The sequence below is a fragment of the Waltera sp. genome (assembly GCF_046969025.1).
In the GTDB taxonomy this organism is placed as follows: Bacteria; Bacillota; Clostridia; order Lachnospirales; family Lachnospiraceae; genus Acetatifactor; species Acetatifactor acetigignens.
Map to the genome: position 1 here is coordinate 1 of NZ_JBKVQF010000021.1, position 57,671 is coordinate 57,671.

Below are 57,671 nucleotides of genomic sequence, written 5' to 3' on the forward strand. Positions count from 1 at the left end.
GCATGCTCCGGGAGTTCGTGGATTTTGCCAATGTATTTAACTAACTTTCTATTTAGTCGTTCAAAGCCATGTCTTTCAATTTCGCAAACAAATTCCGTACCGGCTTAGCGCTTAAAATTACCAGAGTTATGGCTGCTTCAGAGAAGATATAGATAGCATTGTAGGCGAGGGAGTAAGGCAGGGGATCCCAGCCTTCCCAGGCATAGTAGCCGAAGAAGATCCATCCGGAGATCACGGCAAACACATATCTTCCAAGAACCCCGGCAATATATCCCTTGATCAGTCCTAGCTTCGCATTGGAGAAGAGACCGGACAGTCCCAGAGCGCCGAAAGCAAGAAGATAGTCTACCACCAGCTGCAGGGGATATAATACATAGGGATCTATGAGCAGCTGCAGGACACCGTAGGCTACACCTGTGGCAATACCGGCACCCAGACCGAACCAGTAGCCGGGCAGGCAGATCACCAGCATGGACAGCAAAGTAATGGAGCCGCCGGTAGGAAAATGGAACAATTTGATATTGGAAAGAACGGTTCCCAGGGCAATGGCCATGGCACAGAATGCCAGCTGCTTTACCGTAAGCTTGCTGCGATTCATCTTATGATCACCATCGGAAACAGTGGGAGCTACAGCAGTCTTTTTCATCTGCATGCGGGCAAATAAAACAGCGGCCGCCAACAGTGCGGCCAGAATGATCACCAACAGGACATTTCCCAGGGTAGTGGGGATATAAGTAGTCTCTCCCCAGTCATTGGTAACAGCAGTGTACAACATAAAAAAATCCTCCTTCGTGTGCGCGAGGAGGGACAACATCGTATCCATACAGACAGAAGCTCTGTATGAACAAAGTGCTTCCTTACGCCGGTATTACCCGGTTCAAGTAGTGAGGGTTAGAAGCGGAGCCTTGACGGCGGCACTTCAATCTCAGCGATGTGCTCCCCTAGCGGATATTCTATTTACCTGTTTACTATAGTGCTTTATCGCAGCAGTGTCAAGCGTTTACTTTCGGAATGCCCCGGGGAATTTATAAAAAAGTTTTCAACACCTGCAACACTCCGTTTTCCCAATAGGGCGCACAGGTATCCCTTGCAGCGGCAATGACTTCCTCTCTTGCATTGGAGACAGCATAGCTCATTCCGGCGCTTTGCAGCATTTCGATGTCGTTCAGATTGTCTCCAAAGGTACAGGTCTCATCCGGCGCGATCCCCAAATATTCCTGGAGAAAACGGATCGCAGACCCCTTATTTACCCCAAGGGGATTGCAGTCCACCCATTCTTTTCCGGCAGAAGCAAGCTTCGCCCGGGACTGCCAGGTGGGAGTGAAGACAGGTGCACACATTTCTTCACAGGCGGAAGGATGATATACAGTGAACTTGATCACATTGTCCACGGGCGTTTTCATAAGATCGGCAGATTCCCGGATGTCATATCCGTAGGAATCCGTAAGCCACCGGAACATCCGGCTTCCAGCATCTTCCGCCAGACAATAATCCGGTGTGGCAATAAAATAATCGCAGTCCGGTAATTCATTCCGGACTGTCTCACACATGCCGTGCCAGATCTCTTCGGGCAAGGTATGCACCTTTAAAATTTCCTTCGGTGTGCGGACCACGGTACCGCCGTCGGTGATATAGAGGAGCTTGTCGCGGATGGGAGCAAAAAGCTTCCGCTCACTGATAAATTGTCTGCCGGAACAGGCAACGAAACGGATGCCTTTTGCAATCAGCTTTTCAATGACGGTCATGTATTCAGGATCCAGCATCAGAGTGCCGTCCTTCAATAGCGTGCCGTCAATATCGGTTGCAATAAGTTTGATCATAGTGCCTCCTGAATCTTACATTTCATTATATCATGATTCGCACCTTCGGTGCTTAACGTTGCTTCGCAACTATCATAATCAACTTCGCCGTTCGCCAATCATGCAAGCATGTGGGATCTCTTGCGCTCATTATATCATGAGCTCACGAATCCGCGCTATCGCGCTCTACATCCTGCTTCGCAGGATATTCGTTCGCTAATGAGCCCAGAAAAACAAATGTCTGCTTCGCAGCCGCTTGTTTTTCCTTGAGGCTCATTACATTATATCCTACGCGGTGCCGGATTTGCAAACGGTATCTGGAAATACAAAACAGTTGGAAAATGCTCATGGATATAGTATTCTTTATAATAGAAAAAACGTTTTATACGTGCCTGCAGGATGATGCTGGCATTGGAAGGATAGGATAAGCATGAAAAAAAGTATCGTTGGGATCCTGGCACATGTGGATGCCGGGAAGACAACATTGGCAGAAAGCCTTTTATGTGCCTGTGGTGTCATAGAAAAGGCCGGAAGAGTGGATCACGGAGATGCTTTTCTGGATAACGGGGACATGGAACGGAAAAGAGGAATCACCATTTTCTCCAAACAGGCGAGAATCCGGTGGAAAGATGTGGATATCACACTGTTAGACACCCCGGGACATGTGGATTTCTCTGCGGAAATGGAACGGACGCTGCAGGTACTGGATGCGGCGGTTCTGGTCATCGACGGAAGCGATGGAGTGCAAGGAGATGTACATACGCTGTGGCGGCTGTTAAAAAGATATGAAGTGCCGGTATTTTTATTTGTAAACAAGATGGATCAACCGGGGACGGATCCGGAAAAAGTACTGACGGAGCTACAGAAAAAGCTGGATAGCAATATTACATCCGTGGGAAAACTGTTGCAGCCTGGGGACAATGAAGGAGAACGGGAAACAGAGCTGGAACACGCGGCCATGTGTAGTGAAGCCTTGATGGAAGAATATCTGGAAACCGGAGAACTGTCGGCGGAAAACATATCGGACACTGTGGCGGAGCGTAAGCTGTTCCCCTGCTTTTTCGGCTCCGCCTTGAAACAATGGGGAATTACAGAGCTGTTAGACGGATTGAATGCGTATCTGCCCAAACCGGAATATCCGGAGGAATTCGGAGCCCGGGTTTATAAGATCGGCAGGGATAACGCAGGAATCAGATTGTCGTATTTGAAGGTCACCGGAGGAAGTCTGCGGGTTAAAATGCCGGTGGGAAACAGCAGAAGCGGTGCAGGAGAGGAAATCTGGGAGGAAAAATGCGACCAGCTGCGTCTGTATAATGGCGGAAGCTATGAGGCAGTGGATACGGTGAAAGCCGGTGAGGTCTGTGCGGTCACGGGACTTACGAAGACTTTCGCCGGGCAGGGACTGGGCTATGAAAGCGAGAACTCCACGCCGATACTGGAACCGGTGCTGACTTACAGACTACTGCTCCCTCCGGAGGTGGATCCTGTCGTGGCACTGGGGAAACTACGCCAGCTGGAAGAGGAAGAACCGCAGCTGCATGTGTTGTGGCAGGAGGAAAACAGGGAAATCCATATGCAGGTCATGGGACAGGTGCAGATGGAAATCCTCAAAAATATCCTGTGGGAGCGCTTCGGTCTGGAAGTGGAATTCGATGCTGGAAGCATTGTATACAAGGAAACTCTGGCGGAGCCGGTGGAAGGCATCGGGCATTTTGAACCCCTGCGTCATTATGCGGAGGTACATCTGTTGCTGGAGCCCGGGGAGCGGGGCAGTGGATTGCAATTTGCCTCTCTGTGCAGCGAGGACATGCTGGACCGTAACTGGCAGCGACTGATCCTGACGCATCTGGAGGAAAAACGTCATGTGGGTGTGCTGATCGGTTCCGAACTCACGGATCTGCGGATATTGCTGATTGCCGGAAAAGCCCACACTAAACATACAGAGGGCGGAGATTTCCGACAGGCCACTTACCGTGCAGTACGTCAGGGAATGCGCAGCGGAAAGAGCATTCTCTTAGAACCATGGTTTTCCTTCCGACTGGAGGTGCCTACGGAGAATCTTGGCAGAGCCATGTCAGATATCACGAGGATGAACGGAAGCTTTGAAGCACCGGAGACAGAAGGCAATAACAGTGTGCTGACGGGAAGTGTTCCCGTGGCTTCCATGGGAGATTATGGAAAAGAGGTGGCATCTTATACCAAAGGTCATGGGCGTTTGTCCTGCACACTGAAGGGATATGAACCCTGCCATAATCCGGAGGAGGTAATGGCAGAGATCGGCTATGATCCGGAAGCGGATGTGGTCAACCCCACCGGATCGGTATTCTGCGCTCATGGTGCCGGTTTTCAGGTGTCCTGGGACCAGGTGCCAGAATATGCCCATGTGGAGAGCGGCTGGAAGCCGGAGAAGGAAGGAACCAAAGATGCGGACGGCATTTCGGATGCAGGACTGCAGGCAGTAAACAGGCAGCAGGGCGCTATTCGTCAGACCGGGGGTGGTGTAGAGCGGATTATTTCTCAGGAAGAGATCGAAGAGATCTTCCGCCAGACTTATGGGAAAAAGGCGGAGGATCCCCACAGATTCCGCAGATACCATACTTCTTCCGGAAACCGTGGCAGCTATACGGGCAGCTTGGCGGGAAGTGCCGGTGACACCGGTATGCGGAAGGTCGTACCGCAGGAAAAACCGGAGGAATACCTTCTGGTGGACGGTTATAACATTATTTTTGCCTGGCCGGAACTGCGGGAGCTGGCGAAGATCAATCTGGACAGTGCCAGGGACAAACTGATGGATATTCTGTGTAACTATCAGGGATATCAGGGCTGTCGCCTGATCCTGGTCTATGATGCCTACAAGGTGAAGGACAATCCCGGCTCCACCATGAAATATCATAATATAGAAGTGGTCTATACAAAAGAAGCGGAGACTGCAGACCAGTATATCGAGCGCACGGCCCATCAGTTGGGGGCGAAGCCGCAGAAATACCGGGTGACGGTGGCAACCTCAGATGCACTGGAACAGATGATCATCTGGGGCAACGGTGCCACAAGAATGTCCGCACTGGGGCTGAAAGCAGCGGTAGAGGCAGCAGGTGCCGAATATTTTAAATAAGAGAGTTTTATTGGACTTGAAAAAGTGTAATCTATACCTGTCAGGACGGGAAAATAAGATTTCCGACAGAACCCTGAGCACAAAAAGCAGAAAAAGAGGTATGGGTTATGAGAAGACAGTTCGTTTCCAATGTGGCATTTTACAGTACTACCGCAGTACTTATTCTGATCATTGTATTATGTATCGGCGCAACCGTGAAGAGCGAGAGCCGGGATGAGACGCAGCGCATGGAGAACCGGATACAGGAACAGCAGCTGATGAGCGATATGAAGCAGTATCTGAATGAGAACGGTTATCGCAACAGCGGCGTGACGCTGACCTATGCACTGGAAGAAGACGGCAGTCCGGATTATACGTTTACCATTCATCATAAGAAGATCAACAGCATGAGTGAGACGGAACGGGGAGCATTGAGCGCAGAACTGGCACGGGCCTGCAACGCAGTCGGCAATTATTCGGTCTCTTATGAATATCTGCTGACGGATTTTTAGAGACTATTTACATGACTTTTTTGGAAATAAGGGGTATACTGATACCATATGCCACAGTAAACGAGGCGATGGGAAAGGAGAACGACAGATGACATTTATTCCCAAACCACATGAGATATATAAGCATTTTAAGGGCAATCTGTATCAGGTCGTAACGATTGCGGAACATTCAGAGACCGGAGAACAGCTGGTGATTTATCAGGCTTTGTATGGAGATTTCAAGACCTATGCAAGGCCCCTTGTCATGTTTACCGGAGAAGTGGATCGTCAGAGATACCCTGAGGTGACACAGCGTTTTCGGTTTGAATTACAGGGAACGGATGCGGACAGACAGATTTGCGAGACGGAGGCAGCAGGTGTGGAGCACCCCGTATCAACGCAGACAACGGTGACCGCGTCCCAGCCCGCAGCAGCCCAGGCAACGCCGATTGTGGCGCAGAACATAGCAGCACAGGCAACGGCGACCGCGGCACAGACAACAATAGCATCGGTTTCCCCCGCAGAAGATGAAGAGCCCGCACTGGATCCGTTAGTACTGGAATTTCTGGATGCGGATTCCTACGAGGAGAAGCTAAATATTCTGGCAGGACTGCACCATCGTATCACCAACGAGATGATCACGACCATGGCGATTTCCTGTGATATTGAAGTAAATGACGGTGAGCCGGAAGAGCGTTATGAAGAATTGAAGAACTGCCTGCTCACCATGGAGAAGTTCGAATGCAACCGTCTGCGGTAGACTCTATGGATAAATACAATGAAAATTTAACGGATGTTAAGGAAATCTTTAGGAAAGGTGACCTTCGGGCGATTCCCAAACCACTTTTAAAATGGTATGATAATAACCGTAGGATCCTTCCCTGGAGAGAGGATCCTGCTCCCTACCGCGTATGGGTCTCTGAGATCATGTTGCAGCAGACCAGAGTGGAAGCGGTAAAGCCCTATTTCCAGCGCTTTATGGAGACGTTGCCGGATATTGCTGCGCTTGCGCAGGCACCGGAAGAGGTGCTGTTAAAGCTGTGGGAGGGCCTGGGATATTATAACCGGGTACGGAATCTACAGAAAGCAGCCATCCAGATCATGGAAGATTATGGCGGAGTCATGCCGGATTCTTATGAGGAGTTATTAAAATTAAAAGGAATCGGCAGCTATACGGCTGGGGCGGTATCCTCTATTGCTTACGGCAAGCCCAATCCGGCGGTGGACGGCAATGTTCTGAGAGTCATTGCAAGAGTCCGCAAGGATGAACGCTGTATCTCTGAGGATAAAGTAAAAAAGGCTGTGGAAAAGGATCTGTGGGAGGTCATTCCTACAGACAGGCCGGGAGATTTCAACCAGGCTATGATGGAAATCGGTGCCTGTGTATGTATTCCAAACGGGGCTCCGCACTGTGAGGAATGTCCCCTACAGCAGATATGTCTGGCGTATGCGGACGGTACACAGCTGCAATATCCGAACAAAGCCAAAGCAAAAGAACGTACGGTGGAGGAGAAGACGATCCTCATTATCCGGGATGCGGAGCTGGCGGCATTGCATAAGCGTCCGGCGAAAGGTCTGCTGGCCGGTATGTATGAATTCCCTTCGATGAAAGGATATCATACCGCGGAGGAGGTCAAGGAATATCTGGCGGAGAACGGGTTGCAGGTACTCCGGATCCAGCCTCTTGAGGATGCAAAGCATATTTTTTCCCATAGAGAATGGCATATGAAAGGATATCTGATCCGTGTGGATGAACTGGCACCGAAGCGTGAAGGCCCGGATTCAGCAGACTGGATCTATATTGAACCTTCGGAGACAAGGGAGAAATATCCCATTCCTTCCGCGTTTGCAGTCTATGCGAAGGGATTGAACATGAAACTGGGGGCCCGAGAGAACGATCCCGGACAGTGAATAACAAGATAGTGAAGAAAGGACAGCGATATGAAATTACTTTCCATAGCAATTCCCTGTTACAATTCTGAAAAGTATATGAGAAAATGTATTGATTCCCTGCTGATCGGCGGAGAGGATGTGGAGATCCTGATCATCGATGACGGTTCTACCAAAGACCGTACCGCAGAGATTGCAGACGAGTATGAAGCACAGTTTCCTACGATTGTGCGTGCTATTCATAAGGAGAACGGCGGACATGGTTCTGCTGTGAACACCGGAATCGCCAATGCCACGGGACTATATTTTAAAGTAGTGGATAGTGATGACTGGGTGAAGCAGGATGCATATTTTAAGATCCTGGATACTCTCAGAGAACTGGCCGGCGGCGGTCAGGCGTTGGATATGCTCATCAGCAACTATGTCTATGAAAAAGAAGGCGAGCGCCGCAAAAAGGTGATCCAGTACCGTCATATCCTGCCGGTGGAGAAGATGTTCACCTGGACGGACTGCCATCATTTTCTGAAGGGCCATTACATACTGATGCACTCCGTGATCTTCCGTACCAGACTGTTACAGGAATGTGGACTGAAGCTTCCGGAGCACACCTTCTATGTGGACAACCTGTATGTATTTGAACCGCTTCCTTATGTGAAGAATATGTATTATCTGGATGTGAATTTCTACAGATATTATATAGGAAGACAGGATCAGTCGGTGAATGAGACCGTGATGATCTCCCGCATTGACCAGCAGATCCGAGTGACGAAGCTGATGATTGATTATCTGGTGGGCAGAAAGTCGGAACTGGTGAAAAACCGACGTCTGTACCAGTACATGCGCAACTATCTGGAGATCATCATGACAGTATCTTCCGTACTGTTAATCCGCTCCGGTACCACAGAACATCTGGAGAAAAAGAAAGAACTGTGGGAGTACCTGAAAGGAAAAGACAAACGCCTGTATCTGTGGATGCGTAACGGCATTATGGGCGGTACCATGAACCTTCCCGGAAGAGGCGGACGGAAGATTTCGGTAGAGGGATATAAGATCTGCCAGAAATTGTTCGGATTTAATTAGAACGGAATTGTTTAACATAGTCAAAATAGCGGATACTTCGGCGGTTTACCCGAAGTATCCGTTTTCTTCTGTTTTTCCAGCCATCTCGTCCTGCATGAAGCCCCCTAACTATTGACAATACCTGTTTTGAACGTATATAACGGTTACATTTAAAACGAAATTAAAATTACGTTAAAAACGTAGAATAAAATTTAGGAGTAGTAAAATCTTCCATTATTTGGGAAGAAGGAGCTCACATGAAACGAAAGATAATGACCATTGTGGCAGGAGCGGCAGTCGGTGAATCCGGATGTGTATGCCTGGATCACTGTACCGGGGACAGAAATTGAATATCCGATTTTACAGCACCCTTCCGATAATTCCTATTACTTTATGCATAATATTGATGGTTCGTATGGATATCCCGGGTGCATATATACGGAGAATCTGAACAGTAAGGACTTTACAGACAACAATACGGTGATCTATAGACACAACGTGAAGAACGATTCCATGCCCGTCAAACAATAAGAAATCCGAGGGCAGAACTTATGTCATTTTGGAGTTATATTAAAGCAATAAGGTAGGAATAGGATTACAGGGATTAGGTGTTCGAAAGTTAAAATGGGTGATATTGATTGCAGTAATTATAAGTTACAGTATAGAATTCAGCCAGTTATTAACAAAACGTGGACTCTTTGAACTTTTTGATGATCCGTTTCATAATGTCCCTGGAGCAATAATAGGATTTACATTATGGAGAATGATTATGAAAAGATGTTCAGAAAAATCTGAAGGACAGGCTATAAGACCAAAATAAATATATAGATGGAGTTAAAATTGATTCTAAAGCATAATGCCCAAATTTGCCAGGGACAGATTTTGCTATTTTGCCACGTTGACAATCGAGTGCTCATTTGCTATCCTCTATTCGTAAGCAGATTTTCTATTTCAAATTTCTATATCGGTGTAAGCCGGTGTCTATGACTTCAGAGGAATCCCTGCTTAATTACCCAATGATAACAATAGAGCAGGAGAAGACATAGAACGGATTGAAATTCGTTTCTGCGACAGCATATTTTCCTGCGGTAAAAGCAAAGGAGAGTGTGAATGGCAAAACGCTATGAGGAACTGACGATATCGGATGATTTTATCTTCGGCAAGACCATGGGTGACAAGGTGCTCTGCCATGATGTATTGGAGCGGATGCTGGAAAAACGGGTGGGAACACTGGAAGATATCCAGCCACAGAGGGAATTCCAGTATGCCGTGGATGGTAAGCCGGTGCGGCTGGATATGTATGCAAGGGATCGGAAATCCTACAGGGAATTGCCGGAGGAGATACAGATAAGGTGGCGCAGCTGGATGATCCGGAAGTGCTACTGGCAATGCAGAGAAAATATGGAATGATTAATCTGTGACATTTATAAGACAATCCGTTTGCAAACCGGAACTCACCAACAATTACACAACGCAGAACGACAGATAACCGGAGAAACTTATGTAAAAAGATTGTCCGGTTATTATGAATTTGTGTACAGAGAGGAAAAAATGAGAGCAGATAAAATAAAAACTATAATTGGCAATATCAATGACTTACCTTATAAGACCATCTTGTTTGATGGAACCTGGGGTGTCGGAAAGTCTTATGCGGTAAATGAGGCGTTGGCAGGAAATCCGGACGTTTGTAAAATATCAATGTTCGGAATGACAGATGCGAGACAAATATATCATGAAGTATTGTTTCAACTGGCATTGAAGAATAATGTCGGCGGGAAGATTGGTGAAATAGCTAATAATATCATAGAAGGCGCAGCAAAGGTCTGGGATAAAGTCGGACAGGCCCGGGATGTGGTACAAAATATAGCAAACGAAAGAGAACTATTTTTATTATTGTCCAAAGAATTTACATTCCTTCACATTGTGGTCATAGACGATCTGGAAAGAATGAACAGTAATATGAATTTGGAAGAGATATTTGGAATCATAGAGGAACTGAAACAATGTAATTATGTGAAAGTTATACTCGTTGCGAATACCGCAGAAATGTCAAAAGATAAAAAAGAGATATTTGACAAATACAGTGAAAAGGTAATTGAACGAACATATGCTATTACGGAACGGGCAGAGAGTGTCGAGTGGAGTAAATTGCATATCCATGCTCAATTTATTGAAAAATTTCTGAACCTTCATAAAGTGGAAAACTTGCGGACACTTGAAAAGGCGCAGCGATTTTATGATGATGTAATATTATTTTGTGAAGACTGCAATAAAGATGAATTTTTGGAGGAACTGAGACTGATATGTTATGCCATCGTCGTTGAAAGTACACACAATCTGTATTATAAGGAGGATGATCCCAACAATACGGATTCGGTGAAAAAGATGGTGAGCAGTATTGAAAATACGTTGGAGCATAGAATAGGGAAATATCTTTATGGTACAAAGAGCAGTAATAATTTGACCGGAATGCTGTTGAGATACTATCAGGAGGGGACGCTTGATAAAGAACAATTAGAAGCCGAGTATCGACTGTTTCTTAAATCGGGAGATAAACCCAATTATTATAAGACAGATGCAGAGATAAAAGTAATGCTGCCGGATTTAAAAAAGGGATTGCTTCAGGCAAAAAACATTGTGGAATTAAACGAATTTGCAGATTCCTATATGGTATGGAGTGATATTCTGGAGGAAGATAATGAGGATGTTTTAACCATATATAAAAACGGGTTAAACAAAATGCTAAAACAGGCAGTCAGAGATGGAAAAGAAGAAATTTTAACGCACTCTTATGATTTATTCCATATGTCTTCAGACAAGGTGAAAATAATATACATGGAAGAAAATGAAAACATGAAAGAATTTTTGATTGAGACATATGTAGAACATTTGAGGATCACAACCCACGGGGAAAAAGCGTACCAATTTTCATATAAACTCAGAAATTATTTTAGCAACAGTTATTACCATGAGATCATAATGACAAAAGTGGATCAGCTGTATAATAAGACGTCTTTTCCTGTGGGGGACGTAGATCAGAATAGATATCATACCTGTTATAATATCATGTATTTACTGTACCATGCAGATAAGGAGAAATTTTTGAACTATTGTACTGACATAAAAAAAGATTGTGATAAGATGTCAAGACATAGGATAGAGGTTTTGTCGGAAGAGATAATGAAAGACCAGAAAACATGAGAAAAGTGATTCCTTCGTACAGTTGAAGAGGAAAACAGAAAGTGCTACAATTTACATGAAAATGCAAATTATGGCATTTTTTATAAATAACAAGGGGGACCGATATATGGCAACACAAAAGCAACAGGGTATTAAGAAGCGATTGACAAAGGGATTCACAAAAGTGGCGGTAATTGGAGCGGTAGCTGCAATCATTGGAATCGGAGCGCTTCTGATTGCTGCGGCGCAGTATGAAAAAGCACTGAATCGGTATGGTTTTACACAGGGGGATATCGGTAAGGCGATGACCGCTTTTTCGGAGAGTAGAAGTGCATTGCGCGCAGTGGTCGGGTATGATGATGAAGCTGTGATCGAAAAGCAGACAGCTCTGCATGACCAGAAGAAAGAGGCATTCGAAACTTATATGGATGAATTGAGCAGAACACTCAAATTCTCCGAGGGAAGAGAAGCTTACAATGCGGTCTTGACGGAACTTGACGGCTATTGGGAGCTGGATGCACGAATCTTGGAATTGGCAACTTCGGATGATGCGGATGGTTATCTGGAAGCGCAGGAACTGGATACGACAGATTTGACGGCTCAATATGAACAGATTTATGCAGAATTCGTTGAACTGATGAACCTGTGCGTGCAGAAAGGTGACCGTGCGGAAGCGGATCTGCGGGCAATGGAACGGAATATGCTGTTGGTGATCCTGGCAATCGTTGTGGTTTCTTTCTGGAGTTCGGTGATCCTGGGACGAAAAATGGCGCAAGACATAGAAAAGCCCATGATAGCATTGGCAGATCGTCTGCAGACCTTCGCACAGGGAGATTTAAGCAGCGCATTTCCGGAGTGTGCAACGGAAGATGAGATTTCTTATATGATACAGGTGGCAAAGGGGATGGCATCGGATCTGGATATGATCATTACGGATGCCGGAGAACTTCTGGGACAGATGGCAGAGGGAAATTATGCTATCGGCACTAAGATTGAGGATAAATATGTAGGACAGTTTGTGGCATTGAAGGATGCCATGCGTAAAATGAACCGTCAGATGAACGGTACGCTGCATCAGGTAGAAGAAGCTGCAAAACAGGTATCAGCCGGCGCTGAGAATCTGGCAGAATCTGCCCAGTCCCTTGCGGAGGGAGCTACCGATCAGGCAGGTTCGGTGGAGGAACTGACAGCAACAATTACAAATATCGCGGATGCAGTGAACCGTACGGCGGGTGAATTGCAGAAGACCACCCGGAAGGCGGAAAATTATGCACAGCAGGCGGATGCCGGACATGCACAGATGAAATCTCTTATGGAAGAGATGGATCGAATCAACGATACGTCCAAAAAGATTCAGAATATTATTGCAGAAATCGAAGACATTGCCAGTCAGACCAACCTGCTGTCATTGAATGCCGCAATCGAGGCTGCCAGAGCAGGGGAAGCAGGAAGAGGCTTTGCTGTTGTGGCAGAACAGATTCGCAAACTGGCAGAACAGAGTGCACAGTCCGCAGTGGATACCAGAAGTCTGATCGAAGGCTCTCTGCAGGAAATTGAGAGGGGAAATCAGGCCGCTGAAGCGGCAGCGGAATCACTGGAGCAGATTGTGACCGGAGTTAAGGAGATCGCAGCAGATTCCAGGAGACTTAGTGAAGAATCAACAGCGCAGGCACAGGCAATGGAACAGGCAGAAGTGGGAGTGACTCAGATTTCGGAGGTCGTACAATCCAATTCCGCATCTGCGGAGGAATCTTCTGCAACCAGCGAGGAATTGTCGGCACAGGCATATTCCTTAAATGAAGTGGTAGGCAAATTTACATTACGCAGAGATTAAACTATTAGGAAGAAAATAATTGTTTATGAAATACCGATTTATCAGGCATTGGAAACGGATGCAAAATAAATCGGTATTTTTTTACCCATAACTTTCATTATGACTGAAACATTCATTCTTTCATTATCCTTTAGAATTGTAGAGGTAGGAAACAGGAGATGAGGGAATGAGTCAGAAACATTCGGAACAATATAAAATTATAGGACAGGCGATTAAAAAATATCGAAAACAACGAGGACTTACACAGGAGCAGTTGGCGGACAGAGTAAGTATTAGTATCAGCTATCTCACCAAGATCGAGGCACCGAATTGTGACCAGCCGTTTTCTTTGGAGGTAATATTTGATATTGCTGAAGTGCTGGAGATACCGGCACATGTATTATTGGAGGATTTATAATTTTGTGACAGAGATGAGATTTGCAGTAAGAAAATCTACAGCGTTTGTGAAAAACAAAAAGCGGAAACACTGTAAAATCAATGTTTCCGCTTCTTATATGAGAGCTGCTGACGGGAATCGGACCCGTGACCTCCGCACTACCAATGCGACGCTCTACCGACTGAGCCACAGCAGCATCACGTGACGGCTAACGCAATCACCGTGATTCATTCTAACAAAAGAGATACCGTTTGTCAACAACAAAAATTGCAAATTTTAACAGTATTTGTCGATGAGAAAAAATTGACACAAAATCTACGAAAAGTAAAATATAAGCAGATGTAAAACAAATTTTTACTTTATAGTAAAATCATCTATATTTAGTACGGGGATAAATGTTAAATTATAGAGTAAATATTTTAGAAAGATAAAACCTCTATATGAGGCGATGGTAGGTGCACATGCAGAAAGAAGAGACAACAGGAGACCATCAAGAATTTGATGAGATGTACCGTAGGACACAGGCGGAAATATACAAGTTTATCCGCTACAGGGTGGCAGACAAGGAACTGGCAAAGGATGTCCTGCAAGAAACGTATTATGTTGCGTATAAAAAGTGGGATATTCTCTGTGAACATTCCAATCCAATGGGATGGCTGATCAATACTGCCAAGAATAAAATACGTGAACTGAATAAGTCATTGAAGAAGATAGAATGTGAAGTCGACCTGGATGCCGACGAATATACATTCACGGAAGACGGTTACGGAAAATCAGAACTTGATCTCATAATAACGAAAGGCCTGACGGAAGAGGAGAAGAACAGATTTTACAAATATTTTCTTCACGGGTATTCAATTTCTGAGCTGGCACAACTTGAGAAAATATCCGAGAACAATATGAGTGTCAGGATCAGCAGATTGAGAAGCAAGATAGCCCAAAACATACCCGACGAGTCCGGTATCGACAAAAAATACAAAAAATCTGTAAGAATTGACAAAAAAGAATCATGTACTTAACGAGGGACCAATATTACACCAGATAAGGATATGCAGAAGGGAAAGGAATTGGAATTAAAATGAAGAAGCAGGATAACGAAAGCCTGATTCAGGAGCTTACCAAGCGGTTGGACTGGTACATTATGAAAGCATCAGATGAAGAGTTTGATGCGGATGAAGTACAGACATTAATGAAACTGCTGGACAACCTGAAAACAGAGGAAGACAATGTAGAAGATGAATTGCCTGTGGAAGAGGCATTGGATGATTTCTGGAAACATTGTGAGGAAAGGGAAGAAGAGGAGCGCCTGTTGCTTGGCACCGAAGAAGAGAAGGACAAAAGTGAACCTGTTGCAGAGAAAGAGGAGGACAAGCCCAGGGAGGGTAAGCTTCATAAAGTGCTCTGGTACTTTCGCAGACGCAGATTTGCGGTAGTAGCGGCAGCGGTACTTGTCGTAATGGTACTTGGCGGTTCCTGGCAGGTAGTTGCCAATGCGGAGAAGCATGGAGGTTTCTTCTGGTGGATGGATAAGAACGAGGAAGGGACGACTATGATTACGGCACCGGAAGGTGTGGATAATGAGTCATATAATTATAAAATTGAAAAATATTATGACATAGAAAAAATACCAGAAGAGTACAAAGAGTATGTCGAGGAAGTAGGTGAAATTGAGAGAGTTTCAGCATATGAAATAGATAATATTAAGGTTATGAAAAGCATGTATAATGATACGGTATATGTATATATGAATAATGTGAATGATGCGCTGAGATTTGAAATAAGAATATATCCTCAGGAAATTCAGAGAGTTAGGGAAACATATCCGGGTTATACTTTTGAAAAAGAATTTGAAGATGGGGGAATTAATTTTGATATTTTTTCAAAAGAAGAGTCATCTGGGGAATATACCTATATCATGTATTTTTATTATGGTAAGGAGAAGTATATTGTTATAGGCAGAAGTGATGAGGATAGGATCCAGGATATTGTAATAGAGTATAAAAATGTGATTTTAAGTCACGAAGGGAAGCTACAATAGGATGTATATATAAAAACCTTGAAATTCTATGGTTAGAATTTTAAGGTTTTTTTGTTTGTGAAAACGGAAAGAGAGAAATTATAAATAAATGATTAATCGAATGGTTGAATGAATTAGTTAAATGAATTTGTTAATTGCTAATTGAATTCGTTGAATGAATTCGTTGAATGAATTTTGAAAAAGTTTGTAAGATTTGTGCGGTATGCGTCATGAAGTATATAGAGGGACGTCATGGTAAAGATGATAATACCTTAAAAGTGTAGCAAAATATTCTTATGATGGAAAGGAGTAAAGGTTTGAAAGGAACAAAAAAGAGAAAGTGGAGTGTTAGAGCATTAGCTGCTATGTTAATTGCAATTTTGGCAATGCCAACAGTGGGCTTAAAAACACATGCAGAGGAGCTTACAGACAGTAATATCCCAAATGTAAATGTGACAAACAAAGAGGTTGAATACAATTCGACAGTGCAACCATTAACGACGATGGTTGATTGCGAAATCACAATGGCGTTTACATTAAATGGATTAGAAATGACATTTACTACTCTGTCTGTGGAAGTATCCAGTGTTATTGGAGTAAAAGACATAAAGGTACAGCAAAAAATGTGGTATGGATGGAAGACGGTAATGACGTCTTCAGGTGCTGAAAATTATAATGAAGATATGTTTATGGCGGGACTTATTTATCCTGATGCGGTTAATGGTAAAACCTACCGGGTACTTTGCACTCACTATGCAAACTATGATGTTTACGAAGAAGTTGTCAACGACACCGGTGCCTTCAAATTCGTACTATAACAATTAGAACTATCAAGTAACAAACAACACACAATAAACCCTTGCTACACTTACGAAAAAACTTAATAATGTATGAACTGCAGAAATACAAAGTACATATTACTTGCAGCAGGAACCACTGGGGGTGGGGATACAACAATGTATTCAGAAAGTATGCTAAAACCTGCATAAGGGAAAACGAAGGGAAAAATAAAATATACTGCAATTGTCACAGTGGGTGGGACAAAAATCTTCACGTGAAAGTATAAGGGGAAATCTTTCAGGAAAAAGATACAGCTGAACGCCTTACAGCGAATGGACATTTATGTCAGGGGTGACAACAAGCAGGATGAGAAAGAGAGAACAAAAGATGAAGCGAATAATGTGGGCAAATCCCATGATCAAGTCTGCCGGGTACGATGCCCAGCAGCAAATGTTGGAAATCGAATTTGCAAACAACGGACAGATCTGGCAGTTTGATAATGTACCGGAGGATATCTGGTATCGCTTTCGGAGTCACCATCTTCCGGAACTCTTTTTCCATAATTTCATTATGGGACATTATCCGGAACGAAGAATGCAGGAAATTGGGTAGGGAACCCAGGCATACGGGGAATACAAACAGGGGAATGAAATTATAACGCAGGAAGCCGCAGAGATAGCAATATCTCCTGCGGCTTCCTGCGTTACAAAATAACATTTTACATAAATCTCTTTCCCAAAAAAGTGGAATATGCTATACTGTTACAGAAGTCTTGTCTGATGGAGGCTGAGATTTTCGAAATAGGAAGAGAGACGTTAACAGATTCATGGCAAAAGAACTGCAACAGACATTGCCGGAAGCCCGGCGAAAAAGAGTGCAGCGGTTGAAGAAGATGATCATAGGTATCGTGGCGGCGGGAATCGTGATTCCGCTCCTGTGCTGTGTGTATCTGATCTGCAGGCTGCATACGATTGACGGAACTTTGAAGACACTGGAGCAGAGACTGGATGAACTGGATATCCGGAATCAGGAGTTACAGACGCTGCTGCAGCAGTTGCAGGAGCAGAAGAGTACACCGGTACAGACACCTCAGATACAGGAGGACAGTCCCGGCGCAGAAGCTTCAGAGCCGGTGGCGGAGGAAAGCTTCGGGCAGGAAGAAATTCACAAGGTGTATCTGACGTTCGACGATGGCCCCAGTATTTATACGAATGACATCCTGGATATTTTAGACAGCTACAATGTCAAAGCCACATTTTTTGTGGTGGGAAAAGAAGGAACCAATGCAGAAGAGGCGCTGCAAAGGATCGTTGACGAAGGACATACGCTGGGAATGCATTCATACAGTCATAAATATAAGGAATTGTATGAATCAATGGACAGTTTTACACAGGATTTTGCCCGGATCAGGGACTCCATCTATCAGGCCACCGGAGTGGAGAGTGTCTGTTACCGGTTCCCGGGTGGAAGCTCCAATACGATCAGCGAGATCGATATGCATGATTTTATTGATTATCTGGACAGTCAGGGAGTGGAATACTACGACTGGAATGTGTCCTCCGGAGACGGCGGAAGCATGAAGTTATCCACGGATACATTACTGGAAAACTGTACCAAGGATATCGATACCAGAGACACGTCTATCATACTGTTGCATGATTCCGCGGAGAAGCCGACTACAGTGGAAGCTTTGCCGGATATCATAGAGAATATTCTGGCCCGGCCGGATACAGTGATCCTGCCGATTACGGAAAATACCAGGCCGATTCATCATATAGAGTAGGAATACCTGTAAGAAGAGAATGCCTGTTGCGGTTTTGATCGTTCGCAGAACGCGAAAACCGCTGATAAATAACAAGAAACAAATGGAGGTACATAATCATGGGATTTTTCTCAGACTTGAAGGAAGATCTGTCCCAGGCGGTTAATGAACTGATGCCGGAGGAAGAGCTGGATCAGGCAGCCGTGGAAGAGACGAAGGAGCAGCCGGTGGAAAATACGCAGGAGACAACGGAAGAGACTCCGATGGAGCCGCAGACGGAAGAGACACCAAATGACAATGCAGCATTGGAAGAAATGTTGAAGAACCTGGATTCTATTGAAATTCCCCAGGAAAAAGAAGAACAGCCGGAAGAGGAAACAACGGCAGAAGAATCCCGGATAGAGGAAGCTCCCATAGGAGAGGCCGTACCGGAACTGGATCTGGACAGTATACTTCAGAACGATATGACTGTGGACAGTGTTCTGAAGCAGGAGAATACAGAGAATAGCAAAGGAGCAGAGAAGAGAATGGACGCAAAAATCGCATCAGATGAAACAGCAGTTATCACCGCAGGTATGGTTATCACCGGAGATGTAAGTTCTGAAGGATCTATGGATCTGGTAGGTACGATCAACGGAAATATTGATATTCTGGGCAAACTGAATATTACCGGATATATCAATGGAAATTCCAAGGCTGCCGAGATCTTTGCAGAGGGAGCCAAGATCAACGGTGAGATCGTCAGCGAAGGTTCTGTAAAAATCGGTGCAAGTTCTGTAGTCATCGGCAACATCACTGCCATCAGCGCAGCTATTGCAGGTGCGGTAAAGGGCGATATTGATGTACAGGGACCTGTAGTGCTGGATTCTTCCGCCATCGTAATGGGCAACATCAAGTCCAAGTCCGTACAGATCAACAACGGTGCCGTAATCGAAGGTATGTGCTCTCAGTGCTATGCGGATGTCAGCCCGACTTCCTTCTTCGATGATTACAAGCCCGAGAAAAAGAAAGTAAAATAAGGAGCATATGACCATGAAGAGAATATTACTGAAGCTTAGTGGAGAAGCACTGGCAGGAGAGAAGAAGACCGGTTTTGACGAGGAGACCGTCAGAAAGGTAGCATTACAGGTAAAGGAACTGGTAGATGACGGTATTCAGGTAGGTATCGTTATCGGTGGTGGCAATTTCTGGAGAGGACGTTCCAGTGAGAACATTGACCGTACCAAGGCAGACCAGATCGGAATGCTGGCTACGATCATGAACTGTATTTATGTCTCCGAGATTTTCCGTTCCGTAGGCATGATGACCAATATCCTGACACCTTTTGAGTGCGGATCCTTTACCAAGCTGTTTTCCAAGGACAGAGCAAATAAATATTTTGCCAAAGGTATGGTAGTGTTCTTCGCAGGTGGTACGGGGCACCCTTATTTCTCCACCGATACCGGCGTTGTTCTTCGTGCCATTGAGGTAGAGGCAGATGTCATTCTGCTGGCTAAGGCAATCGACGGTGTCTACAATGCAGATCCCGCCAAAGATCCTACAGCGAAGAAATATGATGAAGTATCTATTGATGAAGTAATTGCCAAGAATCTTCAGGTAGTGGATATGACCGCTTCCATTCTGGCCAGAGACAACAAGATGCCCATGTGGGTATTCGGCCTGAATGAAGAGAACAGCATTGTGAATACCTTGAAGGGCAAGTTCAACGGAACCAAGGTAACCGTATAATTTCAGAAAATAAAAATGGAAAGGCGCAGAGCGCAGAAGAGAGGAAAACAATGGACGCAAGAGTACAGGTATATAGTGACAAGATGCAGAAGGCTTATGAGTTTCTGGAGGCAGATTTTGCTGCTATCCGTGCGGGACGTGCGAACCCTCATGTATTAGACAAACTGAGAGTTGACTACTATGGAACTCCTACCCCCATTCAGCAGGTGGGTAATGTAACCGTTCCCGAGGCACGTATCATCCAGATCGCTCCCTGGGAGAAGTCTCTGATCAAAGAGATCGAGAAAGCAATCATGACTTCCGATATCGGTATCAACCCTTCCAACGACGGCAGTGTGATCCGCCTGGTATTCCCGGAGCTTACCGAGGAACGCAGAAAAGATCTGGTAAAAGAAGTAAAGAAGAAGGGTGAGGAAGGCAAAGTAGCTATCCGTAATATCAGAAGAGACGGCAACGATGCCTTCAAGAAGCTGGCAAAGACAGAAGTATCCGAAGATGAGATCAAGGGTCTGGAAGATGATCTGCAGAAGCTTACCGACAAGTATGTAAAGGATATTGATGCTCTGATCGACAGCAAGTCCAAGGAAATCATGACGGTTTAAGAAGGTTTAAAACTATGGAAGAGAATCTGAAAATTCCGAATCATGTAGCAATTATTCTGGACGGCAACGGCCGTTGGGCCAAAGCAAAAGGAATGCCCCGCAATTACGGGCATATGCAGGGAGCCAAGACGGTGGAAGTGATCTGTGAAGAGGCGTACCGTATGGGAATCCAGTATCTGACAGTATATGCTTTTTCTACAGAGAACTGGAACCGCCCGCAGGATGAAGTGGACGCGCTGATGAAGCTGCTCCGCAATTATATGAAGACCTGTCTGAAGACAGCGGAGAAGAACCGTATGTGTGTCAGAGTCCTGGGTGACAAGACCAGACTGGATGAGGATATCCGGACGCGGATCGCGGAACTGGAAGAGGCCACAAAGAACAACGATGGCCTGCATTTCCAGATTGCCATCAATTACGGAGGCAGGGATGAGATCGTCCGTGCAGTGAAAAAACTGTCCGCAAAAGTACAGAGTGGAGAAGTGGATCCTGCAGGGATCACGGCAGATACTCTGGAAGGATACCTGGATACTGCTGGAATTCCGGATCCGGATCTGCTGATCCGAACCTGCAATGAACAGAGGATTTCCAATTTCCTGTTGTGGCAGCTGGCATATACGGAGTTTTATTTTACCCCGGTTCCCTGGCCGGATTTTACAAAAGAAGAATTGATCAAGGCTGTGGAAGCATATAATCATAGAGACAGAAGATATGGCGGCCTGAAGGAGGAATAGCTTATGTTTTGGACCCGTTTGCTCAGTGGCATCGTATTGCTTGCCATTGCACTGGCTACGTTCAGCTTCGGCAATGTATTTCTGGCAGTGCCGTTGTGGCTTATTTCTCTGATTGCATACAGAGAGCTTACCAAGGCATTAAAATGTGCAACGGATGAGAAAAAATTTAATGCACTGGAATGGATCGGTTTTGTGGGAGTGACGGCATATTATGCAACACTGTTTTTCACCAGAGACCATACATTACTGCTGATGTGTATTGTAGCACTGTTCATGGCGGAAATGTTCTGCTATGTGGCAGCCTTTCCGAAATATCAGGCAAGTCAGGTCATGGCAGCAGTGTTCTCTTTCCTGTATGCACCGGTGCTGTTGTCCTTTGTCTATCTGACCCGCGAGTGCGAGAACGGAATTTATCTGGTATGGCTGATCCTGATCAGTTCATGGGGATGCGATACCTGTGCCTATGTTGTCGGCAAACTGATCGGAAAGAAGCATATTTTCCCGGAATTAAGCCCGCATAAGTCTCTCGAGGGATGTATCGGCGGTGTCGCCGGAGCAGCCCTGATCGGTGGTTTGTATGCACATTTCTTTGTGGAAGCGGCATTCCCTGATCAGATCATCACCTGGACAATCGCATTCATCTGTGCGGCGGGCGCGGTGATGAGTATGGTCGGTGACTTGGCGGCATCTGCCATCAAGAGGAACCATAACATCAAGGATTATGGCAAACTGATCCCCGGACATGGTGGGATCATGGACCGGTTTGACAGCATGACGGTGACAGCACCGATGACGTATTTTCTTGCCATTCTGATGATTGGACTGCGTTAGTCCCAAAGGTAAGATACAAGGAGCATAAGAGTGAAAAATAAAGTAGATTTTTGGGCGCACTTATATAAGGGTTCATAAAACCCTGTTTTTACAAGTATAGAAAGCAGAAAAAATGTTAGTTATCGTTGCGTTTCACTAACTTAGAGCTGTCGTAACCAAGGCTTTCAAGGTAAGCAAACACATTGTTCTCATTCAAGACGACACTCTCTACATGATTCTGAGGGTCCATCAATTCCTCATAGTCAGTAGGGGTAAAGGGCTTCTTTTCTGAAACCATGTGGTAAATACAGACCATCATCATTCTTGCAATGGCAATGATTGCCTTTTTGTGTCCACGTCGCTTTTTGATTCGACCATATTTGATTGCAAAATAAGGCTGCTTTTTGCTCTTAATTGCAGCAAGGGCACATTGAACCATCATTGGTTTCAGGTAATCGCCTGCTTTGGCAATGCGGACAGACTTTTTCTTACCAGCGGATTCATTGTTGGCAGGAGAAAGTCCGCACCAGGAACACAGATGTTTTGCATCATCAAAAATATCCATATCAACGCCTGTTTCTGCAAGAACAATCGTGGAACTTAACTCTGTCATGCCGGGCATGGTACTGACAAACTCCACGAACTCGTAATAAGGCTTGATGCGGACATAGAGTTCCACTTCGGTCTGGGTAATCATATCATCGAGATATTCCAGATGCCCCCGGGCAAGCTCTAGTTTTTTAGCCTGATCTGTTTCAATAGTGTAGCCTTTGATGGCTTCGATGATTTCATCAGACTTGGATTTAGCCCCTTTCTTTATGAGTTTGCGGACAGCTTTTTCATCCATGGAATCGGCAGTATGCTCCAATAGATAAGAGATGATTTCAGTTGCTGTCTTGCCAAAAGGATCAGAAAGAACACTGGCAATGCCGACATTGGAAATGGTCATACAGTTCTGGATGCGATTCTTCTCGGAAGACTTCATGCAGACCAGCTTGAAACGGTATCTGGAAAGTTCCCTAAGCTGACGAAAATCTTTTGGAGGAATAAAGGAACATCTGACAAGATCAAATTTGTAGAGGTCGGCAATCCATTTAGAATCCTTTTTGTCCGTTTTCTTGCCTTTAATGGCTTTGACATACTTCGGATGTGTAAGGCAGACATCAATGTCATTTTCGAGATAATTAAAAATAGGAATCCAATACTTTCCGGTGGATTCCATACAAACATGATAGCAATTATTCTCGATAAGCCAGTTGTGAAACCTTTGAATATCTGAGTTGATGGTTGAAAAAGATTTTTGCAGATATTCGGATATGCCGTCCTTATTGGTAGTTACGATGGTTGCAACGATAACATTTTTGTGGACATCAAGTCCACAGCAGATGGAGTATTTTAACTTCATCATTAAGTATCACCACCTTAATAAAAAGGGAATAGCAACATTGACTGTCATCCTGCGACTGAATAAACATGGTTTATTACCAATGATAAGAGTCCGGGCTCAATGTCCCACTTGTTTGTGCTTGTAAGGATGACGGCACATATAACTATACGGGGTCGAAATAAATTCGCCACTTCTCCTTCCGTGCTCTGTAGTGTATTGCTATTCCTTGAAAGAATTATAAATCAAAGAGTGGAGGGGCACAACATTTTTCATAACTTGTTTGTGCCTTGAGCGAAGCGAAAGGAATGACAAAAACTATGAAAAAAATAGCAATTCTGGGGTCTACCGGCTCCATCGGAACCCAGACTCTGGAAGTCGTTCGCAATAATCCGGAATTGCAGGTGGCAGCACTGGCTGCCGGAAAAAGCGTAGAACAGATGGAACAGCAGATCAGAGAATTCCATCCTCTGATCGCAGGCATGTGGAGTGAGGAAGCGGCAGCAGACCTGCGGAGCCGTGTGGCGGATTTACCTGTGAAGGTTGTAAGTGGCATGGACGGTCTGCTTGAGATCGCAACAATGCCGCAGTCCCAGGTATTAGTGACGGCGATTGTGGGAATGATTGGTATCAGACCGACGATCGCGGCCATTGAAGCAGGGAAAGATATTGCCCTGGCTAACAAGGAGACGCTGGTAACGGCAGGGCACATCATTATGCCGTTAGCGGCGAAAATGGGTGTGAAGATCCTGCCGGTGGACAGTGAGCACAGCGCAATCTTCCAGTCACTGAACGGAGAACCGGCCGGAAGAATCGAGAAGATCCTGCTTACGGCATCCGGTGGACCGTTCCGCGGCAGGACCAGAGAGCAACTGCAAAATATTCAGGTGGAGGATGCTTTGAAGCATCCCAACTGGTCCATGGGACGGAAGATCACCATTGATTCTTCCACTCTGGTGAACAAAGGCCTGGAAGTCATGGAAGTAAAGTGGCTGTTCGGTGTTGATCTGGATCAGATCCAGGTCATTGTGCATCCCCAGAGCATTATCCATTCCGCAGTACAGTATGTGGACGGAGCGGTGATCGCACAGTTGGGAACTCCGGATATGAAACTGCCGATCCAGTATGCGCTGTTTTATCCAGATCGGCGTCCAATGCCGGGAAAACGTCTGGACTTCTATGAACTGGCACAGATCACATTTGAAAAGCCGGATATGGAGACATTCTTTGGCCTGAAGCTGGCTTATGATGCACAGCGCATCGGCGGCAGTATGCCTACGGTGTATAATGCAGCCAACGAGAAAGCAGTAGGACTGTTCTTAGACCGTAAGATCGCTTATCTTCAGATCCCGGAGCTGATTCGTGAGGCCATGGAGCAGCATAAGGTGATCGAGAATCCGAATGTGGAGGAGATCCTGGAGACAGAGGCATCTGTCTATGATTTTATTGAAAAAGTGTATTCTGAGAGGCAATAAATGGTTACTTTGATCTTGTTTGTATTGATCTTTGGGGTGGTGGTAATCTCACATGAATTCGGACATTTTCTGCTGGCGAAGGCCAATGGAATTCATGTGATAGAATTTTCCGTGGGTATGGGCCCGAATCTGTTTTCTTTCCAGAAAGGAGACACGAAATATTCCCTGAAGCTTCTTCCCATCGGCGGAGCCTGTATGTTTGAGGGGGAAGACGGTCTGAATGAGAAGGAGGACGGTGAAGATCACAGCGGATCTTTCCTGAACGCCAATGTGTGGGCGAGGATTTCCACCGTGTTGGCAGGACCGATATTTAACTTTATTCTGGGCTTTATCATTGCCTTTATTATGGTGAATCTGATTGTGATCCGTGATCCGGTAGCCACGGAGATCGTGGATGGCGGCGCCGCACAGGAAGCGGGACTGGAGGCCGGAGACAGGATACTTTCCTTAAATGGCAGTAAAATACACCTGTATGAAGAAATACAGTTATTTACTCTGACTTACCGTGGCGGAGAAGTAGCGGTGGAATATGAAAGGGATGGTGTAAAGGGAACTACAACGCTGACACCGAAGTACGATGAGAGCGAAGGCCGCTATCTGATCGGCATCAGTAATGCGGATTTCGTAGAACTGTCCGGATTGGACAGCTTCCGGTATTCCTGGTATGAGATGCGCTACTGCGTGAACATGACCTGGAAGAGTCTGGCGATGCTGGTGCAGGGGCAGGTCTCCAGGCAGGATGTGGCAGGCCCTGTAGGCATCGCGGTAAATGTTGTTGGCAAGACCTACGAAAGTACCAAGGATTACGGCTGGCAGAATGTACTGGTGAATATGTTGAACATCACCCTGATGCTTACTGTTAACCTGGGAATTCTGAATCTTCTGCCGATCCCCGCGCTGGACGGCGGCCGACTGGTATTCCTGATCTGGGAAGCCATCACACACAAGCCGGTGCCTCCCGAAAAAGAAGGCATGGTACACTTTATTGGACTGATGTTCTTCATGGTACTGATGGTGTTCCTGTTATTTAATGATCTGGTTAATATCTTCGGATAAGCCGGATAATTCAAGACGTTCAATAAGTAAGATCCGTTGACAAAGGGCATACCGCATGGTATGCTCTTTTTATATTTGTGCAAGGCACATTTCTTTGAAAAATTTCATGCCGATCGGCAAAAATTTCCTGATGTAGCAATGTAACACTGAAGTAAGAAACAGTACGGACAAAACAGAATAAAAAAGGAGGAATGCGTATGGAGCATGTGACAGCCTGTTATTGGCAAAAGGAAACACCTGCAGAGCTGTTTTTATCTTTGCAGCAACGAAAATACCGTAGGCTGGGGATTTCCGTGGTATGCGCCTGTATCTCGGACAACGGGGAACTGGTAAGAAGTCTGCAAAACAAAATGGAGGAGGAACTGGAAGAAGAGAATGTCTGGAGGCCGTTTCGGGAAGAAATATTGCAGGAGAAATGGATGGACATTATAAGGCAGCAAAAGCAGGATGACAGTTATGCGGGAATCTTATGCGTGGGGAGCAGAGTATTGTTTTTCAGTCACGGGAGAATGCGGATCTGTGGATGTTTTCAGAGATTCGGCAGGACACAATGGAGGACGATGCAGGAATCCTGCATGGCGGGAGAAGTGGAACCGGGGACGGCCATGTTGATGGCGGACAATGGGTTCCTGAATTTCTGTGAAGAGGAACTGACAGCATGTCTGCAACCGCAGATTGCAGGAAGACCGGATGTACGGGAACGCATGGAAGGCGCTGCAAGACGGCTGAAGGAACTGGGAGAAAAGGCGGAGAGACACGGAGGAACACACATGGGAGCGGTGTGGATCCTGCCGGTTATGGGAGGAAAAGGATGGAGCAGAGAATAACAGAAAATATGGGCAGATCATTAAAGGAACATGGCTATCGGGATCCGGTATTTGTGGGCAAGGGGAGTTTCGCGAAGGTTTACCGCGTCCGGGACGAAAAAAGGGACTTTCAGGCATGTAAGATATCGAAAGTTACAGAACAGTGGGAACAGGAGTGTCGTAACAGCAGAGAGATCTGTCATCCTCTGTTTCCGGCCTACAGAGAACACTGGACAGACGGGGAATGGGGGTATCTGGTCATGGAATTCTGGGATGGCTGTGACTTGCGGAAAATGCTGGACAGGAGGGGGAGACTGTCACCGGGACAGGCGGCCCGGATAGCTTTGCAGATTACAGAGGGATTGCAATATCTGCATGAACGGCCGCATCCGTTTCTCTACCGGGATCTGAAGCCGGAAAATATCCGCATCCGCGTGGATGGCAGAGCGGGGATTCTGGATCTGGGATGTCTGTGGAACCGGGAGCAGGACTGGTCGGGAGCGGGAAACCGAAGCTTCAGCGCTCCGGAGCAGTTCGTGCCGGGGGAGATTCCCGGGGAAGAGAGTGATGTCTATGCAGTGGGCAGACTGCTGGCAGTTATGTTGGGAGATGACACAGACGGCACAGTCAGACAATCTGGGGGAATAAGGAGGCGTAATGCGGAAAAACGTTGCGGACGAAAAGACCAAAGACAGGAAAAATGGCTTCGCAAAGTGATCGCCATGGCAACCTGTGAAGAGCGTAAGGATCGTATCCCGGAGATCAAAATGCTGCGTACTCTTTTGATGGTGACGGATGATTCCGGGAGGGAGAGGAAACGTGCATGTAGGGCAGCTGATTTTTACTATGTCCGGAAGTTGTACTGCCCATAGTTGTACGTTCCGTGCTCGAACACAATCAAGAAATTTTACAAAAAAGTGCTTGCTGTTTTGGAGAGAAATGAGTATACTGTAACTAAAGGTTCAAAGAAGCGTATGAGGACCGGAAGCAATTAAATTTACATAGCAAAAGGAGAAGAGTTATGCGTTTTTTTATTGACACTGCAAAAGTAGAAGACATTAAGAAAGCAAATGACATGGGGGTTATTTGCGGAGTAACTACCAATCCCTCCCTGATCGCAAAAGAGGGCAGAGATTTCGTAGAAGTGATCAAAGAGATTGCATCCATCGTGGACGGACCTATCAGCGGTGAGGTAAAGGCTACCACCGTAGATGCAGAGGGTATGATCAAAGAAGGAAGAGAGATTGCAGCGATCCATCCGAATATGGTCGTTAAGATCCCTATGACTGTAGAAGGTTTAAAAGCATGTAAGGTATTAAGCTCTGAGGGAATCAAGACCAATGTGACCCTGATCTTCTCTGCGAACCAGGCTCTGTTGGCTGCCCGCGCAGGTGCTACCTATGTATCTCCTTTCCTGGGCAGACTGGATGATATCAGCACCAGAGGTGTAGATCTGATCCGTGATATCGCTGATATTTTCGCAGTGACCGATCTGGATACCCAGATCATCGCAGCAAGCGTGCGTAATCCCATCCATGTAACCGATTGTGCACTGGCAGGTGCGGATATTGCTACCGTTCCTTACTCCGTTATCGAGCAGATGGTAAAGCATCCTCTGACTGATGCCGGTATCGCCAAGTTCCAGGCAGATTATAAGGCAGTCTTTGGTGAATAGTCTGTCAATGCATAGGCGGGACGACTGCTTGCAGTCAGGAACGCCTATGCATTAGACGGACAAACAGACATGAGCAAGTAGGGCGACAGCCCGGAATGCGAATGGCTGTAGCGGTTCGAGAGTGCGAAGCACGGAGAAGCGCGTGATTCACCAAAGAAGACGCACCGTGAGCAAGTAGGGCGACAGCCCGGAATGCGAATGGCTGTAGCGGTTCGAGAGTGCGAAGCACGGAGAAGCGCGTGATTCACCAAAGAAGACGCACCGTGAGCAAGTAGGGCGACAGCCCGGAATGCGAATGGCTGTAGCGGTTCGAGAGTGCGAAGCACGGAGAAGCGCGTGATTCACCAAAGAAGACGCACCGTGAGCAAGTAGGGCGACAGCCCGGAATGCGAATGGCTGTAGCGGTTCGAGAGTGCGAAGCACGGAGAAGCGCGTGATTCACCAAAGAAGACGCACCGTGAGCAAGTAGGGCGACAGCCCGGAATGCGAATGGCTGTAGCGGTTCGAGAGTGCGAAGCACGGAGAAGCGCGTGATTCACCAAAGATACTGACACAGTAAGAAGCTGTACAGAGAATATCTCTGTACAGCTTCTTTTGGGTTCTGTCGATTCCGGCAGAGCTTATTTCATCTGCTCTTCCTGCTTCTTGATCATACGACGGACCATCTCACCGCCGATGCTTCCTGCTTCCTTAGAAGTAAGGTCGCCGTTGTAACCCTCTTTCAGGTTAACACCCAGCTCAGATGCTACCTCAGTCTTGAAACGGTCCATTGCAGCCTTTGCTTCGGGAACTTCTACTCTATTGGTTTTACTTGCCATTTCGTTCACCTCCGTTTGGATTTGGGTTTTCTTGTTTCAGATAAGCGCTTTTTGTGATCACTTATCTTGGTATTAGTATGAGCATCGGCTTTTTTTTCATGCTGGTAAGTTTTTCATTTTTATGTTACACTCAAACAGCAACGAAGGATACGGAGACCGGAAAGCGTGACCAACGATCCACTGACCGGAATCCCACAGAAGTGACTGACCTTTGAAGCTACATCGTAACTGCGGAAGCTGAGAAGAGAAGGTGTTTTTTTGTTGTCAAAATGTAACTATTCAGAACCCCTTCGAATAAGAAGGCTGATACTTCATGCTTGCATGCAAGTAGCAGTTTTCTTATTCGCAAGGTGGCTTGAATAGAGTCACTGCCCCGTACATGAGCAAAATTAGCTGCCTTGCAGCGAGAAAGCACGATTTATCGTGCGGTTTTGCGAATGCTGGGGTGGGCTGAATAGTTACATTGTAACTATTTTATGATGCCAGGGTCAAAAGGTCTAAGCCCACATGAGCTTGCTCATAGGTGGGTGAAAGACCTTAGGACCCGCCCCGATATGAGCATAAAAGTGGGATGATAATCCCACGATATGCGAATATTGGGTAGGGTGCTATGTGCCAGTGGCACATGTCTAGCACGGACCGAAGCGGAGCGGAGACGTGGGAGTGCGTAGCACGGAACAATCCGTAGGCATCAAAGTCGGGGGCTTTTGACCCCGACATCATTTTATGACAGAAAGGCGAAAAAACAATGAAAAAGAAAACAAAAATCACAAAAACTCTGGCACTTGCACTGACTCTTGGACTGTTGTGCAGCGGTCTTGCCGGATGCGGACAGGCACAGAGTGTGGAAACAGTGTCGGAAGATCTGGCAGCGGAGAGCGTACAGCCCACTGAAACGGTGGAGAGTACGGAAACCGTTGCGGAAGGCACAGAAGCCACAGCAGAAAATACGGAGACCGCGGATGGCACGCTGGTACGTGTGGCATCCTTAAAGGGACCGACCTCATTAGGACTTTTATTTTTAATGAATAAAGCAGACAAGGGTGAGACTGCCAATACCTATGAATTCCAGATGGCTACTGGTGCAGATGAGATCCTGCCGCTGATGGTAAAGGGAGATCTGGACATTGCACTGGTACCCGCCAATGTGGCAAGCGTTCTCTATCATAAGACACAGGGCGGTGTGGAAGTCATTGATATCAATACTCTGGGTGTACTTTATATGGTATCCGGAGAAGACGGTCTGACAAACTTTACCGATCTAAAGGGTAAGACCATTTATCTGACTGGAAAAGGAACCACACCGGACTATGTATTGCAGTACCTGCTGACAGCAAATGGTATGTCTGCGGATGACGTGATACTGGAGTATAAATCCGAAGCAACAGAGGTGGCATCTGTACTGGCAGAAGATCCAACAGCCATCGGCCTGTTGCCTCAGCCTTTTGTTACCGCAGCCTGCATGCAGAATGATGCACTGAAGGTGATCTTCGACTTAAACGAAGAGTGGAATAAGGTACAGGGAGAGGACGGCGGCAGCATGGTCACCGGTGTAACAGTGGTTCGCAAGGAATTCCTCGAGGAGAACGAAGAAGCAGTGAAATCCTTTATGGAAGATCATAAGGCAAGTGCGGAAGACATCAATGCAGACCCTGCCACCGGTGCTGCACTGGCAGTGGAAGCCCAGATCGTAGCCAAAGAGCCCATTGCTCAGAAAGCAATTCCGAACTGCAACATTACCTATATTGACAAAGCTGAAATGAAGCAGGCACTTTCCGGATACCTTGACGTACTGTTTCACCAGGATTCCCTGTCCATAGGTGGCGGACTTCCGGAATCCGATTTCTATTATGATGCAGAATAAGGGTAAAATATACGTTAAAAAATTTATAATACTGTTGTTCTGGCTGGGAGTATGGCAGATTCTGGCAATGTGTGTGGACAATTTCCTGCTGGTGGTGACACCTTTGCAGGCATTGCGGGCACTGCTTACTCTGGCCGGGCAGGTGGAGTTCTGGCGGAGTGCCTTTGATTCGCTGTGGCGGATCGCCTTCGGCTTTTTGCTGGGGGCGGTATTGGCACTTCTTCTGGCGGCCATCAGCTACCGTTATCCGCTGGCGGAAGAAGTCCTGCGTCCTTTCATGGTATTCTGCAAGGCAGTACCGGTAGCGGTATTTGCAGTGCTTTTGCTGATCTGGTGGGGTTCTTCCATGCTGGCGGTGGCTATCTGTTTTCTGGTAGTATTTCCGAATATTTACCTGAATACGCTGGAAGGACTAAAGAGCGCGGACAGAGGGCTGTTAGAGATGGCGGAGGTATTCCGCCTTCCCCTTGGTACTCAGTTCTTCTACATTTACCGTCCGGCATTAAAGCCTTTTTTGCTCAGCGCGTTTCAGCTATCTCTGGGAATGTGCTGGAAGTCCGGAGTGGCGGCGGAAGTGATTGGCACTCCCAGTCATTCCATCGGTGGAGCACTGTATCTGGCGAAGATTTATCTGGATACGGCGGATCTGTTTGCCTGGACAGCGGTGATCGTAGTACTCAGTGTATTTTTTGAAAAAATAATATTCTACGGGATTGAAGTCTTTTTCCGGTGGGAGCCTGCCTGTAAGGATCCCTCCATGCCACAGAAAATCGCTGGTAGAGAACAGCGCACCCTGTGTGTAAGGAATCTTGGAAAAAGTTTTCACAATCAATGGATCTTCCGACATGTGGATCACGAATTTCACAGCGGGGAACCGTATGTACTGGATAACCCTTCCGGCAGTGGCAAGACCACTTTTTTCCGGTGTCTGTGCGGACTGGAGCGGCCGGAGGAGGGAGAAGTGTCGGAAATGGATGCTTTTGCCATGCAATTCCAGGAGGATCGTTTGTGTGAAGACTGTAGTGCCGTGAAGAATCTGGAAATGATCCTGGGAGATGCTTCACAGGCGAGAACGGCATTGACGCAGTTGTTGCCGGAAGAAGCGTTGGATCAGCCCTGCCACGAACTATCGGGAGGCATGAAACGGAGAGTGTCTCTGGTACGGGCCATGGAGGCGGGAGCGCAGTGTGTTCTGCTGGATGAGCCTTTTACCGGACTGGATGAAGAAAACCGCAAAAAGGCCGAAGACTATATCCGGAGGAAGACGAGAGGCCGGATCGTGATGATAGCTACTCATATCAGAACCGGAGAAGAATTTTCGGAAATGACGCAGATGCAGATATAGAAACCACAGGAGGAAGACCGATATGGAAAAAGGTACGGAAAATACAAGAGTGACCCTGATCGGCATTATTGTGGAGGATCCGGAGGCGGCGATAAGGATCAACGGACTTTTACACGAATATGGGGAATATATCATCGGCAGAATGGGGATACCTTATCATGAAAAGCAGATGAACATCATCAGTGTGGTCATGGATGCCCCCCAGGAAAAAGTCAGTGCCCTGTCGGGGAAGCTGGGAATGATCCCCGGAGTCAGCACGAAGTGCCTGTATGCCCCGGACGCGCAAAAAGCCCCAAAATAAAAAGGTTGTCAATTCCTCCAACTTATGCTATAATTGCAAAATGACTGCGACTGGATACAGACCCGCAAGGGTATAAAGGAGGAAATGTTATAATGAGTTTACAGGTTGAAAAGTTAGAGAAAAACATGGCCAAGCTGACCATCGAAGTATCTGCTGAAGAACTGGAGAAGGCAATTGAAGGTGCTTACCAGAAGAATAAGAACAAGATCAGCATTCCCGGTTTCCGTAAGGGCAAAGCTCCCCGTAAGATGATCGAGCAGATGTACGGCAAGTCCGTATTCTATGAGGATGCAGCAAACGCACTGATTCCCGATGCTTACGATAAGGCTCTGGAAGAGTGTGAGGAGCAGATCGTATCTTCTCCGAAGATCGATGTGACCCAGTTAGAGGCCGGCAAGCCTTTCATCTTTACCGCAGAGGTTGCTCTGAAGCCTGAAGTTACTCTTGGCAAATACAAGGGTGTGAAGGTTGACAAGATCGACGTTAAGGTAAGCGATGAGGATATCGACGCTGAGATCAACAGAGAGCGTGAGAGCAATGCCAGAACCATCAGCGTGGAAGACCGTGCTGTTAAGGACGGCGATATGACCGTTATCGATTTCGAAGGTTTTGTAGACGGTGTTGCATTTGAGGGCGGCAAGGGTGAGAACTATCCCCTGACCATCGGTTCCGGTTCCTTCATTCCCGGTTTTGAAGAGGCACTGGTTGGTGCTGAACTGAACAAGGAGACCGAAGTAAACGTAACCTTCCCTGAGGATTATCATGCAACCGAGCTGGCAGGCAAGCCTGCAGTATTCAAGTGCACCGTTAAGGAGATCAAGGAGAAGCAGCTTCCTGATCTGGATGACGAGTTCGCAAGCGAGGTATCAGATTTCGATACTATGGCTGAGTATAGAGAAGATGTACAGAAGAAGCTGACTTCCAAGAAGGAAGAGGAAGCTAAGATTGCCAAGGAAGAGGCAGTTCTGGATGCAGTGATCGCAGACGCTCAGATGGAGATCCCCGATGCTATGTTAGAGACCCAGCAGAGACAGCTGTTAGAGAACTTTGCACAGAGAATCCAGGCACAGGGAATCACTCTGGAGCAGTACATGCAGTTCACCGGTCTGACCGCTCAGACCATGATGGAGCAGCTGAAGCCCGAAGCACTGAAGAGAATCCAGTCCCGTCTGGTTCTGGAAGCTGTAGCAGCTGCTGAGAAGATGGAAGCTACCGAGGAAGACTTCGAAGCTGAAGTTAAGAGCATGGCAGAAGCTTACCAGATGGAAGCTGACAAGGTAAAAGAGCTTCTGGGTGAGCAGGGCGCTAAGCAGGTGAAGGAAGATATCTGCGTAAGAAAGGCAGCTGATTTCATCGTAGACAACGCTAAGGAAGCAAAGGCTGCAGCCAAGAAGACCACCAAGAAGGAAAAGGCAGCAGAAGAGAAGCCTGAAGAAGCATAATTTATGCTTTAAGATACGATAGGAAGAGAAAGCGGATTCCCACGTCCGCAGGGAGGTGGGGATACGCTTTCTTTTAAATTTTTATTAAATCTTTGGAATCTCGTTGAAAAAGCCTGCTAAGTAGGATACGATAGTAATATTAATCAGAAGTAATGGAGGTTTTAGAATATGAGTTTAGTACCTTACGTCATTGAACAGACCAGCAAAGGTGAGCGGTCTTATGATATTTATTCCAGACTGTTGAAGGACAGAATCATTTTTCTGGGAGAGGAAGTCAATGAGACTTCTGCCAGCATCATTGTAGCACAGCTGCTGTTCCTGGAAGCAGAGGATCCGGATAAGGATATCCATTTGTATATCAACAGCCCGGGCGGAAGCGTTACTGCAGGTATGGCAATTTATGATACCATGAAATATATCAAGTGCGATGTGTCCACCGTATGTATTGGTATGGCAGCCAGCATGGGAGCTTTCCTTTTAGCAGGCGGTGCCAAGGGCAAGCGTTTTGCACTGCCCAATGCAGAAATTATGATTCATCAGCCACTGGGTGGAACACAGGGTCAGGCTACCGAGATTGAGATCGCAGCAAAGCATATTCTCCGTACCAAGGAGAAGTTGAACCGTATGCTGGCTGAGAACACCGGCAAGGATTATGAGACCATCTGCGCAGACACCGAGAGAGATAACTGGAAAAGCGCTGAGGAAGCTTGTGAGTATGGTCTGATCGATAAGGTGATCACCTTCCACGAGGCATAAAACAACAGGAGTATAATAATGGCAGGAAAAAATTCCGGAAATGACATCAGATGTTCATTTTGTAACAAGACCCAGAGTCAGGTCCGCAAGCTGATCGCGGGACCTGCCGGGGTATATATCTGTGATGAGTGCGTAGACATCTGCGCAGACATCCTGGAGGAAGAACTGGAAGATGAAGAAGTGGAAGAGACTGCGAGTCCCGACATTAACCTTCTGAAACCCAAGGAGATCAAGAACTTCCTGGATGAATACGTCATCGGACAGGAGGAGGCCAAAAAAGTCCTCTCCGTTGCGGTGTACAATCATTACAAAAGAGTAACGGCTCCCAAGGATCTGAATGATGTGGAGCTGCAAAAGAGTAATATTATCATGGTAGGCCCTACCGGTTCCGGTAAGACTTACCTGGCCCAGACACTGGCCAAGATCATCAATGTACCGTTTGCCATAGCGGATGCCACCACACTGACCGAAGCGGGTTATGTAGGTGAGGATGTGGAGAACATCCTGTTAAAGCTGATCCAGGCGGCAGATTATGATGTAGAGCGTGCACAGTACGGTATCGTATATATTGACGAGATCGATAAGATCACGAAAAAGAGCGAGAATGTATCCATTACCCGTGATGTATCCGGAGAAGGTGTACAGCAGGCTCTGTTAAAAATCATCGAGGGTACTGTGGCAAGCGTACCTCCCCAGGGAGGCAGAAAGCATCCTCATCAGGAGCTGATTCAGATCGATACCACCAACATTCTGTTTATCTGCGGAGGTGCTTTCGATGGACTGGAGAAGATCGTAGAGTCCAGACTGGATCGTAAGGCCATCGGTTTCAATACGGAGCTGGGCAGAAGAGAGGATAAGGATATCAGCGAACTGCTGCAGGAAGTAACTCCTCATGATCTGGTGAAGTTCGGTCTGATTCCCGAGTTCGTAGGACGTGTGCCTATCTGTGTCTCCTTAAGAGGACTGGACAGAGAAGCACTGATCCGTATTCTTCAAGAGCCGAAGAACGCTCTGGTAAAACAGTACCAGAAGCTGTTCCAGATGGATAACGTAGAATTGAGCTTTGAGCAGGATGCCATAGAGGCTATTGCTGACAAGGCACTGGAACGCAAGACCGGAGCCAGAGGCTTACGCTCCATTATGGAATCCGTAATGATGGATACCATGTATGAGATTCCTTCGGATGACACCATCGAAGAATGTGTTGTCACCAAGGCGGCAGTGGATGGAGAGAGCGAGCCCCTCACCATACATGATGAATCTCTGAAAAAGGCAAAATAATCCGGGCGCTGCCTTGTGGTCACACAGGGCAGCGTTTTGTGCAAAAAGTACAAACCTAAGATGCGCAAAAGCAGCGCAGAAATGGAGTTTTTATGATCATAAAGAATGTAAGTCTGGAAACGGTCTGTGGTATTACCAGCAAGCTTCCGGAGAATATACATCCCGAAGTGGCATTCGCCGGGAAAAGTAATGTCGGCAAATCCTCTCTGATCAACGGATTGATGAACCGTAAGTCTCTGGCCAGGACCAGTTCCCAACCGGGCAAGACACAGACCATCAATTATTACAACATTAACGATGAAATCTACTTTGTAGATCTGCCTGGCTACGGCTATGCACAGGCCAATGAGCATGTGAAAGCCCAGTGGGGTAAGATGATCGAAGATTATCTGCATAAATCCAAACAGCTGAAGCTGGTATTTCTGCTGATCGATATCCGGCATGCTCCCTCAGAGAACGACCGGATCATGTATGACTGGATCCGTCGCAATGGCTACGATCCCATCATCATTGCCACCAAGCTGGACAAGATCAACCGCAGTCAGATACAGAAGCAGGTGAAGCTGATCCGCACCACCCTGCAGGCCGGAGCGGATACACAGATCATCCCTTACTCTGCACAGACCAAGCAGGGAAGAGAAGAAATCTATGAGATCCTGGACGGAGTGCTGGCAGCAGAGGCTCCTGCACAGGAATAGACAGCAGGAAGGATGAATAGGTGTAAAAGCAGAATGCGTGAAAGAGTGAGAGTATATGAAAAAATATTGTAAAGCCTTAGTGAATCTGGGTGTGGCATTTATTATATTGCTGTTGATCGTTTTCCTGGTGCCGAAGCTGTTAGTATTTTTCGCACCGTTTGTGGCAGGCTGGATCATTGCGTTGATCGCCAGTCCCCTGGTGAGGTTTTTTGAGGAAAAGGTAAAGATCAAGCGAAAAGCGGGAAGTGCATTTGTCATCGTGGCGGTCATCGCGCTGGTGATATTGATCATTTATCTGGTAGGGGCGAAGTTAACCGATGAGATCATGGGATTGATCGGTGCACTGCCGGACATCTGGGACAGTGCGGAGAATGATTTTGCCGATATCGGACAGAACCTGAGTGTTATCTATAACCGTTTTCCCGCGGATGTACAGCAAAGCATCATGGATGTCATCAATCAGATCGGAAGCTATGTGGGAGATCTTCTGGGTAAGATCGGCACCCCTACGATCAATGCCGTGGGCAATTTCGCCAAGCAGGTTCCTTCGATCCTGATCGGACTGATCATGGCACTGCTTTCTTCCTATTTCTTTGTGGCTGAGAGAGACCAGCTGGCAGTCTGGTTCCGTAAGCATACACCGGCGGAAGTACTGTCTTGGTATTATATGCTGAAGCGTGGACTGGTCAAAGCAGTAGGCGGATATCTTAAGGCACAGCTTAAGATTGAAGTGTGGATGTATCTACTATTAGTCATCGGATTTGCTGTTCTGCAGGTAGACTATGCGTTGCTGATCGCACTGGGAATCGCATTTTTGGATTTCCTGCCTTTCTTTGGAACCGGAACCGTCATGGTCCCCTGGGCAATTATCAAGATCTTAAGCTCTGATTATAAAATGGCTATAGGGCTGCTGATCATCTGGGGCATCGGACAGTTGGCACGTCAGCTGATCCAGCCGAAGATCGTGGGAGATTCTGTGGGAATGCCGCCTCTGCCGACCCTGTTTCTTCTGTACATAGGATATAAGCTGGGCGGTGTCGTAGGAATGATCGTGGCAGTGCCCATTGGTCTGATCGCTCTGACCATGTATCAGGAGGGCGCTTTACAGACGACCAAGGACAGTGTGAAGATCCTGACAGCCGGAATCAATCATTTCCGCAGACTGAAGCCAGAGGATATGGACGAAGTGCGGCAGATGCAGGAGAGAGACCAGAGGCTGAGCGAGGAACTGGCCAGACAGGCAGCAGAGGAAGAGGCTCAAAAAGAAGCCCAAAAAGAAGCTCGAAAAGAAGCTTTTGCGAAAAAACAGAAAGAAAAGAAATCATGAGAAATATCAGACTGCGACTGCAATATGAAGGAACCAGATATCAGGGGTGGCAGAAACAGACATCCACAGACAATACGATTCAGGGAAAAATGGAAGTTCTTTTGACGAAAATGTGCGGGGAGCCTGTGGAGATCGCAGCCAGCGGCAGAACGGATGCAGGAGTGCATGCGTTGGGACAGGTGGCGAATTTCCATACGGAATCTGACATGAGTACAGAAGAGATCATGGCCTATTGTAACCGGTATCTGCCAGAGGACATTGCCGTGGTGGATGTGTCGGAGGCGGCACCCAGATTCCACAGCAGACTAAATGCCACCGGGAAAAGATACCGCTACCGCATCATCAACAGTCAGATCCCGGATGTGTTCTGGAGACGCTATGCGACAGAGGAACCGGAAGCATTAGATTTGGATGCTATGCGAAAGGCGGCGGAGCTATTGCTTGGAGAACACGATTTCAAGGCATTTACCTCTGCGAAGAAAAGTAAGAAATCCACCGTCCGCCGGATCGATGAGATCCGGATCGAGCGGATAGAGAACCGTGTGGAGTTTGTATTTACCGGAAATGGATTTTTGCATCACATGATCCGTATTCTCATGGGAACCCTCCTCGAGGTCGGAAAGGGAATCCGGACACCGGAGAGTGTGACGGATGTACTGGAGTCCGGAGACAGAGCGAAGGCGGGAGCGTTAGTACCTGCCAAAGGACTGGTACTGGAAGAAGTTTTTTACACCTGAAAAATAAAAATACTGCAACTTTTTGCCCTACAATTGCGTCTATGTAGTTGTAGGGTTTCGTTTTACCATGAAATCGTAAATATGCTGCGTGAGTGCTTGCACGCAAAGCAGTGTATTTACGATTCCATGAGCGAAGCGTCTTATTCATGAAATAAAAGATGAGCCGCGGTAGCGGCGTCGGCTGCGAAGCAGACGCTTTTATGAATGGATAAGAGCAAAACGAAATGTTTATAGAATTTTAATAATTATGTTGCAGAAAATATGCATTGACAGGATACGATAAACGTAGATAAGGCGGAGGGGTCTTTTCCGATACGAAAGGTGTAAGGTGTGGAGCATGGAAAAAAGGGTTGCAGTATACAATAATAATACGGGTGTGATAGAGACAATGAGTTCCCTTCTCGCAGGAGAAGGCTTAAAAATGGTGGCAGTGACGGGGAGAGCACAGTTACAAGAATTACTGCGTGCACAGGAGATCCAGCTTCTGCTGCTGGATGTGGAACTGGATGGCAGAGGCTGGGGAGAAGGCATTGAGATGATCCATGACATCCGTAATATGACTACGATCCCCATTATTATCATTTCCGCACAGGATGCGGAGACCGCCAAGATCATGGCACTGAATGCCGGGGCAGATGATTATGTGACGGTGGGATATAATCCGCTGGAGCTGTTAGCCAGAGTGAAATCCCAGCTTCGCAGATATACACAGCTGGTCAATCTGTGCGAAAGTATTGATAGTATTTACCGCGTGGATGGACTGGAGATCAACGACAGGAACCGCACAGTGACGGTAGAGGGACGGGAAGTGAAGATGACTCCCATCGAGTATAAGATTTTAAGGCTCCTAGTGCAGGAGCGCGGCAAGGTACTGTCCATCAGCCAGATCTACGAATCCATCTGGCATATGCAGGCTATCGGAGCGGATAATACTATTGCGGTGCATATCCGCCACATCCGTGAGAAGATCGAGAGCAATCCCAAGGAGCCCAGATACCTGAAGGTGGTATGGGGAACCGGATATAAGGTAGGATGAAAAAAGATTGTTAATAAGTGTGTCCTCTGCGTCAGCAGGGGACATTTTTGTAGGAGTCTGACAAATGGGTTGCTTGACAAAGCAGAACAAATACATTATTGTACTAATTAAATAATACAAAAACCGAGGATGGAATATAAGGATGCAGACAGAAGTAATATCGGAAGGGAAAATACAGGAAAAACGTGGAATCAGCAGTGCAGTGCTGAAAAATATCGCGGTAGTGACTATGTTGATCGATCACATCGGGGCTGTGATCGTGACAAGGCTGTTGATCCGGAACGGGCTGTATGAAGCTATGACGAATCAGGAGGCCTATACTGCCTGGATGGGGCAGAACGGCCGAATGTACGGCATCTACATGGCAATGCGTATCATCGGCAGATTTGCGTTCCCCATTTACTGTTTTTTACTGGTAGAGGGATTTCAAAAGACCCACAATGTGAAAAAGTATCTGGGCAGGATGTTTTTATTTGCACTGATTTCGGAGGTACCCTTTGATCTGGCATTCAGCGGCAAGGCATGCTATCCGGCATATCAAAATGTATTTTTTACATTGTTATTGGGGCTGCTGGTGATCGCGGGACTTCATCTGGTGGAACAGCATTTTGTGGGTACAACGGTTGGAAAAACGATTCTGCGCGTGGGACTGAATGCCGTTATTATTCTGACAGGATGTGTACTGGGCTTGGTTCTTAAGACGGATTATGATTTTAAGGGGATTTTGGCAATCACTGTACTTTATCTGTTCCGTAACCGAAAGAAAGCACAGATGTGGGCCGGTGTCATCATTTTTTTATTGATGGACAGCCTGGAGATGTTTGCAGCACTTTCCTTTATTCTGATCTGGTTCTACAACGGAACGAGAGGGCGGCAGAATAAATATTTCTTTTACTTATTCTATCCTGCGCATCTGCTGCTCTTGTGGCTGGTATGTGTGGCAATGGGAATTGCGGGAATTCCTGCAATCTGACGAACCGCAGGATGCTCTGTAAATAGTAAAGTGGAAGACGGGGAAGACAGTGACATGGAGGATATGGCGTATATGGAAGAGAAAAAATGGGAGACAGGGGACAGCGAAGAGTTGATCCGTGTACAGGAGATCAGCAAGACATTTCATCTGTCTGCAAAACAACGAAAAATGGAGCACAGTGCATCGAAGACCAAAACAGCGGTGGATCAAGTGAGTTTTTGCGTAAAAAGGGGGGAAGTGTTCGGGCTTTTGGGACCCAACGGTGCCGGTAAGACCACAACGCTTCGGATGCTGGCAACGCTGATCCGGCCGGACAGCGGGGATGCGGTGTTATCCGGCAGCAGCGTAATGACACAGCCGGAGGAGGTACGGCGTAAGATCGGCTTCCTTACCAGTGAACTAAAGCTGGAGGATTTTTTTACCCCGGATTATCTGTATGACTTTTTCTCGGAATTGTACGGTATTCCGACAGACAGACGGGATGCCAGAAAACGCATGCTGTTTGCACGGTTTGGCATTCAGGAGTTTGCACAGGTGAAAGTCCGGGATCTGTCCACAGGAATGAAGCAGAAGGTATCCCTGGTGATCTCACTGGTGCAGGATCCGGAGATCATAATTTTTGATGAACCCACCAACGGGTTAGATATTCTGACAGCGAAAGTGGTGACGGATTTTCTGCTAGACCTGAAGGAGCAGGGGAAGACCATTATCGTATCAACGCACATTTTCAGTCTGGTAGAGAAGATCTGCGACCGGGTGGGGATTATTATTAATGGGCAGATGACGGTTTGTGAAAATCTGCAGACACTCTGTGGAGAGAAGAGTCTGGAGGATCGTTTTTTTGAGATCTATGAAGCGGTAAGTGGGGAGGAAACGGACCATGACAAATAATACGATCACAGTAATGAAAAAAGAGCTGGCCAGATTTTTCGGAGACAGAAGACTGGTGATCACCACACTGCTGCTTCCCGGAATTATGATTTATGTGGTGTACAGCTTTTTGGGCAGTGTCATGATGAAGACCATGCTTCCGGAAGATACTTATGTGGCGAAGGCTTATGTGGTGGACATGCCGGATTCCGTAAGAGAAGAGATGCGGGAACTGCGGGTGGACTGGCAGCAGGCGGACAGAGAGCAGCTGACGGAGATACGTCAGGAGATCCAGGAGAAACAGGTGGATGGTCTGGTGGTATTTCCGGCGGATTTTGATACAGTGGTGGAAAACTACCAGGTCAGTAGTGGGGAATCTGCGCCCAATGTAGAAATTTATTACAATTCCGCGGAACCGGAATCCGCTCATTTTTACAATGAGGTATCGGAGGTGCTGGAGCAGTATGAGACTTCCTTAGCTAATAAACTGGATATCAATGCCGGAGATTCGGTATACTATGACTGTGCCACCAGCAAAGATACTACGGGGCAGATGTTTTCCATGATGATGCCGTTGTTGCTTATGATGTTTTTGTACAGTGGATGTATGTCTGTGGCACCGGAGTCCATTGCTGGGGAAAAGGAGCGGGGTACCATAGCGACATTACTGGTGACACCCATGAAGAGAAGTTCCCTGGCTCTGGGAAAAGTGTTTTCCTTAAGTATCATAGCGCTTCTGGCAGGCTGTTCCAGTTTTATCGGAACTTTTGCGGCATTGCCGAAAATGATGGGCGGAGAACTGACCGGCGTGGATTCCTCGGTGTACGTACCTATGGATTATGCGATGCTGCTTCTGATCATTCTGTCAACGGTAATGGTGCTGGTATCCATGATCGCACTGGTCTCCGCTTTTGCCAAAAGTGTGAAAGAGGCAGCTACAACAGTGTCTCCGTTTACCATTGTGGTGACATTTATCGGATTGAGCCCCATGCTCAGTCAGGGAAAGGAGATCCCGCTATACCGATATCTGATCCCGGTATACAACAGTGTGCAGTGTATGAACGGCATTTTTTCCTTTAGTTATCAGCCGGTGGAAATTATCGTGACGGTAATCGTAAATCTGTGCGCGGCGGGAGTGCTGGTATTCGGACTGACGAGGGCATTCCAGAGCGAGAAAATTATATATTCATGATGACAATGCAGCAAATGCGTAATATAATGTACGTGTTTGCTGTTTTTTTGCAGATAAGTACATTTTATGTTCGAAAGTCCGGATATTTTTTGAACCATGAGAAAAATGAGGAGCATAACCATACGAATGACACGACAGAAATTAAAACGTTTTCATGTGAAGAGAATATACTCTACATTGCTGCTTTCTTATGGTGCGCTGTTGGCTGCACCGTTTATAGCAGTATTTTTGCTACTTTCATTTTGGAAAAATAGTACAGAGAACTATTACAGTGAAATTATGAAAAATGACTTAACGGAAGGCCGCATGGCATTTGAAAAGCAACTGGATATTATGTGTGCAGGAGCTTTTTCTGTATCAAACGACAGTGATTTAAAGTGGGTCTATTTTCTGGACGGATTGAAGGATGGGGACAATAATATCGCAGCATTAATCAGATGCAATGACATGCTTCGCCAGACCTTTGCGGATTCAGAGCACTATCAGAATTACAGTGTGATTATGAAAAATGAATTGATATTTCGAAAAAGCGGAATGGTAGTCGGGGATAAGTTTTTCTATGACAATTATTGTACCTATCAAAATACGGATTTCGAGACCTGGAGAAAACAGAGTTTTGAGGCGGATACATGGCAGTTGTTTCCTCTGGAAGAGATAGATACAGGGGAAGAAACTTTGCAGGCAATGACATTTTCCTACCCTGTGCGGAATTATATTCAACAGGAGCAGGAAGCAAATGCTGTAGTACAATTTTTGCTTTCAAAAGAAAATCTGGAGCAAATGTTTGGACAACTGTTGAGCCGCCAGGGAGGAATTCTGATTTATGATGCAGAGGACAGACTGCTTGCAAGTCTGGGGAAAATCAATGCGGATGGTGATGATCCGGAGAACACGGATCTGTTTCTAAGTGAAGCAACAGGGGAAGATATCCGGCAGATAAAATGGAATGGAACAGATTGTCTGGTGGTAAATCAGACATCGGAAGAAAATGGAATGCATTTTGCGGCCGTTCTTCCGATGGCGGTAGTAATGCAGGATTTTCAAAGAATTCGTAGAGCAGCATGGTTGATTCTTTTCACAGGGGCAGTACTGGAAATTGGCCTTGGGTGTTGTTTTGCATTAAGGTACAGCAAACCGATTCATAACCTGATTGACAATATGCAGGGATTTTTTATGCTGGAAGACAGAGAAATTCATAAAACGGAAAATATTTCAGAGTATGAATATCTGGAGAAGGGAGTTCATGCCCTGTTGGATGATTATCAGTCTTTGAATGCGATGCTACAGGAAAAGACCGTGAAAGAGAGAAGAAATTTTCTGACATTACTAATGAACGGAGAATTTGACACAGAACTTAATATTATAGAGGAAGCTGCCCATGCCGGAATCCGGTTAGTGCAGAAGGATTACTATGTACTGGTGTTTGGCAGTGAGGAGGGAGAAAAACTGTTGTCAGCGGCAAAAAAATGTGCGGAGACGGAAACAGAACAGATATGGTATCCGGTAGATCCGACCCATGTAGCATTGCTGCAATATTGTACAGAGGAAAATCCTATGGAACCTCTGCTTGTAGGAGAGCAGACAGCAGAGAAACTGAAACAGCTTGGAGCGGAGGAGGTTTATGTCGGAATCGGCAGCTGTTATACAGAAAAGCGAGAAATTGTATTTTCTTATCAACAGGCGTTATATTGCTCTGATAAGGGAAAAATAGAAAAACAGAATGTAGTGGAATACAGCAGAGAGCTGTGGAAAAGGAATATGCCTTGGTATCCGCTGGAAATGGAAGAAAAATTACAGGTTGCTACAAAAAACGGTAATTCAGAGCAGGTAAAAGAAATTTTTATAAAAATAAGAGAAGAAAATCTGGGAAAAATACATCTGTCGGCTAATGGAGGGAAAGTCGTTATATCGGGAATCACCTCTACTTTGATAAGAATGTGTAATAATATGGCAGAAAGTATGGAAACGGAGCAGCTGCTGGAAAAAGTACAGACGGAACAGTCGTTTCCCAAAGCATTGGAAGTATTGGAAACACAGTTCCTGCGTCTATGCGAAGAAAATTATCACAGCAGGAGCAGAAAGAGCGAGATATACTATCAGAAACTGGAAGAATATCTGGAGAAAAATTATGGCAATCCATCTCTGGGCGTCCCCATGGTGGCAGAAGAGTTTGGACTATCAGAAAACTATTTTTCTATCTTTTTCAAGGAGACGATGGGAAAATCTTTTAGCAGCTATTTGGAAAAATTAAGACTGGAAAAGGCAAAAAAATTAATTGCCGAAGGAAAATGGGATATGGAGACCATTGCTCAGATGGTGGGTTACGGAAGCAGCGCAACCTTCCGACGGGCCTTTAAACGTGCCTACGGGATAGCACCTTCGGCATGGAAAGAATAAAAATCTAAGAAAATGCGCGGTACCTAAGAAAGTGTACGGCGCATTTTCTTAGATTTTGTACGTTGCATCAGGAATTTCAAGTTGTTGTTTCAGTGCTCGGCCTGTATTGTGAAATGCGTAAGGCAGCCACAGTACAAATACAAAAAATCAAATCGGTAAGCTGTGAGCTGAGCAAAAAAAGAAGGCGAGGGCACAAAATGAAGAAGAAAAAAATTGTAGCACTTTTAACAGCATGCATGCTTATGACAGGAATGTTTACCGGGTGCGGATCATCCCAACAGGCAGCAGGATCATCAGGAGCAGAAGCAGGTCAGACACAAACAGGGGATAATTCATTGTTTAATGAACCGGGACAACTTCCCATTGTAAATGAGCCCGTGACTCTGACGGTGTTTGCACCTGCAAATCCGGATGGCAGCTGGGAAGATAATGAAATGGTAAAAGAACTTGAAGAGACAACGGGAATCCATTTGGAGTGGCAGACCTGTGCGGCTTCAGATAATGTACAGGAAAAGCTGAGCACCATGTTCGCTTCGGGAGATCTTCCGGATATTATTTTAACTGGTGTAGGCAGTAGTAACCGCTATGACAAAGCAACAGAACAGGCGCTGGGAGAGCAGGGACTGATTTTACCTTTAAACGATTATCTGGACACTGTTTCAGTAGGTTATAAGCAGGCACTGGATGAAATAGAGGGGCTGAGAGACTATATAACAACTCCGAACGGTAATATTTATTCTTTACCGAATGTAGATGGATCCCTGCATGTACAATACAATATGAAATTGTGGATCAATACGCAGTGGCTGGATAATCTGGGATTAGAGATGCCGACAACTACGGAAGAGTTTTATCAGGTCATGAAAGCTTTTAAGGAGCAGGATGCCAATGGCAATGGAGATCTCAATGACGAAATTCCTTTGTCAACAGTGACTTCCGGAGCGGGTACACAGATTGATGGATTTCTAATGAATCCGTTCCAACTGACTTCTGAGACAAATAAATTGTATTTAGATAACGGAAAAGTGACGTTTGCGCCGGTTCAGGAAGACTACAAAGAAGGCCTGAAATATTTAAAACAGCTGTATAGTGAAGGATTATTAAACCCAGAATCTTTTACGCAGGATAAGAATAATCAGGTAAACATAAATGAAGCAGGGGATGAATGTGTCATCGGAGCATTTCTGGCCCAGAGACCGGGATATGCCTGTGATCTGACGACAGAACCGTATTCCGATAAATGGCAGCAGTATCAGTCACTGGCACCTTTGACAGGACCGAGTGGTCAATGCGTGGCATCCTGGAATCCTTATGTTATGTTCCAGACAGGTATGACATTTATTTCGAGCAGCTGCAGTAATCCCGAAGCAGCATTCCGTCTGCTGGATTATATTGAGACGCAGACATACAGAGCTATTCTTGGAAAAGAAGGTGTGAATTATGTCATGCTGGATGATGATACGACAGAAGTAGGCATGGATGGTGTGACAAAAGCACTCTATAAGAAACTGGATGCTTCCACAGCCAATGTAACTTTGAATCAGGTTACGGCATTGGTGCGTACACCGGATTTCCTGCTTGCAGAAGCTACGAACCCGGATCCGTATGCGGAGGATGTTAAGCCGGTCAATGGTCGAAATGTGGTTATTTACAGAGCGTCTCTTGAACATGAAAAGGTGCGACAGTCCAGAGAGTCGGTAATGCCGGATTTATATATGAGCCAGGAAGACTCCAGCGAAATGTCTTTGCTTAAGACCAATGTTATGGATGTTCAGAAAGAATATATGGTGCAGTTTATTACCGGAGCAAAGGATATTGATGCAGAATGGGATGGCTATATCAGTGCCCTGAATAATGTAGGACTGGAGAGATATTTGGAGTTATTACAGAAGGCATATGATGAATCTTCTTTTGCAAAATAGGAGATCGGGAAAGCCTTTTGAAACATTTGCAAGGGGGACTGCATTAAGGCAGCCCTCCTTTTATAGAAAGAAGGAAGAAAATGAAGCCTAAGAAAACAATTCGTCCGGAACATAAAAAACAGCATGGAAAAAATACAATACGCAGCATAAAAAGGCATTGGCAGTTATATCTGATCGTAGCACTGCCTCTGGTTTATCTGATCGTTTTTAAATATATGCCTATTATTGGATCGCAGATCGCATTCCGGGATTACAATTTCAAAGGAGGTATCTGGCACAGCCCGTTTGTAGGACTTAAGTATTTCAAGATGTTTTTCCAGTCACCACAGTTCTGGAGACTGATGGGTAATACATTGGGCTTGTCTGTGTACGGTATTGTATTGGGAGTTTTTCCACCGATAATTCTTGCGATTGCATTGAACTATGTCAGAGTGCGATGGTTCGGAAAGACGGTACAGATGGTAACGTATATGCCTTATTTTATTTCTACCGTTTTGATCGTAGGTATTCTGTCACAGATGTTATCTCTGACGGGTCCGGTGAATCACCTGATCGAGAATCTGGGAGGACAGGCCATTCATTTTATGGGAGAGCCTAAATTGTTCAAAACATTATATGTTTTCTCTGATGTATGGCAGAAAACGGGTTACAATGCCGTAATTTATATCTCTGCGCTTGCTGCGGTAGACCAGGAATTACATGAGGCAGCAACCGTGGACGGTGCGAATATCTGGCAAAGAATCAGATATATTGACATTCCCAGTATCATGCCGACAGCAGTAATTCTGTTGATCATGTCCTGTGGGCATATTTTGACAATAGGATATGAAAAAGTACTGCTCTTGCAAAATGATTTAAACATGGCAGCTTCAGACATTATCTCAACGTATGTTTATCGTATCGGTCTGAGCGGAATGCAGTATAGCTATTCGACAGCGATTGGTATATTCCAGTCAGTGGTATCTCTGATATTATTGCTGGTTGTAAACAAAATAGCGGATAAGATTGCCGATACCAGTCTGATATAGGGAGGAACATAAGATGAAAAGAAAAGTTATGAGCAAAAGTAATCGTATATTTTATATAGTAAATACTGTGCTCCTAATGATATGTCTTCTGTTGGTAGCGATGCCAATTCTCAATGTGGTAGCTTCGTCTTTGTCTTCGCCAAGCGCTGTCATAAGAGGACAGGTATCTTTCTGGCCGAAGGGATGGAATATTGATGCATATAAGGAGATATTTTCCAACAGGTCTCTTCTGACCGGTTATAAAAATTCCATTATATATACTATAGTGGGAACATGCGTAAATATTGTATTGACAATTATGGCGGCATATCCATTGTCCGTAAAGGATTTTATTGGAAGAAAGGTGATCAGCGCTCTGTTTATTTTCGTTATGATCTTCACAGCACCGTTGATTCCTACTTATCTGAATGTCAAAAACCTCGGACTGCTGGATAGTATGTGGGCATTGATCTTACCGGGAGCAATTTCGGTATATAACATGATCATTGCAAGAACCTATTTCCAGAACAGCATTCCGGGAGAAATGTTGGAATCTGCAAGACTGGATGGATGCGATGATATCCGGGTTCTGGTTAATATGGTATTACCGTTGTCAAAATCTATTTTGGCAGTATTGGTACTTTATTATGCCATTGCTCATTGGAATTCCTATTTTGATGCATTTATTTATTTGTCTTCAGAGAATAAATTTACACTGCAGGTAGTCCTGCGTAATATCATGAATTCGGTAGCAGCTTTGGAGGAAATGGCAACTACGGCAGAACAAAGTATGCGTGCAGCGAACATTGAAGTATTAAAATATGCTATTATTGTATTTGGTAGTATTCCACTGATTATTTTATATCCTTTTGTACAGAAACATTTTGTAAAGGGTGTTATGATCGGTTCAGTAAAAGGATAAGGAGCATTTGTATGGTCGCAGAACATAAAATAGACAGGCAGAAACTGATATCGGGACATAATCCGGTGCTGACGGAGATAGCAACGGACTCCCCGCTTACGGTAGGAAACGGAGAACTTGCTTTTACGGCGGATATCACCGGAATGCAGACGCTATACGAGGAATATCAGGAACTCCCGTTGTGTACAATGTCACAATGGGGATGGCACACGAAACCGGTAAGCAGGGAAAAGTACAATTATACACTGGATGATCTGGTGATGACGGAATATGTAAACAGAGAAGGACGTCTGTTAAAATATCCGCAGGATAAAAAGGTGGGCAATGAAGATGTCTATAACTGGCTGCGGGAAAATCCCCACAGACTGAATCTGGTAAGGGTCCGCCTGCAGTGGGAAGAGGAGAGCATTTCTGCAGAAGATATCACCGGGGTGCGGCAGGAACTGGTTCTGTATGAAGGGATTCTGTACAGTGAATTCCAGATACGGAACAATGCCTGCAGAGTGCGGACCGCCTGTCACAATGAAGGGAGAGACATCCTGGCCTTTTCTCTGGAGAGCGAGGCACTGAAGGAGAAAAAGATTAGTATAGTGCTGGATTTCCCCTATGGAGCTTCGGATATTACCGCATCGGATTGGACACAGAACGACAGACACCGTACCACGATACTGCAGACGAGTGATGAAAAAATGCTTCTGTGGAGACAACTGGACAGGGATGAGTATTATGCAGGTATCTATGCGCAGGGAGGAAAGATCCGAAAGGAAGGCAGCCATACCCTTCGTATTTTCGCCAATGGAGAAAAACTGGACATCTCCATAGCGTTAGGAAAACAAAAAGAGCAGGCAGAATGTTTATCTGCACAGGAAGTAATGAACGCATCCAAAAGAGGGGGTAGGCGTTTCTGGGAGCGGGGCGGTATCATTCAGCTGAATAAAAGCGCTGACCCCAGAGCAAGGGAACTGGAACGGCGGATTATTTTGTCACAGTATCTTATGGCAATCAATTCCAGTGGTTCGACACCTCCGCAGGAGACGGGACTGACATGTAACAGCTGGTACGGTAAAATGCATCTGGAGATGTATCTGTGGCATTGTGCATGGCTTCCGCTGTGGCATCAGGAGGAGCTGCTGGACAGAAGCCTGGCATGGTATAGGGAACATCTGCAGCAGGCAAGAGAAAATGCGGCAAGAAACGGCTACAAAGGAGCAAGATGGCCGAAAATGATCGCCACGGAAGGAGTGGACTGCCCTTCCAATATTGCGCCCTTGCTGGTGTGGCAGCAGCCGCACATTATCTATATGCTGGAAATGGCATATCGCAGAAAAAGAAATCGCAGATTCTTAGAGGAGAACTGGGAACTGGTGAAGGAAACCGCTGATTTCATGGTAGATTTTGTGGGATGGGATCCGGTGAAAAAAGTCTACAGTATCTGTGCTCCGGTAATACCGGTACAGGAATGTCATAAGGCAATGGATGTGTGCAATCCGGCTTTTGAAGTGGAGTATTTCCGGGATACCTTGCGGATCGCCGGATGGTGGGCAGAACGACTCGGCAGGGAAAAGGAAGAACTCTGGGAACAGGTAGCAGAGCATATAGCAAAACTGGCGGAAAAAGACGGCGTGTACCTGGCACATGAAAATTGTCCGACGACATTTACGGAGTATAACAGAGATCACCCCTCTATGCTGGGAGCTTTTGGTCTGATCGACAGTGACCGGATAGACAGGACGGTTATGGACAACACATTGCAGTTGGTGGAGGAATGCTGGAAATATCCTACCCTGTGGGGATGGGATTTTGCCATGATGGCGATGACGGCGGTAAGATTAGGAAAGCCGGAGAAAGCAATAGAGTTACTATTGAAGGAATCTCCAAAGAACTGTTATGTCACAAGCGGCAATAACCGGCAGACAGGACGAAAGGACCTGCCGTTGTATCTGCCGGGAAATGGATCACTGTTATTGGCAGCAGCAATTATGGCGGCAGGATATGATGGTTGTGACAGGCAGACACCGGGGTTCCCGGATGACGGACAATGGATCGTGGAATTTGAAAATATTGATCCATTGCCGGGTACGAGCCCTGTCAGCCCCATTGACTAGGCAGAAAATAAAGTGTAAAATAAAGCTATATGCCGTAAAATAGAAATTTGGAGGAAAATAATACATGCAACTGCCTATTTTTGAGAAATACATTGATGAACTGATCGAGAAGAGTACTTTGGATGTTCCCGCATGGAACATAGAGAAGGCGAGAGAGGGGAAAGCTGCCGGCTGGAATTACATTGACGGTTGCATGATCCTGGCACTTTTAGAGATCTACAACGCTACCGGAGAGAAGAAGTATTACGAATTCGCAGATGCATTTATTGACCACAGAGTACAGGAAGACGGTACGATTACGAAGTATTCCGTGGAAGAATATAATATTGACAATGTCAATGCGGGCAAGACTCTGTTCGCATTGTATGCCCTGAATGGTAAGGAAAAATACCGCAAGGCCATCGACCTGATCTACAGCCAGGTGGAGACCCAGCCCCGCACCGAGGAAGGCAACTTCTGGCACAAGAAGATCTATCCCAATCAGGTATGGTTGGACGGCATGTACATGGGACAGCCCTTCTACATGGAGTATGAGACCAAATTCGATGACAAGAAGCACTATGATGACATTTTTCATCAGTTTGCCAATGTTGTAAAATATATGAGAGATCCCAAGACCGGATTGTACTATCACGGTTATGATGCTTCCAAAAAGGCATTCTGGTGTAACAAGGAGACCGGTCTGTCCCAGAATTTCTGGCTGAGAGCACTGGGCTGGTATTCCATGGCATTGTTGGACACTCTGAGCAAATGTGAGCCGGGGGAAGAGTACAAGGCAGAGTATGACAATCTGAAGAAGGTATTCGTGGATCTGATCGATTCCATGTTAAAATTCCAGGACGAGAGCGGTATGTGGTACCAGCTTCCAGCACTGGGTGGTCAGGAGCCGAATTATTTAGAGACCAGCGGAAGTGCGATCATGGCATACTCTCTGCTGAAGGGTGCGAGACTTGGATTTTTACCGGAGTCTTACAGAGCTTATGGATTAAAGGCATTTCAGGGAATCTGTGACCGTTATCTGAAGGAGAAGGACGGACATTTAAGCCTCGGCGGTATCTGCCTCGTGGCAGGACTGGGACCTGAGGATAACCGTCGGCGTGACGGCAGCTTCGAGTATTATATGTCCGAGCCCATCGTGGAAGACGATGCCAAGGGTGTGGGACCGCTACTTTTGGCTTACACAGAAATGAGAAGACTGGATGACTAAATGAAGTCAGGCGGAATGATGAAGAACGATAACAGAAATGACAGAAGAACATCCGGACCTGCGAAAGGGACGGGAAAGACCAAAGCAACGGGAAAAGCCAATGCGGCGGGAAAAACTAAAGTGACGGCAGGCAAGGAAAACCGGGTGCCCGTAGGACAGGGCCGGGAAAAGACGGCTGTTAAAAAGAAGAGTGGTCTCTGCCCGGTGGCTGATAAATGCGGCGGGTGCAGCTGGATCAACAAGCCCTATGTGGAACAGTTGAAGAATAAGGAAAAGCAATTAAAGGAGCTTCTGGCTCCTTTTTGCAAGGTCGAGGGTGTCATCCCCATGGAGCACCCGGAGCATTACCGGAACAAGGTACATGCGGTATTCGGCGAGAACCGGTATCACGATGCCATCTCCGGCATTTATGAACAGAAGAGCCACCGGATCGTTCCCGTGGACAGCTGCCTGATCGAGAATGCCAAGGCGGATGAGATCATTGTCTCTATCCGGGGACTGTTGAAATCATTCCATATCCGCCCTTACAATGAGGATACCGGATACGGACTGCTGCGCCATGTCCTGATCCGCACCGGACATGTCACCGGACAGATCATGGTGGTACTGGTGCTGGCTTCCCCAATCCTGCCCTCCAAGAATAATTTTGTGAAGGCACTGCTGAAGCTGCACCCGGAAATCACTACCGTGGTCATCAATGTCAACAATCGAAATACCAGCATGGTACTGGGCGACAAGGAGCATGTGATCTACGGCAAGGGATACATTGAGGATGAACTGTGCGGAAAGAGGTTCCGCATTTCTCCCAAATCCTTCTATCAGGTGAATCCGGTACAGACCGAGATCCTCTATGGGAAAGCTTTGGAGTATGCCGGACTCACCGGCAAAGAGACTGTGGTGGATGCCTATTGTGGTACCGGAACCATCGGCATGATTGCCAGTGACAAGGCCGCCAAGGTCATCGGCGTGGAGTTAAATGCCGATGCTGTCCGGGATGCCCGCAACAATGCCAAGGCAAACCAGATCCGCAACATCCAGTTCTACCAGAACGACGCCGGGAAATTCCTCGTGGAAATGGCCGGACAGGGCGCGAAGGCCGATGTGGTCCTGATGGATCCCCCCAGAAGCGGCAGCACCGAAGAATTCATGAATTCTGTAGCCCAGATCGGCCCGGAGCGGATCGTCTACGTCTCATGCAATCCCGAGACACTGGTCAGGGACCTGAAGTATTTTAAGAAGAAAGGTTACCGTGTGGCGAAGGGCGTAGGCGTGGACATGTTCCCGTTCACCGAGCATGTTGAGTGCGTGATAATGATGCAGTATTGTGGAAAAGAGAAGAAATAGTAGGGTTTGACCACAAGATGTTGTGGTTTGAGGGCAAAAATTAGACCGAAAATTGGCTAGTTTTTGCCCGATTCATTTGCACAATTTTATAGATGCATAGGGCTGAAAAAGTGGTTTTGGGAGTGATTTGAAGAAAAATGAAAAGGAGGGAGTGGTAAGAGAGACTAAAAATGAATATGGGCAGGGATGAATGCAAGGCGGTACTTATTTTAGAAATGAAATAGGTGCCGCCTTATTTTTTTGGAGGTGGAAATGTCAAAATTATTTTGTGTGAGTCCGGGACTTCGGGTGCTGGAAAGGCAGATGCAGCAGCCACCGGGGTACAGACCGAGAGGATATGGTATCTGTGTGATGGATGTGGACTGGAGGAGCAGGGGAAATTATTCTGAAATCGTTGACTGCGTGATCAGCAGAATGCAGATGGAGCATCTGAAGAAAAGGGTGGATGAAATTTTTTGTGAAGTGGATAAGGAACTGATATTCCGTAATCCAAAGCACAGAAATGATTTCTATTCCCTGCTGATGGGAAAGAGGACAAAGACATTGCAGTATGCACCGGGATATGCTGCCGCCGTATTTTTACTGTCTGCCGATGAGATTTTATGGGAGAAGGTCCGCAAAAATGTTCTGGATACCGGGATTTACTTTGACAGGGTAAGGCTTGGAGGCGTGACACTGGAGCAGTATATTCTGTTTCATGCGGCAAAGGATGTTTATAGCGGAACAAAGCATATCCGATTATCGGAACTGACAGATCGGGAACTGATACCCGATGAGATACTCAGGCTTATCGTAAATGCTTTTGTGATCGAGAAGTGCGGAGTGGAAATTGTAAAGCAGGAGGTGTGGAATGCGGATTAAGGTGCTGAGTGGTGGCCGAAAAAGTATAGAACTGCCATTGTCGGATGCGGAATTAAATTTCCAGATGAAAAGAATCGGTATTGAAGAAATCGTACCTGTGTGCAGGCTGGTGGAAGCATCAGAGAAGGATAATCCTCTTTGTAAATTCGAGGGGCAGACCGTGAAAATGGATGAGGTCAATTTTTTCGCCAAACGTTTGGATTGTTTCACGGAGTATGAGCGCAAAGTATTGTATTCCTATGTCACTGACTACGGTGTGGGAACGATGCAGGATTTGATCAATCTGACCTTCAGCATGAAGGGACTTTCGCTGATTACAGATTTTTCTGATGTAGAGCAGGTAGGAAAGCGTCTCTATCTGGATGAATTCATAGCCATACCAGAAGAGGAAAAGCAGCAGACAAACTTTATAAAGTTTGCGGAAAAGACGTTCAAGGAAAGCAGGGTGGAAGTCCTGCCCTATGGAGTTTTCGTGGAGCATGGCTTTGAAATGCAGGAGGTATATAACGGAAAAACATTCCCGGAATACTTTGCATCCGATGAAATCGTGGCAGCAATCGAGGTACAGAATCAGGCAGGGGACACCGAATATCTGTATCTGCCTACCGATATCTGTTCCATGAACAAGGTAAAGGAACGATTGCAGATCATGGATTTCTGGGAGCTGGAGGTTACAGATATACATAACCTGCGCCTGCCGGATATTCTGGTGCCAATGCCGGAGAACATTGATTGTGTGGAGGCACTGACATTATTTAATGAAACGTGTCAGGCGGTAAGGCATTTTGATGAAGTGCAGATGAAGCAGCTTGCCATGGTGGTGGAATTTACCGGGTTTAGCAGTCCTACTGAGGTGACAAGCCTTGCAAAACTGCTTGGGGAATTTGAAGTAAATCCTTTCGTACACAACGATGAAGAGTATGGAAAGTACATGGTGGAGGAGTCCGGGTTATTTGATGTGGATGAGTTGTTGCTCCCTCACATCAATTATGCTTCCTTTGCAGCGGACAAGAGACAGGGGACACTTGTAACAAGCGGTTATGTGGAGGATGGTTTTGTGGGAGCCACTAGAGAACTGTCAGAGTACCAGCAGTACAATGGAGAGTTTGCTGATCCGCTGGAGATTGATGAGAGCTGCTATGAAACTTTCCAGCTTTACAGTCCGCTGACAGCAGGTTTATATGAGGAAGGATTCGAACAGGGGAAGTTATACCGCAGTGACCTGACACCATATGCAGAGGAAATCGCGGAAACCATTGAAAAGGAATACTGTGTAGGGGAAGAACCAAGAGGACTCATGCATTACTTTGACCGGAGTCCGGCGGTAGCCGCAAAGGTAATGTCGGCTCAGCCGAAGGTCGAAATTGTGGACGGGGAGTTATATGGTGTGCTGGAGTGTAAAATCAGTGAACCGCTGACCGAGAATGACATCGAAGTGTTAAAGGAATACTGGACCGGACAGATGAGCGATGGCTGGGGCGAAGGCTTTGAACAGCGTCCCATTGATGTGGAGGACGGAGAAATCTATGTCAGCTTCTGGAACAACGGAAACTTCTGGAGTGTCATGACGGAGGAAGAACTGATGGGAAGTCAGGTGCAGGGAATGGACATGTCCTGCTAAATAATATTGTGCTGGATATATTTCAGAGTCTGTAGTATTGTGTGTCCTAACAAAAAGAAGGGAGCAGACCTATGGATATGAGAGAAGATATTTTTTATCAGTTTTTTCAGGAACTGATTGAGAGTTACCGGCATGATATTTTACAGAGGGAAGATGTCAAGGAACTTGCCCAGAAAGAAATTGGACTGTGGAATCAGATAAGGGAAAGATTTGGCGGACTGGGTTCAGAAGAGTATAAGCTGATTAGTGAACTGACAGGCTGCATTCTTGACATTAGCTGTATCAAGCAGGAGCAGTTATACTTGCAGGGGGTCAAAGATGGTATCCGGCTGAAGAAAAGAATCAAAGAGATTGAGGAAGGAGAATCATGTTAAAAAGAGAAGAGATAGCACGGATTAAAGAAATGTATCCGAAAGGTACACCCATTCGTCTGTACAGCATGGAAGGGGAACAGTCAGTACCGCCGGGAAGCAGAGGAGTTGTTGACCATGTGGATGACATCGGGAAAATCCATATGAAATGGGAGAATGGAAGCTGTCTTGCATTAAATATTGAGGTTGACCGTTTTGATATCATTACACAGCAGGACGATATTTCAGAAAAGAAAGAGCAGGCGTTTATTGACAAGGTAAATGAAATCTTGGACAAGACAGACTTCCTGCTCTTAAATATGTCCTGCAATACGGAGAACACATCCTATGCTGCCGAGACACTCCTTGCCATGCATCAGGCATTCGAGGAAGTGTATGGAGAAGGGTATGTGGATGAAAAATACGGAATGGTCATGATGCCTGCGGTGGTAAAAGGAACGGAGTCCGGCATAAAAGCACTTGCCTTGGTAACGCTGGACTTGGAATCTTCCGGAGAACATTGGGGGACTACATTCCTTACACCGGGAGGACCATTGGTGCAGGGGAATGCCGAGCTTACAGAGGAGCAGAAGCGTGCCATCAGAGAATACTATATTCCCTACGATTATTGGTACACACCCCTTGTGGAACGTGACCATCATGTGAACTTTACAGATATGCCAGAGACAGTTGCCAATATCAGAAGGCTGGTGGATGAGTCGCTGGTTGCAGGGGAAGTACAGCAG

The 57,671-nt window shown here is 46.2% G+C and carries 53 protein-coding genes, 1 tRNA gene, 1 pseudogene and 1 riboswitch (1 of these 56 running past the window's edge); of the genes and pseudogenes, 49 read left to right on the forward strand and 6 right to left on the reverse strand.

Annotated elements, in window-relative coordinates:
* Positions 1–52: 52 nt before the first annotated feature.
* Entirely contained in the window at positions 53–775 is a 723-nt protein-coding gene (locus ACLTOH_RS11505) for an energy-coupled thiamine transporter ThiT (protein ID WP_022313436.1), read from the reverse strand.
* A 62-nt stretch (positions 776–837) separates the two neighbouring features.
* A riboswitch (TPP riboswitch) is annotated at positions 838–953 on the reverse strand.
* Between the two features lie 72 nt (positions 954–1,025).
* On the reverse strand, positions 1,026–1,820 hold the full coding sequence (locus ACLTOH_RS11510) for a Cof-type HAD-IIB family hydrolase (protein WP_022313435.1): 795 nt from the start codon (positions 1,818–1,820) through the stop codon (positions 1,026–1,028).
* Positions 1,821–2,229: 409 nt separating this feature from the next.
* Here ACLTOH_RS11510 and ACLTOH_RS11515 point away from each other — a divergent pair, with 409 nt between their 5' ends.
* The 10 genes from ACLTOH_RS11515 (at position 2,230) to ACLTOH_RS11560 (ending at position 13,741) form a co-directional block, all read left to right on the forward strand.
* The gene (locus ACLTOH_RS11515) at positions 2,230–4,911 is read left to right on the forward strand and encodes an NYN domain-containing protein (protein WP_412224142.1); all 2,682 of its coding nucleotides are present in this window, start codon (positions 2,230–2,232) and stop codon (positions 4,909–4,911) included.
* 107 nt (positions 4,912–5,018) lie between these two features.
* Positions 5,019–5,402 carry a hypothetical protein gene (locus tag ACLTOH_RS11520; RefSeq protein ID WP_022313433.1) on the forward strand — a complete coding sequence of 128 codons (384 nt, stop codon included), beginning with the start codon at positions 5,019–5,021 and terminating at the stop codon, positions 5,400–5,402.
* Between the two features lie 88 nt (positions 5,403–5,490).
* A complete protein-coding gene (locus tag ACLTOH_RS11525) occupies positions 5,491–6,141 on the forward strand; it encodes a DUF1653 domain-containing protein (RefSeq protein ID WP_412123654.1) in 651 nt (216 codons plus the stop codon).
* A gap of 5 nt (positions 6,142–6,146) precedes the next feature.
* Entirely contained in the window at positions 6,147–7,292 is a 1,146-nt protein-coding gene (mutY, locus tag ACLTOH_RS11530) for an A/G-specific adenine glycosylase (RefSeq protein ID WP_119623909.1), read from the forward strand.
* A gap of 30 nt (positions 7,293–7,322) precedes the next feature.
* The gene (locus tag ACLTOH_RS11535) at positions 7,323–8,351 is read left to right on the forward strand and encodes a glycosyltransferase family 2 protein (protein WP_118504996.1); all 1,029 of its coding nucleotides are present in this window, start codon (positions 7,323–7,325) and stop codon (positions 8,349–8,351) included.
* Positions 8,352–8,919: 568 nt separating this feature from the next.
* On the forward strand, positions 8,920–9,150 hold the full coding sequence (locus ACLTOH_RS11540; protein WP_337631289.1) for a VanZ family protein: 231 nt from the start codon (positions 8,920–8,922) through the stop codon (positions 9,148–9,150).
* Positions 9,151–9,440: 290 nt separating this feature from the next.
* Positions 9,441–9,740 (forward strand): hypothetical protein, encoded by a 300-nt coding sequence (locus ACLTOH_RS11545; protein WP_118539447.1) that lies wholly within the window; start codon positions 9,441–9,443, stop codon positions 9,738–9,740.
* A 141-nt stretch (positions 9,741–9,881) separates the two neighbouring features.
* Positions 9,882–11,531: a P-loop NTPase fold protein gene (locus ACLTOH_RS11550; RefSeq protein ID WP_118730940.1), complete on the forward strand. Its 1,650-nt coding sequence runs from the start codon at positions 9,882–9,884 to the stop codon at positions 11,529–11,531.
* Positions 11,532–11,637: 106 nt separating this feature from the next.
* Positions 11,638–13,344: a methyl-accepting chemotaxis protein gene (locus ACLTOH_RS11555; protein WP_118668796.1), complete on the forward strand. Its 1,707-nt coding sequence runs from the start codon at positions 11,638–11,640 to the stop codon at positions 13,342–13,344.
* Between the two features lie 166 nt (positions 13,345–13,510).
* Positions 13,511–13,741 carry a helix-turn-helix domain-containing protein gene (locus ACLTOH_RS11560; protein WP_022313259.1) on the forward strand — a complete coding sequence of 77 codons (231 nt, stop codon included), beginning with the start codon at positions 13,511–13,513 and terminating at the stop codon, positions 13,739–13,741.
* A 102-nt stretch (positions 13,742–13,843) separates the two neighbouring features.
* Here ACLTOH_RS11560 and ACLTOH_RS11565 read toward each other — a convergent pair.
* A tRNA-Thr gene (locus ACLTOH_RS11565) sits at positions 13,844–13,916 on the reverse strand.
* A 265-nt stretch (positions 13,917–14,181) separates the two neighbouring features.
* Between ACLTOH_RS11565 and ACLTOH_RS11570 the strand changes: the two genes are divergently transcribed.
* From ACLTOH_RS11570 to ACLTOH_RS11615, 10 genes are all read left to right on the forward strand, one after another.
* Entirely contained in the window at positions 14,182–14,739 is a 558-nt protein-coding gene (locus ACLTOH_RS11570) for an RNA polymerase sigma factor (RefSeq protein WP_022312287.1), read from the forward strand.
* A 122-nt stretch (positions 14,740–14,861) separates the two neighbouring features.
* Positions 14,862–15,758 (forward strand): hypothetical protein, encoded by an 897-nt coding sequence (locus ACLTOH_RS11575; protein WP_337535831.1) that lies wholly within the window; start codon positions 14,862–14,864, stop codon positions 15,756–15,758.
* Between the two features lie 296 nt (positions 15,759–16,054).
* The gene (locus tag ACLTOH_RS11580; protein WP_412123656.1) at positions 16,055–16,555 is read left to right on the forward strand and encodes a hypothetical protein; all 501 of its coding nucleotides are present in this window, start codon (positions 16,055–16,057) and stop codon (positions 16,553–16,555) included.
* A 349-nt stretch (positions 16,556–16,904) separates the two neighbouring features.
* Positions 16,905–17,129: a KTSC domain-containing protein gene (locus ACLTOH_RS11585; RefSeq protein ID WP_022312183.1), complete on the forward strand. Its 225-nt coding sequence runs from the start codon at positions 16,905–16,907 to the stop codon at positions 17,127–17,129.
* A gap of 214 nt (positions 17,130–17,343) precedes the next feature.
* Positions 17,344–18,300 carry a polysaccharide deacetylase family protein gene (locus tag ACLTOH_RS11590; RefSeq protein ID WP_022312182.1) on the forward strand — a complete coding sequence of 319 codons (957 nt, stop codon included), beginning with the start codon at positions 17,344–17,346 and terminating at the stop codon, positions 18,298–18,300.
* 98 nt (positions 18,301–18,398) lie between these two features.
* Positions 18,399–19,298, forward strand: coding sequence for a polymer-forming cytoskeletal protein (locus ACLTOH_RS11595; protein ID WP_412224143.1), 900 nt, complete (start codon positions 18,399–18,401; stop codon positions 19,296–19,298).
* Positions 19,299–19,311: 13 nt separating this feature from the next.
* Positions 19,312–20,007 carry a UMP kinase gene (gene pyrH / locus ACLTOH_RS11600; RefSeq protein WP_117467295.1) on the forward strand — a complete coding sequence of 232 codons (696 nt, stop codon included), beginning with the start codon at positions 19,312–19,314 and terminating at the stop codon, positions 20,005–20,007.
* Between the two features lie 50 nt (positions 20,008–20,057).
* Complete coding sequence (gene frr / locus ACLTOH_RS11605; RefSeq protein WP_022312179.1) at positions 20,058–20,609, forward strand: ribosome recycling factor; 552 nt, start codon at positions 20,058–20,060, stop codon at positions 20,607–20,609.
* Between the two features lie 14 nt (positions 20,610–20,623).
* Positions 20,624–21,343: an isoprenyl transferase gene (locus tag ACLTOH_RS11610; protein WP_022312178.1), complete on the forward strand. Its 720-nt coding sequence runs from the start codon at positions 20,624–20,626 to the stop codon at positions 21,341–21,343.
* A 3-nt stretch (positions 21,344–21,346) separates the two neighbouring features.
* Complete coding sequence (locus tag ACLTOH_RS11615; protein WP_118668793.1) at positions 21,347–22,174, forward strand: phosphatidate cytidylyltransferase; 828 nt, start codon at positions 21,347–21,349, stop codon at positions 22,172–22,174.
* A 115-nt stretch (positions 22,175–22,289) separates the two neighbouring features.
* Here the strand turns inward: ACLTOH_RS11615 and ACLTOH_RS11620 are convergent, their stop codons facing one another.
* A complete protein-coding gene (locus tag ACLTOH_RS11620) occupies positions 22,290–23,561 on the reverse strand; it encodes an IS110 family transposase (protein ID WP_022204360.1) in 1,272 nt (423 codons plus the stop codon).
* A 296-nt stretch (positions 23,562–23,857) separates the two neighbouring features.
* Between ACLTOH_RS11620 and ACLTOH_RS11625 the strand changes: the two genes are divergently transcribed.
* The 5 genes from ACLTOH_RS11625 to fsa all read left to right on the forward strand — a co-directional run bounded on the left by ACLTOH_RS11625 (position 23,858) and on the right by fsa (position 28,549).
* Positions 23,858–25,012, forward strand: coding sequence for a 1-deoxy-D-xylulose-5-phosphate reductoisomerase (locus ACLTOH_RS11625; protein ID WP_022312174.1), 1,155 nt, complete (start codon positions 23,858–23,860; stop codon positions 25,010–25,012).
* On the forward strand, positions 25,013–26,068 hold the full coding sequence (gene rseP, locus ACLTOH_RS11630) for an RIP metalloprotease RseP (protein WP_022312175.1): 1,056 nt from the start codon (positions 25,013–25,015) through the stop codon (positions 26,066–26,068). It begins immediately after the preceding gene.
* A gap of 197 nt (positions 26,069–26,265) precedes the next feature.
* Positions 26,266–26,895: a hypothetical protein gene (locus ACLTOH_RS11635; RefSeq protein WP_412224145.1), complete on the forward strand. Its 630-nt coding sequence runs from the start codon at positions 26,266–26,268 to the stop codon at positions 26,893–26,895.
* Entirely contained in the window at positions 26,880–27,746 is an 867-nt protein-coding gene (locus ACLTOH_RS11640) for a serine/threonine protein kinase (protein WP_337536676.1), read from the forward strand. The genes ACLTOH_RS11635 and ACLTOH_RS11640 overlap by 16 nt, the downstream gene beginning before the upstream one ends.
* Before the next feature lie 149 nt (positions 27,747–27,895).
* Positions 27,896–28,549, forward strand: coding sequence for a fructose-6-phosphate aldolase (gene fsa / locus ACLTOH_RS11645; RefSeq protein WP_022312177.1), 654 nt, complete (start codon positions 27,896–27,898; stop codon positions 28,547–28,549).
* Between the two features lie 620 nt (positions 28,550–29,169).
* Here fsa and ACLTOH_RS11650 read toward each other — a convergent pair.
* A complete protein-coding gene (locus ACLTOH_RS11650) occupies positions 29,170–29,367 on the reverse strand; it encodes an alpha/beta-type small acid-soluble spore protein (protein ID WP_117465775.1) in 198 nt (65 codons plus the stop codon).
* A 497-nt stretch (positions 29,368–29,864) separates the two neighbouring features.
* A pseudogene (locus tag ACLTOH_RS11655) lies at positions 29,865–30,090 on the reverse strand (hypothetical protein).
* Positions 30,091–30,115: 25 nt separating this feature from the next.
* Between ACLTOH_RS11655 and ACLTOH_RS11660 the strand changes: the two are divergent.
* From ACLTOH_RS11660 to ACLTOH_RS11775, 24 genes are all read left to right on the forward strand, one after another.
* On the forward strand, positions 30,116–31,231 hold the full coding sequence (locus tag ACLTOH_RS11660) for an ABC transporter substrate-binding protein (protein ID WP_412224147.1): 1,116 nt from the start codon (positions 30,116–30,118) through the stop codon (positions 31,229–31,231).
* Positions 31,218–32,576, forward strand: coding sequence for an ATP-binding cassette domain-containing protein (locus ACLTOH_RS11665; RefSeq protein WP_118505015.1), 1,359 nt, complete (start codon positions 31,218–31,220; stop codon positions 32,574–32,576). Before ACLTOH_RS11660 ends, ACLTOH_RS11665 begins: the two co-directional genes overlap by 14 nt.
* Before the next feature lie 22 nt (positions 32,577–32,598).
* Positions 32,599–32,877 carry a TM1266 family iron-only hydrogenase system putative regulator gene (locus ACLTOH_RS11670; protein ID WP_022312586.1) on the forward strand — a complete coding sequence of 93 codons (279 nt, stop codon included), beginning with the start codon at positions 32,599–32,601 and terminating at the stop codon, positions 32,875–32,877.
* 92 nt (positions 32,878–32,969) lie between these two features.
* Positions 32,970–34,319 (forward strand): trigger factor, encoded by a 1,350-nt coding sequence (gene tig / locus ACLTOH_RS11675; protein WP_117568915.1) that lies wholly within the window; start codon positions 32,970–32,972, stop codon positions 34,317–34,319.
* 168 nt (positions 34,320–34,487) lie between these two features.
* Positions 34,488–35,075 (forward strand): ATP-dependent Clp endopeptidase proteolytic subunit ClpP, encoded by a 588-nt coding sequence (gene clpP / locus ACLTOH_RS11680; RefSeq protein WP_022154669.1) that lies wholly within the window; start codon positions 34,488–34,490, stop codon positions 35,073–35,075.
* Positions 35,076–35,093: 18 nt separating this feature from the next.
* Positions 35,094–36,356, forward strand: coding sequence for an ATP-dependent Clp protease ATP-binding subunit ClpX (gene clpX, locus ACLTOH_RS11685; protein ID WP_022312584.1), 1,263 nt, complete (start codon positions 35,094–35,096; stop codon positions 36,354–36,356).
* A 92-nt stretch (positions 36,357–36,448) separates the two neighbouring features.
* Positions 36,449–37,054: a ribosome biogenesis GTP-binding protein YihA/YsxC gene (gene yihA / locus ACLTOH_RS11690; protein WP_412201851.1), complete on the forward strand. Its 606-nt coding sequence runs from the start codon at positions 36,449–36,451 to the stop codon at positions 37,052–37,054.
* Between the two features lie 55 nt (positions 37,055–37,109).
* Positions 37,110–38,381, forward strand: coding sequence for a sporulation integral membrane protein YtvI (ytvI, locus tag ACLTOH_RS11695; RefSeq protein WP_412201853.1), 1,272 nt, complete (start codon positions 37,110–37,112; stop codon positions 38,379–38,381).
* Positions 38,378–39,118: a tRNA pseudouridine(38-40) synthase TruA gene (gene truA / locus ACLTOH_RS11700; protein WP_412224148.1), complete on the forward strand. Its 741-nt coding sequence runs from the start codon at positions 38,378–38,380 to the stop codon at positions 39,116–39,118. The genes ytvI and truA overlap by 4 nt, the downstream gene beginning before the upstream one ends.
* Positions 39,119–39,455: 337 nt before the next feature.
* Complete coding sequence (locus tag ACLTOH_RS11705; RefSeq protein WP_117465841.1) at positions 39,456–40,154, forward strand: response regulator transcription factor; 699 nt, start codon at positions 39,456–39,458, stop codon at positions 40,152–40,154.
* A gap of 142 nt (positions 40,155–40,296) precedes the next feature.
* Entirely contained in the window at positions 40,297–41,127 is an 831-nt protein-coding gene (locus ACLTOH_RS11710) for a TraX family protein (RefSeq protein ID WP_412224150.1), read from the forward strand.
* A 72-nt stretch (positions 41,128–41,199) separates the two neighbouring features.
* On the forward strand, positions 41,200–42,018 hold the full coding sequence (locus ACLTOH_RS11715; RefSeq protein WP_412224152.1) for an ABC transporter ATP-binding protein: 819 nt from the start codon (positions 41,200–41,202) through the stop codon (positions 42,016–42,018).
* Positions 42,008–43,189, forward strand: a complete 1,182-nt coding sequence (locus tag ACLTOH_RS11720) for an ABC transporter permease (RefSeq protein ID WP_412224153.1) — start codon at positions 42,008–42,010, stop codon at positions 43,187–43,189. Before ACLTOH_RS11715 ends, ACLTOH_RS11720 begins: the two co-directional genes overlap by 11 nt.
* A 126-nt stretch (positions 43,190–43,315) precedes the next feature.
* The gene (locus ACLTOH_RS11725) at positions 43,316–45,586 is read left to right on the forward strand and encodes a helix-turn-helix domain-containing protein (protein WP_412224154.1); all 2,271 of its coding nucleotides are present in this window, start codon (positions 43,316–43,318) and stop codon (positions 45,584–45,586) included.
* Positions 45,587–45,783: 197 nt separating this feature from the next.
* Entirely contained in the window at positions 45,784–47,508 is a 1,725-nt protein-coding gene (locus ACLTOH_RS11730) for a hypothetical protein (RefSeq protein ID WP_412194543.1), read from the forward strand.
* Between the two features lie 80 nt (positions 47,509–47,588).
* On the forward strand, positions 47,589–48,536 hold the full coding sequence (locus tag ACLTOH_RS11735; RefSeq protein ID WP_412224155.1) for an ABC transporter permease: 948 nt from the start codon (positions 47,589–47,591) through the stop codon (positions 48,534–48,536).
* A 13-nt stretch (positions 48,537–48,549) separates the two neighbouring features.
* On the forward strand, positions 48,550–49,437 hold the full coding sequence (locus ACLTOH_RS11740; RefSeq protein WP_178050010.1) for a carbohydrate ABC transporter permease: 888 nt from the start codon (positions 48,550–48,552) through the stop codon (positions 49,435–49,437).
* An 11-nt stretch (positions 49,438–49,448) separates the two neighbouring features.
* A complete protein-coding gene (locus ACLTOH_RS11745; protein ID WP_412224156.1) occupies positions 49,449–51,542 on the forward strand; it encodes a hypothetical protein in 2,094 nt (697 codons plus the stop codon).
* A 70-nt stretch (positions 51,543–51,612) separates the two neighbouring features.
* Positions 51,613–52,749: a glycoside hydrolase family 105 protein gene (locus ACLTOH_RS11750; protein ID WP_412123666.1), complete on the forward strand. Its 1,137-nt coding sequence runs from the start codon at positions 51,613–51,615 to the stop codon at positions 52,747–52,749.
* Positions 52,750–54,093 (forward strand): 23S rRNA (uracil(1939)-C(5))-methyltransferase RlmD, encoded by a 1,344-nt coding sequence (gene rlmD, locus ACLTOH_RS11755; RefSeq protein WP_412224157.1) that lies wholly within the window; start codon positions 52,750–52,752, stop codon positions 54,091–54,093. It abuts the gene before it with no gap.
* A 252-nt stretch (positions 54,094–54,345) separates the two neighbouring features.
* Positions 54,346–54,954, forward strand: coding sequence for a hypothetical protein (locus ACLTOH_RS11760; RefSeq protein ID WP_215677280.1), 609 nt, complete (start codon positions 54,346–54,348; stop codon positions 54,952–54,954).
* Positions 54,944–56,575, forward strand: coding sequence for a hypothetical protein (locus ACLTOH_RS11765; RefSeq protein WP_178015814.1), 1,632 nt, complete (start codon positions 54,944–54,946; stop codon positions 56,573–56,575). The genes ACLTOH_RS11760 and ACLTOH_RS11765 overlap by 11 nt, the downstream gene beginning before the upstream one ends.
* Positions 56,576–56,646: 71 nt before the next feature.
* The gene (locus ACLTOH_RS11770) at positions 56,647–56,949 is read left to right on the forward strand and encodes a Fe-S metabolism protein, SufE family (protein WP_178015816.1); all 303 of its coding nucleotides are present in this window, start codon (positions 56,647–56,649) and stop codon (positions 56,947–56,949) included.
* Positions 56,943–57,671, forward strand: partial view of a DUF4314 domain-containing protein gene (locus ACLTOH_RS11775; protein ID WP_412201867.1) — the 5' portion only. 18 nt of this gene lie beyond the right edge of the window; the window shows 729 of its 747 coding nt (coding positions 1–729); the start codon lies at positions 56,943–56,945; its stop codon lies beyond the right edge, outside the window. The genes ACLTOH_RS11770 and ACLTOH_RS11775 overlap by 7 nt, the downstream gene beginning before the upstream one ends.

Bases quoted from the DNA above. Each gene is read 5' to 3' on its own strand.
- ACLTOH_RS11505 (WP_022313436.1), bottom strand. From the start codon at position 775: ATGTTGTACACTGCTGTTACCAATGACTGGGGAGAGACTACTTATATC.
- ACLTOH_RS11510 (WP_022313435.1), bottom strand. From the start codon at position 1,820: ATGATCAAACTTATTGCAACCGATATTGACGGCACGCTATTGAAGGAC.
- ACLTOH_RS11515 (WP_412224142.1), top strand. From the start codon at position 2,230: ATGAAAAAAAGTATCGTTGGGATCCTGGCACATGTGGATGCCGGGAAG.
- ACLTOH_RS11520 (WP_022313433.1), top strand. From the start codon at position 5,019: ATGAGAAGACAGTTCGTTTCCAATGTGGCATTTTACAGTACTACCGCA.
- ACLTOH_RS11525 (WP_412123654.1), top strand. From the start codon at position 5,491: ATGACATTTATTCCCAAACCACATGAGATATATAAGCATTTTAAGGGC.
- mutY (WP_119623909.1), top strand. From the start codon at position 6,147: ATGGATAAATACAATGAAAATTTAACGGATGTTAAGGAAATCTTTAGG.
- ACLTOH_RS11535 (WP_118504996.1), top strand. From the start codon at position 7,323: ATGAAATTACTTTCCATAGCAATTCCCTGTTACAATTCTGAAAAGTAT.
- ACLTOH_RS11545 (WP_118539447.1), top strand. From the start codon at position 9,441: ATGGCAAAACGCTATGAGGAACTGACGATATCGGATGATTTTATCTTC.
- ACLTOH_RS11550 (WP_118730940.1), top strand. From the start codon at position 9,882: ATGAGAGCAGATAAAATAAAAACTATAATTGGCAATATCAATGACTTA.
- ACLTOH_RS11555 (WP_118668796.1), top strand. From the start codon at position 11,638: ATGGCAACACAAAAGCAACAGGGTATTAAGAAGCGATTGACAAAGGGA.
- ACLTOH_RS11560 (WP_022313259.1), top strand. From the start codon at position 13,511: ATGAGTCAGAAACATTCGGAACAATATAAAATTATAGGACAGGCGATT.
- ACLTOH_RS11570 (WP_022312287.1), top strand. From the start codon at position 14,182: ATGCAGAAAGAAGAGACAACAGGAGACCATCAAGAATTTGATGAGATG.
- ACLTOH_RS11575 (WP_337535831.1), top strand. From the start codon at position 14,862: ATGAAAGCATCAGATGAAGAGTTTGATGCGGATGAAGTACAGACATTA.
- ACLTOH_RS11585 (WP_022312183.1), top strand. From the start codon at position 16,905: ATGAAGCGAATAATGTGGGCAAATCCCATGATCAAGTCTGCCGGGTAC.
- ACLTOH_RS11590 (WP_022312182.1), top strand. From the start codon at position 17,344: ATGGCAAAAGAACTGCAACAGACATTGCCGGAAGCCCGGCGAAAAAGA.
- ACLTOH_RS11595 (WP_412224143.1), top strand. From the start codon at position 18,399: ATGGGATTTTTCTCAGACTTGAAGGAAGATCTGTCCCAGGCGGTTAAT.
- pyrH (WP_117467295.1), top strand. From the start codon at position 19,312: ATGAAGAGAATATTACTGAAGCTTAGTGGAGAAGCACTGGCAGGAGAG.
- frr (WP_022312179.1), top strand. From the start codon at position 20,058: ATGGACGCAAGAGTACAGGTATATAGTGACAAGATGCAGAAGGCTTAT.
- ACLTOH_RS11610 (WP_022312178.1), top strand. From the start codon at position 20,624: ATGGAAGAGAATCTGAAAATTCCGAATCATGTAGCAATTATTCTGGAC.
- ACLTOH_RS11615 (WP_118668793.1), top strand. From the start codon at position 21,347: ATGTTTTGGACCCGTTTGCTCAGTGGCATCGTATTGCTTGCCATTGCA.
- ACLTOH_RS11620 (WP_022204360.1), bottom strand. From the start codon at position 23,561: ATGATGAAGTTAAAATACTCCATCTGCTGTGGACTTGATGTCCACAAA.
- ACLTOH_RS11625 (WP_022312174.1), top strand. From the start codon at position 23,858: ATGAAAAAAATAGCAATTCTGGGGTCTACCGGCTCCATCGGAACCCAG.
- rseP (WP_022312175.1), top strand. From the start codon at position 25,013: ATGGTTACTTTGATCTTGTTTGTATTGATCTTTGGGGTGGTGGTAATC.
- ACLTOH_RS11635 (WP_412224145.1), top strand. From the start codon at position 26,266: ATGGAGCATGTGACAGCCTGTTATTGGCAAAAGGAAACACCTGCAGAG.
- ACLTOH_RS11640 (WP_337536676.1), top strand. From the start codon at position 26,880: ATGGAGCAGAGAATAACAGAAAATATGGGCAGATCATTAAAGGAACAT.
- fsa (WP_022312177.1), top strand. From the start codon at position 27,896: ATGCGTTTTTTTATTGACACTGCAAAAGTAGAAGACATTAAGAAAGCA.
- ACLTOH_RS11650 (WP_117465775.1), bottom strand. From the start codon at position 29,367: ATGGCAAGTAAAACCAATAGAGTAGAAGTTCCCGAAGCAAAGGCTGCA.
- ACLTOH_RS11660 (WP_412224147.1), top strand. From the start codon at position 30,116: ATGAAAAAGAAAACAAAAATCACAAAAACTCTGGCACTTGCACTGACT.
- ACLTOH_RS11665 (WP_118505015.1), top strand. From the start codon at position 31,218: ATGATGCAGAATAAGGGTAAAATATACGTTAAAAAATTTATAATACTG.
- ACLTOH_RS11670 (WP_022312586.1), top strand. From the start codon at position 32,599: ATGGAAAAAGGTACGGAAAATACAAGAGTGACCCTGATCGGCATTATT.
- tig (WP_117568915.1), top strand. From the start codon at position 32,970: ATGAGTTTACAGGTTGAAAAGTTAGAGAAAAACATGGCCAAGCTGACC.
- clpP (WP_022154669.1), top strand. From the start codon at position 34,488: ATGAGTTTAGTACCTTACGTCATTGAACAGACCAGCAAAGGTGAGCGG.
- clpX (WP_022312584.1), top strand. From the start codon at position 35,094: ATGGCAGGAAAAAATTCCGGAAATGACATCAGATGTTCATTTTGTAAC.
- yihA (WP_412201851.1), top strand. From the start codon at position 36,449: ATGATCATAAAGAATGTAAGTCTGGAAACGGTCTGTGGTATTACCAGC.
- ytvI (WP_412201853.1), top strand. From the start codon at position 37,110: ATGAAAAAATATTGTAAAGCCTTAGTGAATCTGGGTGTGGCATTTATT.
- truA (WP_412224148.1), top strand. From the start codon at position 38,378: ATGAGAAATATCAGACTGCGACTGCAATATGAAGGAACCAGATATCAG.
- ACLTOH_RS11705 (WP_117465841.1), top strand. From the start codon at position 39,456: ATGGAAAAAAGGGTTGCAGTATACAATAATAATACGGGTGTGATAGAG.
- ACLTOH_RS11710 (WP_412224150.1), top strand. From the start codon at position 40,297: ATGCAGACAGAAGTAATATCGGAAGGGAAAATACAGGAAAAACGTGGA.
- ACLTOH_RS11715 (WP_412224152.1), top strand. From the start codon at position 41,200: ATGGAAGAGAAAAAATGGGAGACAGGGGACAGCGAAGAGTTGATCCGT.
- ACLTOH_RS11720 (WP_412224153.1), top strand. From the start codon at position 42,008: ATGACAAATAATACGATCACAGTAATGAAAAAAGAGCTGGCCAGATTT.
- ACLTOH_RS11725 (WP_412224154.1), top strand. From the start codon at position 43,316: ATGACACGACAGAAATTAAAACGTTTTCATGTGAAGAGAATATACTCT.
- ACLTOH_RS11730 (WP_412194543.1), top strand. From the start codon at position 45,784: ATGAAGAAGAAAAAAATTGTAGCACTTTTAACAGCATGCATGCTTATG.
- ACLTOH_RS11735 (WP_412224155.1), top strand. From the start codon at position 47,589: ATGAAGCCTAAGAAAACAATTCGTCCGGAACATAAAAAACAGCATGGA.
- ACLTOH_RS11740 (WP_178050010.1), top strand. From the start codon at position 48,550: ATGAAAAGAAAAGTTATGAGCAAAAGTAATCGTATATTTTATATAGTA.
- ACLTOH_RS11745 (WP_412224156.1), top strand. From the start codon at position 49,449: ATGGTCGCAGAACATAAAATAGACAGGCAGAAACTGATATCGGGACAT.
- rlmD (WP_412224157.1), top strand. From the start codon at position 52,750: ATGAAGTCAGGCGGAATGATGAAGAACGATAACAGAAATGACAGAAGA.
- ACLTOH_RS11760 (WP_215677280.1), top strand. From the start codon at position 54,346: ATGTCAAAATTATTTTGTGTGAGTCCGGGACTTCGGGTGCTGGAAAGG.
- ACLTOH_RS11765 (WP_178015814.1), top strand. From the start codon at position 54,944: ATGCGGATTAAGGTGCTGAGTGGTGGCCGAAAAAGTATAGAACTGCCA.
- ACLTOH_RS11770 (WP_178015816.1), top strand. From the start codon at position 56,647: ATGGATATGAGAGAAGATATTTTTTATCAGTTTTTTCAGGAACTGATT.